Consider the following 57,671-nt stretch of genomic DNA (forward strand, 5'->3'; position numbering starts at 1 on the left):
CTATAGCTTTTTGTACTGATTTTGGAAGATTAAATTTTTCGAAAGTGCTCATTTGCTTTAAATTTTGTGCAAATGTACGTTAAATTCACGGTTTTTTGTTGAATTTATAATTTTTGATGTCTTATTACCATCTTGAATGTCAGCCTGACATACAGATTTAAAATTTTAAAACCCTTCAAAAACTCCCAATCCAAACAAAGCAAAGTCATATTTTACAGGATCTTGCGCATCCATTTCTCTTAATTTTGTATCTAATTCCAGTAAAGCTTTTGCGTCGTTTTGCTTTCGCGAAAGAATTTCAAGTTTGCGGGCAACGTTTCCAGAATGTACATCAAGCGGACAAGATAGGGCAGCAGGAGAAATACTTTTCCAGATTCCTAAATCAACGCCTTTTGTATCTTGACGTACCATCCAGCGTAGATACATATTAATTCTTTTGGCAGCCGAATTGTTTAACGGATCTGAAATGTGTTTCTGCGTTCTCGCTAAATGATCGATCTCAAAGAATATTTTTTTGAATTCGTGAATACTTTTCTGCAGACTATTTTCTTGTTGGTTTTTAGCAAAAACAGCTTCAAGTCCGTTGTGGTTTGCATAAATGTGCTTTAAACCTTTTATAAAACCAGAAAAATCATTTCCGTTAAAAGTTCGATGGACGAAAGTTTCAAGTCTGGCCAAATCTTCATCAGAATGTGACATGACGAAATCATAAGGTGTATTGCCCATTAATTCCATCATTTTATGCGAATTCTTAATAATCATTTTGCGATTTCCCCAAGCAATTGATGCGCTTAAAAAACCAGCAATTTCAATGTCTTCTTTTTGGCTGAAAAGATGCGGAATCTGTACAGGATCACTTTCAATAAAATCCTGATTATTATATTGAATGACTTTTTCGTCTAAAAATTCTTTGAGTTCTTTTTTATTCATTTTTTGAGATTTTTTTTGCGTAAAATCCATCTTTTAATTCATTAGTACGCATTTGGGGAATGTACTGAAAGTATTTTTCAAAAGTATCAACTTGTTTTTTATTGACACAAGGTAAATCTCCATTACCGCTTGCCCATAAAAAAGCATTTTTTTGAGGAGAATTATACTTCAAATTTCCTAATTGTATAGTCTCGAAGGAGGTATTGCTTTTTGTATTTTGGTAAGGAAAAACAATATTGTTAATAGAAAATGTACTTATTTCCATCAACGATTTATGATTTGCAAGTTTACTTAGATTAAAAGGAAAAAATAAAATTAGTGCTATTGGGATTTGTGAAAGTGCTAATAGTGCATTTATTAGTTTTTTGTTCTGTATTAAACATATCAAACAAAAGACAGAGAAAAATAAAACAAAATGAATGAAAAAGCGATATTGTGGAGAGGTTATTAAAAGTAAAAATATTTGCAATATCATATTAACATAAATGAGCCAAAGAGCTTTTTCATTTTTAAATTTGTATATAAAAAAAGGTAAGGCTAGAATCAAAAAAACACTAAGTTTATTAAATAATCCATTCAGTTTTGGCAGCGTGATCCATCTTATAAATAAATCCCAAACCGACATTGAATTATATTGTTCCGCTGTAATAAAATAGCCATAATACTTCAGATTGTCATAATAAAAAGTCTGTATTTTACTCGGGATAGCATAATCTGTTGCAATTAATGTGAATATTTTAGATGGAAAAAGAAGAGATCCACAGAGAATTAGGTTTTTAATGAAAAAGAGCACGATTATTAATGTGCTTAATAAAATCGCTTTTAGAAGTTTTCCTGATAACGTCTTAAAATTAAAAACTAATAAAATTAAAGGAAAAACTGCAAATGTCAGCGTTGTGTTTTTGATGTAGAGTAAAAAAAGAACTAAAATTAAAAGCAAACCAAATGTCTCAGAAGTTATTTGTTTGAAATTTTCTAAAAAATAAAAGAAAAAAATAAAAGAAAAAAATAAACGAGAAAATGTAAACAGGAATATCTGGAGAAGGTGCACTTATAAATTGAAAAAAGAAAATATTAAATAAAGGAAGCAATCCAACTAACAAATAATTTTTGTTGTCATTTTTGCTGTATTCATTTAGTTTCTGAATGGCAAATACATTTCCTAATAGTAAGCAAAAACCACTTAAATCATTGAAATTTTTATATAAAAAGGAAAAATTAAAAACACTTTGCGTAATATGCCAGCCACTCGTCTGTCCATAAAATAAATGGAGATTTGAAAGTCCTTTTACAAAGCCATATTCGTTAAGCCATTTTATAGTTTGAATGTAATACGATTCGTTATCAATTACAAAAGGAATTGATGCACATTGTAAAATAATCAGAACAGAAATAATACATAGAACGATTTTTAGTCTTTTTGGCAGTTGTTGTAATTCTAATAAAGATGTCTTGTAAAGATCAATAATCGAATTTTGAAATTTTAGAAATGAAAAAATATTCAGAAGTATTAAAAAAATATGAAATTCGATATTAATTCTTCCGAAAATTGCCCAAATACTTGCTAGTATAGTTGTTGAGAACAACCCAAGTATAGATGTAATTACAAAATTTTTATTGCTGAGATTCATTAATTTATCGAAACTAACACCTAAATTAATGGTTGTGACTAAAATATAAATCCAGCTAATTATAATTAAAACCATTAATAAAGAATTTGCCCGTCAGACATTATCAATTTTCTATCAGCCATATTAGCCAATTCTTCGTTGTGGGTTACGATCACAAAAGTCTGCCCAAATTCGTCTCGAAGCTGAAAAAATAATTGATGCAGGTTTTCTGCAGAATGCGTGTCTAGATTTCCAGAAGGTTCATCGGCAAAAATAACATCTGGTTTATTGATCAACGCTCTTGCAACGGCCACACGCTGTTGTTCTCCGCCAGAAAGTTCGCTTGGCTTATGATTAATTCTGTGTGAAAGTCCTAAATAAGTAAGCAGTTTTTTAGCTTCGGCTTCGGTTTCTGAAGTTTTTTTTCCGGCGATATAAGCTGGGATACAAACGTTTTCTAGAGCTGTAAACTCGGGTAAAAGCTGATGAAACTGGAAAATAAAACCAAGGTTTAAATTTCTAAAATCGGATAATGTTTTGTCTTGTCTGCTTTTCTTTTTGAAATATCTGTTATAATAAACAAGCATTGAAAATATTGGCAGAAAAAGGACTCCAACAACTACTAACCTAAGTGTGTCATCAAAAACTTTAGTTCTGAAAAACATCAAATAAACGGCCAGAACAACAATGTAAAGAGAGCCAGCCCAAGTAATGATTTTAAATGTCTTTTCTTGTTTTGAATTATCGTTTTTGAGATCTTGTAATTCCAGTACATTTTTACCATTAATCGTTAATGATGAATCTGGACTATGATCTGGTTTGTCTAAAGTTCCTAAAATCTGCAGTAAAGTCGTTTTTCCAGCGCCAGATGCACCGACAATCGAAACAATTTCGCCTTTTTTAATATGTAAATCGACTCCTTTTAAAACTTCAAGTTTGTCGTAGAATTTATGTATGTTTTTTGCGTGTATCATTTAGAAAACTCTTTTTACAAAGAAACGAAGATTATGTATAGAATCAAATTTCAATGTCTTAAATTCCAAATTCCAATTTAATACCATTAAAGATCGGATTTAAATCTAAAATAAAAGGTACGTTTATTGATATGGGAATTGTGGAAATTAAATACGAAAAAGAAATAACAGAGTTTAATGGTTTATTTTTAATTTCGAATAAACTTCAAATACAGATCAAAATGCAAGATTTAAATGTTGTTGAAGATAACAGAACGTCCAAATTAATAATCGGTTTAATTTTGGATGCTATTGGTATGGTTTCATTTTCGATACCGCTTGTGGGCGAATTTTCGGATGTGATTTGGGCGCCAATTGCTGCTTTTATTATGACTAGAATGTATAAAGGACGCGTAGGAAGGGTGGCAAGTATTTTGACTTTTGTAGAAGAAATTATACCTTTTACGGATGTAATTCCTTCTTTTACATTAACATGGATTTATACTTATTTCTTTCAAAAAAATAAAGACGGCTTGTAAAAACCGTCTTTAATTCCTTTTCTTTATTGAACAATTATTTTTTTGATGTATGATGTTTTGTTTGTTTGAGGATTAATAACTTTAATTAGAAAAACGCCTTTGGAATTTAAATGAATTGTTTCGGCTGTATTGGTTCTAATTTTTTGTTGTACTAACTCTTTTCCAGCAATATCATAGATTTTAAGATCGGCAGTTTCTGTTTCTTCATTGCTAATAAAGACTGAAAAAGACCCCCTGCTCGGAATTGGCCATACATTAAAAGAGTTGTCTTTTGCTTCTTTAACAACTTGGTCAGTACCTAAAGTTAAACTTTGTCCGCTTATAATATTTACCTTTCGCTTCATAGTTCCGCCTTCAGAATCGGTAACTGTAAACTCAAAAGAGCATAATCCGTTGGCTGCTGGAGAAAATGCAACTGTATCAGTATTAAGTACTGCATTTCCGTTCACAACATTTGAAATAGCATACGAAACACCACTTGTAAATCCTCTTGATAATTTTTGAATATTGATGTCAATTTTTGTTCCTTCTGGAGATTCATAATGTGGTAAAGACATCCATTGCAGGTATTTGTCAAGATTTGTGTATCCATCTAAATCGTTATCAGCATTTGCATCTGAAAAATCACCAATTGCAGAGTTTGCATTAGTTCCAATAATAGTTTCCCACCAATTTGGAAGTCCGTCTTGATCAGTATCCCAATTGGCATCTCTATTTACAATTGGGTAAATTTCAAATCCTCCAACATCAGCTTCGTTATCTGGAAATCCAGGTTTTCCAGTTACGCTTCCAACAGCAGAATAGGTTCCGTTTAAAGTTTCTGTGATAATTCTCTGGTCATGTTCGTCAAATTCAGGCTGTGTACATCCCACATCCGACAGTACAATTTTATAAGCATTTTTGGCAGATTGCGTAGTTACATAAGAAGGGAAAAAGGGTGTGTTGACAAAATTTTCATATGTAACAGTATTTCCTGAAGCTTTTCTTCCTGCAGTTTGATTGCTTTCGTCGAAGTAGCCCGGCATCACATTTCCGTTAAAATAACATTGCTGCATTCCAGTTCCAACGCCTTCATTCTGCTGATTAAATGCTACAAATATTTTTGAGCCTGCGCCTGGTTTGTAATAATTGTTTACAAAATTCACTTCTTTGGTTCCACCGTCGGTTGTTCTGCTTCCCCAGTTGTAGACTACATTATTTGTGATGTCCATTCTGCCGGTATAGGCACCGCTTCCGTCTAATCCGCCGCCAAGACTCCAGTTACGACCGTAGCAGTGTGCTAGTAAATTATGGTGAAAACTACCAATATCTCCACCAATTGTAGCTGCATAACCATGTTCTGTTCCTGTTGGATAATTTTGATGATTGGCAGCGTTTAGAGCTTCAGAAATAAGTGTTTTTTGCAGAGTTATATTTTTTCCTGATCTAGAGCTGAAAGATTCATCAATTGTCCAGCTGATGGAACAATGATCAATAATGCTATTGTCAGCACCAGTTAATCCCATTCCGTCAAAAGTTGGTCCAGCGCCAAGTCGAACTCTTAGATTTTGGACTACGGCATCATTTCCAGTAACTCCAAAAGGAGCAGAGCGAATGCAAATACCTTTGCCAGGCGCGGTTTGTCCTGCAACTGTAACGTAAGGCTGACTTAAAACAAGACGAGATTGTAATTGGATTATTCCTGATGTATTAAAAATGATGGTTCTTGGTCCAATATCATTTGTAACAGCTTCACGGAAACTTCCAGGTCCGCTGTCGTTTAGATTAGTTACGGCAACTATTTTTCCACCTCGTCCGCCTCTTGCAAAGCGCCCATATCCCTCAGCTTCTGGAAATGCAAGCTGTGCTGGACGAAAACGCCAGATATTTCCTTTTTCAACTCCATTTGCAAGAACTTCATCAATACGCCAATAATAAGTAGCTCCTGTATATAGTCCGTTTACTTGATAAGAAGTGTTTGCTAAAGCTTGATTTCCTTTGTATTCTGGCGAAGATGTCGTGGCATTGTCTACAGCTGCTTGATCTGTACCGAAATAAATATTGTGAGAAACCGCATTTGCCGCCGCAGTCCATTGCAGTAATTTACCGCCAGAAGTTAATTCAACATGTTCGTCATTTTGTTTCGGATTTGGATTTGTGGCCTGATAAAAAATATTAGGCGTATTAAGTTCAAAACCGTTAAGCATAATATTTTTAATATTTTCTGTACCTGAGGTTTCTGCAGCAATTAAAATCACAACATCTGTGCCTGTTACAGCTTGAAATTTTAAATAAGTAGATTTGGCATCGGCAGTTTTAAGAGCTCTTACAGACGGAATTAAATTATCGACAACCAAATTTCCATTAATAGAAATATCAATTGGGCTAAAGTTATTTCCAGACGGACTGTCTACAGCATTAAAAAACGCTAAAAAGGAATGTTCGCCAGTTGTTAATCCGCTTATTTTAAGTTCTATCTGTCCTCCTAGATTTGCAGTTGTTCCTTTTACAGTTAGACCATCGCTCACTAATCTGGCATAGTATGGAGCTTGTATTCCTGCTTTGTACCAGTTTGTTCCTAGAGCATCTCCTTTGTCTCCAACTCTGGTTACAGTAAATGTAACTCCATTTTCGGTATATGTGCTGGTATTTCCAGAGGCTATTACCCAAGTTGTGTAATCTGGATCGTTTACTTCGGCTTTTGGTCTTCCAGATTGATCAAAGTCAATCTTTACTATTGGATTTTGGGCAAAAATTAAAGTCATCGGCGCAATGAGGCAGGTTATGGCCGATATCACGGAGAGTTTTAAGTAATTTTTCAGCATGTCAATGGTGGTTTGGTTAGTAAGTAAAATAATCTTAGTTAGAAAATAATTTTAAACAACTGATTATCAGGTTTAAAAAACGATTTTCACTACTGTAAAGATTATTATTACTTCAAAACAAACTATCCTGCACCATCCTGTTCTGTATGCTGTTTTCGTAGTAAATTAATATAAAAAAAACGGATTATACTTTTTTTGTATAAATTTTTTACATTGTTTATATTAGATAAATAAAGGGATTGAGTAAAAATGAATTGGTTTGAGAGAAAAAGATTTATTGACTTGAAGAAATTAAAATAAATAAAATATTGTGATTAAGAATAGGTCTTAACCAGAACGGTTTGTTTTAAAAGAAATAATTAAATTAATCTTTAAAAAGAAATCCAAGCCCCATTCTTTTGAGCATTTTCTTTTCGAAATTCCAGAAGAAACGGAATTGACCAAATAGGGTTCCTATGGCAACTAATAAAACTTGGTAAATAGGAAAAATGATTAATAAACGGATTAAAGTAAACCAAACAGCCCCGAAATCTTCTTTATAAATTCCGATCCAGTCGCAGAAAGGTCTAGAAATCCATGCAGATGCTGATCCAGTGATAGCAAAAACAATAAATATGATTATGGCTTGTAGGTTGGATGTGATTCCCCAGCGTTTTTTAAGTCTGTCCATTATTTATTTATAACCATTACAAATATACTAACATTATCTTTGCGGAACATACCCCGCGAGCTTTTGTTTGTAAGTATTTTGAAAATAAATCATATAGTTATAAATTAAATAATTCACTTCGTATCCATAACGAATCTGCGGTTGGTAATCTATAGTCATTTCGTATAAATTCGGATTGTAACGATTGGGTTGTGAAGCTCGAATGTTCCATTCCACAACATATTGATAATTTTTATTTTCGAGATAATTTAATGTATAATAATGTCTAGGAAGCGCACGAGAATTTAACCAGGTATTGAAACCATTATCTATAATTATTACTTCGTATTCTAAAGAATCGTTTGCAATTCTAACAGTATCATTTCCCTTTTTGTTTACTGCATTATTATTGCTCGCAATATTATTCTGCGAAGCTGTTGAACAAGCAATTACTGTTAATACTACAATCAATATGGAAACGCATTTTTTCATGATTTAAATTTACGAATTTTTTTTAAGGTTCAGAGGAACAAAGGTTTAAAGTAACAAAGGTTTAACTTCTTACTTATAAAAATAAAAACTGATTACAATTTGCAATCAGTTTTTAGAGTTTTCTTAAGGCCTTTGTTCCTTTGTCACTTTAAACCTTTGTACCTAGACTATTTACGACTATTTACTTCCAAACAATTTCCCAATAAATCCAGCTATACCGCCTTTGCTTTTGGTTACTACAAGAACATCAGCAACATCTACTTTTCCGTCGTTGTTTTGGTCTAGACCGAATTGCATTCCGTATTTAGAAATGGTATCCATTATTCCTGAAGCTTGTCCGCTGTTTCCTGAAATAGAGTTGATGATGTCAGAAATTTGAAAACTATTATCGTTTGGATCTTTTGCTTTATTAACTAAAGAACCTAAAATCTGCGGAATTAAATTAGACGCAACTCCGTTTGAGTCTGCACTGCTTAATCCGAATTTTTGACCAAGACTGCCGCTTAATTGTTGTTGAATTTGTTGTACTACAGGATTTGAACTATCAATAGCTTCTTTACCGCTAAACAATCCTGCAATTTGTTCGGTGCCGCCTTCAGAAACAATCTTTTTTAAACTTTCAAAAATAGAACTACTGGTTTCATTGATTACGGCTTCGTTGTGTTCGTTTGGAACAGCGTTATTGTTTACAACTGCATCGCCTCCATATTGTTGTACTAATTGGGTTAATTGTTCAAACATGATTTTTAGGATTTAGATTAGAACTCAAATTTAAACAAAAAAAGAAAGGGATTTATTAAACGATGTTAATAAATCCCTTGTAAGTGATTTAATTATAGTTTATTAGCTTAGCAAAGTAATAATTTGTGAAGCTAGTTCAGTACCAATTCTATCTTGTGCCTCTCCAGTTGCAGCTCCAATGTGCGGCGTCAAAGAGATTTTAGAGTGCATTAAAATTGCCATTTCTGGTTTTGGCTCATTTTCAAAAACATCTAATCCAGCAAAAGCAACTTTTCCAGAATCTAATGCTTTTACTAAAGCAACCTCGTCAATAACACCTCCACGAGCACAGTTAACAATTCCAACGCCATCTTTCATGATTTCAAATTCTTTCTCTCCAATGATGTAACCATTTTGAGCAGGAACGTGTAATGTGATGAAATCAGCTTCTTTAAATAAAGATTCTAAAGATTGAGAAACTACTTTAGTTGTGATAGATTGTCCGTCAAAAAATTCAACTTTAATATCTACTTCTGGAATAAAACTATCTGCAGCGATAACTTTCATTCCTAAACCAAGAGCCATTTTTGCAGTAGCCTGGCCAATACGGCCAATACCAACAATACCTAAAGTTTTACCTCTTAATTCAGTTCCGTTAGCGTAAGCTTTTTTCAAACCGTCAAAATTAGTATCTCCTTCAAGAGGCATATTTCTATTAGAATCATGTAAAAAACGTACACCATTAAATAAGTGTCCGAACACCAATTCAGCAACAGATTCTGAAGATGAAGCCGGAGTATTGATTACATGGATTCCTTTGCTTTTAGCATAGTCAACATCAATGTTATCCATACCAACACCACCACGTCCGATAATTTTAATACCAGGACAAGCGTCGATAATGTCTTTACGAACTTTAGTTGCGCTACGAACTAAAATTACGTCAATATTGTTTTCGTTTATATAGTTAGCTACTTGTTCTTGAGCTACTTTTGTAGTTATAACTTCAAATCCGCCTTTTTCTAAGGCTAGAATTCCACTTTTAGAAATTCCATCATTTGCTAATACTTTCATTGTGTGTTTATTGTTTATTTGGTGAATCGTGTAAAGGTTTAACTGTTTATACGTTTAATTGTTTAATCGATGAACCAACTATTTGATTTTTCTTTTTTTTTGATATTTTTAGCTGAAAACTGAGACTGAGACTGAAACTGAAAACTAAACTTTAGATTCCAATGCTTTCATTACGTCAACCAAAACCTGAACGCTTTCGATTGGCATTGCGTTGTAGATAGAAGCTCTGTAACCACCAACAGAACGGTGTCCTGGCAATCCAGAAATGTTTGCAGCTTTCCATAAAGCGTCAAAAGTTTCAGTGTGTTCAGGATTGTTCAGTAAGAAAGTTACATTCATATTCGAACGATCTTCAACTGCTGCTGCGCCTTTGAATAATGGGTTTCTGTCGATTTCAGCGTAAAGTAAAGCTGCTTTTGCGTTGTTTAATTTTTCAACAGCAGCAATTCCGCCTTTTTCTTTGATCCATTGTAAAGTTAAAAGAGAAACGTAAACAGAGAAAACAGGAGGAGTATTGTACATACTTTCTGCTTTGATATGTTTAGCATAATCTAACATACTAGGAATTGTTCTTCCGTTTTTACCTAAGATTTCTTCTTTAACCACAACAAGAGTTGTTCCTGCAGGTCCCATATTTTTTTGAGCTCCAGCGTAGATCAAGTCAAATTTAGAAAAATCTAATTCGCGTGAAAAAATATCAGAACTCATATCGCATACAACAGGAATATTTGTTGCTGGGAAATCTTTCATTTGAGTTCCAAAAATCGTATTATTACTTGTGCAGTGGAAATAATCAGCATCAGCTGGGATTTCGTAACCTTTTGGAATATGAGTATAATTGTCGTCTTTTGAAGAACCAACGATAACAGTTTCTCCAAAAAGTTTAGCTTCTTTAATAGCAGCAGTTGCCCATGTTCCTGAGTCTAAGTAAGCTGCTTTTCCATTTTCTTTCATTAAGTTATATGGAGCCATTAAGAATGCTGTACTTGCACCACCTTGTAAAAATAAAGCTTGATAACCTTTTCCTTGAAGTCCTAATAATTCTAAAGCAAGGGATCGGGCTTCTTCCATAACGGCAACAAAATCTTTGCTTCTGTGCGAAATTTCAAGAATAGATAATCCTGAATCATTAAAATTTAAAATTGCTTTTGATGCTTTCTCAAAAACTTCCTGAGGTAAAATACTTGGTCCTGCGCTGTAGTTGTGTTTTTTCATGGTTGTTGTTAATAGTCGAAAATTTTAAAGACGCAAATTTCGGTAATAAGAGCCGAAAAAGCGTTAAAATATTCGAAATAATTAAACATTTTATTACTTTGTTGTTAACAAAAACGTTATAGTATCGACATTATCTGCGTAATCCCACAATTGAGGTTTTTGCGTTTCTCCGAATGCAATAGTGTCACTTGTTAAATTGGTACCAACAATGCATTGAATTTGCTCTGAATCGGTTTCAAGGCGTTTTTGAAGTTCTTCAAGGTTTTCATAATATTCATAAAAAACACTCGAAATAGGAGAGGCGTAGCTCGAATCTTCTTTCAAGGTTAGAAAACCATTGTCTAACAATTTAAAATTACTCATTAAAAAAACAGCTTTATTGTAATCGTAATTATTAGCATACTTTTCATAATGAATAACATCCTGATATTTGAAAATGGCCTGAAAAAAGGCATCAAAAGAATATCCTTTAGGGACAAAAAGTTTAGAAACATTTCGGCATCCTAAACCAAAATATCTAAAAATATCTTCGCCTAATTGCTCTAGTTCTTCATGTGTTTCTTTACCCGTTAAAATAGCTGCCGAATTTCGGTTTTTGCGAATAATCGATGGCTTATCTTTAAAATAGTATTCGAAATAGCGAGAAGTATTGTTGCTTCCTGTAGCAATTACAGCATCGAAATTTTCTAGTTTTCCTTCCACGAAAGTGATCTTATCTTTCAAACTTTCATCTACAGCAATTAAATACTTGGCCAAAAAAGGCAGTAAATGCTGATCGTTTGATGATGTTTTTATTAAAGCTTTATTGCCTGTAATTAAGACCGATAAAAAATCATGAAAACCAACTAATGGAATATTTCCAGCTAATATCAAAGCAACTGTTTTTTCTTTGATGTCATTTTGAGCGAAGTCAGCTTCGTATTGAGAAAGCCATTTTTCGAGATTCTCATCTGTTAAAGCTTCTGCCCAAGACTGTAATGCGAAGTAAACTTGCTCCGGTGTATACCATCCGTTATGAGATTGGGATAAATGTATAAGTTTTTTAAAATCTTCAAAAAAGATATCATTATATAAAACGTCAGATTTTTGCACGGATTGCTCTTCAGAAAACTGACTTAAAAATTTTCCTAATTCAACAAAAACACTTTTTTTTGTTTCTAATGTCATAATGTTTGCTTATGAATTGTTTTGATTGTAATTTTGCACAAAAATAAGCTATATTACGTTATAAGGCAAAGTAGATTCAAATCTTTGATATTTTAAACTTATATTCTTATAACTTTTAACATGTAACTACGAAAAAAATGGCAATTATTATAACTGACGAATGCATAAACTGCGGGGCCTGCGAACCAGAGTGCCCGAATACAGCAATATATGAAGGAGCAGATGACTGGAGATATAAAGATGGAACAAGTCTTACTGGAAAGATAGTTTTACCTGACGGAACTGAAGTTGATGCAGACGATGCTCAAACTCCAATTTCTGACGAGGTTTACTATATCGTGCCAGGAAAATGTACAGAATGTAAAGGTTTCCACGATGAGCCTCAATGTGCTGCGGTTTGTCCGGTAGACTGTTGTGTGCCAGATGATAATCACGTAGAAGACGAAGAAACTTTGTTACAAAGACAAGCGTTTTTACACGGAGAATAATTACTTTAAGTTATTTAAAATATAATCCTGAGTTTATACTCAGGATTTTTTTTGCATAAAATTGAAATATTTTCGAAATCTTATTGTATTGATAACTAATGATTTATTTTTGAGTATTGATTTATTAACAAAAATTTAATACTTTAGTTGAAAATTTAATAACGCCTATGAAGAAACTACTACTTTTATTGGTCGTATTACTTAACAATGTAAGCGTTTTTGCACAAAGCGAAGAGTATTCTATTCTTGTAAAAGATATTGAAACTTTACAGCCAATCGAAAATGCAACTGTGGTTATCTTAAAAACCAAACAAGTTTTGCTGACTAACGAAGATGGTAAAGTTACATTTGTTTTAAACGGCGGTTCAAATGTGCAGGTTTCAGAAATGAATTATGAAAATCTGACAATGCGCTGGACTTCTTTAAAAGAAAATGAATTTATAGTTTACCTCAAAAACAAGAAAGAAAACTTAGATGAAGTTGTTGTATCAAAAGAAAATCCTCAAAAAACACTTCAAAAAATAGTTTCAAATTCAAAAGATAAAATAAGTATTTCACATCGATTAAAAGTTTATGTTCGAGAATTTTTTATGCTCGACAATCAATATTCCTACTACAATGACGGATTGGTTAATTTTCAATTCAATAAAAATAACACAACCACTTTACTGGTAGAACAAAACCGCTCTTACGGATTACTGGAAACAGATGTAAGCGCAGATTTAATGGGATATAATTTGAATAATATAATGGAAAATTATTCAAATTTTAAATATTTTGAACCTTTGTTAGATTCTAAAGCAAAGAAAGAATATGATTTTACTATTAAAGGTCATGCTAAAAATAAAGAGTATTACGTAATGTCGGTTAATCCGCTGGATAAAGCTAAAGAGGCAGTCGATAATTTTGAGATTATTTATGATCCAGTAAAAAAAATAATTTTAGAATTTACTATATCTGTAACTCCGGCGAGTCTTGATAAAATAGAAGATAAAACAAAGGTTGGAGACAAAAATATTACCAAATCGTTTGTAAAAGTGAATTATCGCTGGGATGGAACCGATTATTATCTGCTAAGTTCTAATGAAGAAATTGGATATACCGTGATTTTAAAAGATAAAGCTAAAAATATTCAAGTCAGAAATAGTTTTGTGACGACAGGTTTTAATAAACAAAACTTCACGTATAGCGAAAGTGATGTCTTTAAAGAAAAATCCCTTTTTAATAAACGAAATAAAATCTTAACCAATTATTGGGATATTTCTGGTTTTACCGCTACTGATGAAGAAAAAGCAATTATTGCCTCTTTAGAATTTAAATTGTAATTATATAAACAGAAAAAAATCCTGAACTTAATTGTTCAGGATTTTTTATTTATAAACTATTGATAAATGGATTGTCAGGCTGAGCGAAGTCGAAGCCCCGCAAAGATTTTTACAGTATTGAACTTCTTACGCATCCTTCGACTTTGCTCAGGAGGACAAAAAGAGAAATCTGCAAAATCTGCTTGAAATAACTACAAAGTTTGTCAGGCAGAGCGAAGTCGAAGCCCTTACGTATTAAAAATTAAATCCAAGTCTTGCATAGTAGTACGCACCGCTGAATCCCATTTGTACAGCATCCCAATAACCTCCAGCTTCTGTATTTCCTTGTTCATCTTGTTTTGTTGGATAAACATTGAATAAGTTGTTGCTTCCAAGAGTTAATTTCAAGCTTTTAGTAAATTGATATCCAACCGTTAAATCAGTAATTAATCTCGGATTGTATACATCGTCTTCGTCTGCGTAATCTACTAAAACGACTTTACTGAAACGTGTAAAAGCCAATCCAGCATCAAATTTATTTTTAGCATATGTAAGATTTAATCCGAATTTATTATCTGGAGCAGAAGCTAATAAAAAGGCTTTTTCACGTTTTCCAAAGAAAGTTGCTTCGTCTAAAGCGCCATTTTTAACCTTGTCAATTTTCATGTCATTAATGTTTCCAACTAGTGTTGCGCCAAACTGTCCAAAGTCAAATTGTTTTTTCCAAGAAAAAACGATATCCAAACCATGTGTGCTGGTGTCTACTCCATTAGCAAAAAATTGCGCTTCAGAAACACCAAGGTTTAATGCACTTGCGTCAAAATATCCAGTAAGAACAATACGATCTTTTACTTGAATATAATATCCATCGATTGTTGCAGTAAAATCACCAAACGAACCTGTGAATCCTAATGAAGCGTTTACTGCTTTTTCTTCGTTTAATTTATCAATTCCAAAAGCTCTAGTTACAGGGCTGTCATTTGGAGCCAGTAAAACTTCGGTTGCACCGCTGGCATTGAAATTGGTAAAACGTAAATTATAATAAATCTGCGCTAAAGATGGTGCACGGAATCCAGTACTAACAGATCCTCTGGCATTAATATGATCTGTAATTTTAAGTCTTGAAGCTAATTTTCCGTTTACAGTACTTCCAAAGTCACTATAGTTTTCAAAACGAACTGCACCGCTGAACATTAAGGCTTCTGTAACATCCAATTCTGCATCTGCATAAAGAGAGAAGTTGGTACGATCTTTATTCACTTCATTTGCCGGACTGTATCCAGGAAAACCTTGTGAACTTCCTGGTCTTGGTTCGCCAGAGATTGGGTCAATTGGGGCACTTTGTGTAGTCGGATCTGTTATAGGCTGTCCGTTGGTATCATAAGTAGTGTAAGAACCTTCTTCACCAGCAAAAATCTCGAATTTTTCAACTCTAAATTCTGTTCCAAAAGCAATATTTAAGCCACTTAAAACATCCTCGTAATTTTTTGAAATGTCAAAATTGGTTGTGTTTTGGAGTAAACTATGTCCACCAGCGTCAAATTGATGTGGCGAATTTTCTTCGAGAGAAGCATTGATCGTTCCTTTTATTTCGTATTGAAATTTATTTTTTCCAAAAGTATTGCTTAAGTCAAATTTCCAACCGCCAGAAGTTTCAGTTCTAATTCCCGCAGCCACCGAATTGTCATTAATTTTAGAAGTAATTCTCGGAGTGTAACCGCCTGGGTAAACAGATTCTACAACTCTTTCGCCGTCATTTCTGGTAAAAGCGTAAGCATCAGTATCTCTAAAATTACTTCCTCCAAAAGAATAAAACTCAGTTTTGTCAGAAATCGGAATAGCAAGATTTGCAAATAAATTTACACCCTGCATTTCAGCATCACCAAAACCTTTTCTAAAATCATATGCAGGTCTTAATGTTTTGTTTTTGTTTAAAAATTCTCCAGTAATATTTACATAACCACCTTTACTGCCAATTGCTGTTCCGTAGTTTGCCGCAACCCTTACAGAACCTCCATCAAAATCTTGATCCTTTCCGTATGAATTTCCGTTTCCATTCTTATCCAATCGAAAACCTTCGGTATTTGGTGTTCCCGGCAGGAAATCACCTTTTGCGTGAGTATTAAAAACGCCATAAGTGATAGAACCAGTAAGTTCGTTTACATTATCATTAGTAACAATATTGATAACCCCGGCAATCGCATCAGAACCATATTGTGCAGATGCTCCGTCTCGCAGGATCTCAATTCTTTTAATGGACGCAGCAGGAATTGCGTTCAAATCGGTTCCCGTATTACCGCGTCCGCGTGTTCCGAACAAATTAATTAATGAAGATTGATGTCTTCTTTTTCCGTTAATCAAAACCAAAGTCTGATCAGGCCCCATACCTCTTAAAGAAGCAGGATCAACGTGATCGGCGCCGTCAGAACCAGATTGTTTATTGGCATTAAATGACGGCGCTACATATTGTAATAATTGGTTGATTTCAATTTTTCCACTTTGTGTCGTAACGTCCTTTACATTGATTACATCAATTGGAACAGCCGAATTTACAACGGTTCTTTTCGCATTTCTAGAACCAACGACAACAACGTCATTTAAAATTTGACCTTCACTTTCCGTTAAAACAATATCTAATTTATCTCCAGAAACAGTTTTTTCAACAGTTCCAAATCCGACATAACTAAAAACTAATGTTGCACCATCTTTTACTTTTATTCTAAAACTACCTTCAAAATCGGTTGATACTCCATTCGAAGTTCCTTTTTCAATAATATTAACGCCAGGCAGTGGATTACCAGTTTTGTCTTTTACAAGACCCGAGACTTCTTTTTGTGCAAAAAGAAATGCTGAATTCAGCAGAAATAAAAATAATGCAATCTTTCTCATGGTTATTGGTTTTTTGATTTGTTTTTTGTTGATTAGTTTTATAAAAGTAGTGTTTTTTAACAAAAAATTAATAAAATGTTTAAAAATTTTAAAGAATGCTCTTAAAATTATATTATTGAACATTTTTACTTCGTGCAAGAGCTATTAAATCTTATATTTGCAAAATTTTAAAGCCAAAAAATATCATTTTGGCAGAAACCAAGAAAAACGTAAATCATAAGGCATTAAATTACAACGTTTAATGTTTTAGGTCTAATTAAATAAAGACCGAATAAATAATATAGAAACAAACAGATGAAAGCAGGAATTGTAGGATTACCAAATGTTGGAAAATCAACATTATTTAATTGTTTATCTAATGCAAAAGCGCAAAGTGCCAACTTTCCGTTTTGTACAATCGAACCTAATATTGGTGTTGTAAACGTTCCAGATCCAAGAATCAACAAATTGGAAGAATTGGTTAAACCAGAACGCGTTCAAATGGCAACTGTAGATATCGTAGATATTGCAGGTTTGGTAAAAGGAGCAAGTAAAGGTGAAGGTCTTGGAAACCAGTTCTTAGGAAACATTAGAGAGTGTAATGCTATTATTCACGTTTTACGTTGTTTTGACAATGATAATATTGTTCACGTTGACGGAAATGTAAATCCAATTCGTGATAAAGAAACTATTGATATCGAGTTACAGCTAAAAGATTTAGAAACTGTTGAAAAACGTTTGGAAAAAGTAAATCGTGCCGCTAAAACTGGAAATAAAGAAGCGCAGACTGAAAAAGCACTTTTAGACAGAATCAGAGAAGCATTATTACAGGCTAAATCGGCTCGTACAATTACTCCTCAAAGTAATGACGAAGAAGTTTTAATGGAATCTTTTCAGTTAATTACTGCAAAACCAGTTTTGTATGTTTGTAATGTTGATGAAAATTCTGCCGTAAACGGAAACAAATATGTAGATCAAGTTCGTGAGTTAGTAAAAGATGAAGATGCTGAAGTTATTGTACTTTCAGTAGGGGCAGAGGCTGATATCACTGAGTTAGAAAGTTATGAAGAGCGTCAGGTTTTCCTTGAAGATATGGGATTACAAGAACCTGGAGCTTCAGTTTTAATTCGTGCAGCTTACAAATTGCTAAAACAACAAACATACTTTACAGCAGGTGTAAAAGAAGTTCGTGCTTGGACAATCAACATTGGAGCGACTGCGCCTCAAGCAGCTGGAGTTATTCATACAGATTTTGAAAAAGGTTTCATCCGTGCTGAAGTTATTTCATACGATGATTACGTTCAATACGGCTCTGAAGCAAAAGCAAAAGAAGCTGGAAAATTTAAAGTGGAAGGAAAAGAATACGTAGTAAAAGATGGTGATGTAATGCACTTCCGTTTCAACGTTTAATTTTTTTTAGATAATTGAAGAAAGAAACAAGAAAATAGATTTAAAACTGCTGGAGAAATTCAGCAGTTTTTTTATTTTTAAGAATGAGCCTTCACTATGCGTCTGTATTTTGATTTTTCTACAAAATAAAACAAAAAAACCGTGTAAAATCCGCGCTTTCGCAAAAACGAATCCGTAAAATCCGTGTACTATCTTCAGGAAGCAAAATTTTTGGCTCAAAAATTGGTTACAGAAAAAATAACCAATTACTAATCTAAAATCAATTAATCAAAAATGCTAAAAAAAACCTTCAAATTTCTGGGCTGGGCACTTTTCGGAATCTTCACTTTTCTTGTTCTTTATGTGGTTTCTGTTTATTTCATTTCTAAAATTACAGTCAATTCAGATGTTGTAAAAGTTGAGGAACAAAATGCAATTCCCATTTACATACTTTCAAACGGTGTTCATACCGATATTGTCGTTCCGATAAAAAATGAAATTAAAGATTGGAGAAACGAAATTCAATTCAGTCAAACTCAATCTAAAGATTCAGTAATGAATTTTATCGCTTTCGGCTGGGGCGATAAAGGTTTTTATCTCGATACTCCAGAATGGTCAGATTTAAAAGCCAGTACAGCTTTAAAAGCAGCTTTTGGGGTAAGTTCATCAGCTATGCACACTACATTTTTCAAACAATTAAAAGAGGGAGAAGATTGCAAACGTATTTTAGTCTCAAAAGAAAATTATCAAAAATTAGTTTCTTACATATCTGAAAGTTTCAGCGACCCTATTCACCCGCAATGGATTGAAGGTCACAGTTACGGAAAAAAAGATGCTTTTTATGAAGCAAAAGGAAGTTACAGTCTTTTTTATACTTGTAATACTTGGGCAAATTCTGCTTTGAAAGCCGCCAATCAAAAAGCAAGTTTATGGACGGTTTATGATAAAGGGATTTTTTGTCATTATCAATAAATATTCTGCTTTAATCTTAAACTAACATGGAAAAAATATAAGATTCCACTAAAAAACGAGAATTTAAGATTTTGATTAATGCGTAAATTTGAGAGTATCTCAAAAAATCAGCAAATGAAAATCAAAAATATATTCTCCAAGTCATGGTTTCTATTGAAAAACACCTTTTTAGAATTCAACGATGACAATGCTATCAAGCTAAGTGCTGCTTTATCTTATTATACCATATTTGCATTGCCTCCTTTGTTGATTATCATCATTACTATTTGTGGTTTTTTCTTTGGAGAAGATGCTGTGACTGGTCAATTATACGGACAAATAAACGGAATGGTTGGCAATAGTGCAGCAAGTCAAATTCAGGAAGCAATAAAAAATGTTCAATTGTCTGGTGATAATATGTTTGCAACCGTCTTTGGAGTTGTGATGCTGTTAATTGGAGCTTCTGGGGTTTTTGCCGAAATACAAAGTTCTATTAATTTTATTTGGGGATTACGTGCCAAGCCGGATAAAGGAGTTAAAAAGTTTATTCAAAATCGATTAATGTCTTTTTCTATGATTGCATCAGTAGGTTTTTTAATGCTGGTCAGTCTTTTGGTAAATACAACATTAGATTTAGTGAGCTCACGCTTAAAAATATATTTTCCAGAAAGCACTGTTTATTTGTTTTATGTGGTCAATGTTGTAATTGTGCTGGCTAGTATAACACTGCTTTTTACTATTATTTTCAGGACTTTACCAGACGGAAAAATAAGATGGAAAGATGCTTTTATAGGTTCAGGAGTTACAGCGGTACTTTTTATGATTGGTAAATTTGCTATTGGTTTTTACTTGGGAAGTTCTACTGTAGCCTCTGTTTATGGCGCAGCTGGATCTGTGATAATAATTCTGGTTTGGGTTTATTATTCGGCAATTATTCTGTATTTTGGAGCAGAATTTACGAAAGTATACGCAAAATCGTACGGTGGAAAAATTTATCCGAACGAATATTCAGTTGAGATTCAAAAAGAGATTTACGAGATCGAAAATAAAGCTTAGCCGCAAATATTAATCTTTATAATTGTGGCAAGAACTTTGTTATTGAAATAAAATAAATACCACGAATATGAAAATAATAGCCTTTGGAGGAAGTAACAGCCAGCATTCAATCAATAAGCGTTTAGCGACTTATGCATCAAGTTTGTTTGAAAATGCTGAGGTTGAAGTTTTAGATCTTAATGATTTTGCTATGCCTTTATTCAGTGTTGACATTGAGAAAGAAGTTGGTCAGCATGAACTTGCAAAAGCATTTCTTGCAAAAATTGCCAGTGCAGATATATTAGTAGTTTCTTTGGCAGAAAATAATAACAACTATTCAACGGCATTTAAAAATATATTCGATTGGAGTTCCAGAATTAATAAAGAAGTCTTTCAGAAAAAGCCGATGTTACTTATGGCTACGTCGCCAGGAACAAGAGGTGGAGCATCTGTTCTAGAAATAGCTCGTAATGCTCTACCAAGATATGGTGCCGAAATTAAAGCTTCATTTTCGCTTCCAGCATTTAATGCCAATTTTGATTTAGAGAAAAATCAAATTTCTAATGCTGAATTAGACAAAGAGTTAAGAGATATTATTAAAGATTGTTTTTAAATGAGAATACCCAAACCTGCTTTTATATTTCTTTTCCTGCACTATTTTTTTCTAAATTTTACTTTTGCTCAAAAGCTTAATGAAGTAGATAAAATCGTTGCAAAATATCCTAAAAGCTTTAATACTACAGAAAAGTTAGCCGATAAAATCGAGAATGATTTTAATTCGGATTATGATCGCGCACGTGCTATTTACACTTGGATTGCTCTCAATATAAAATACGATTATAATGCTTATTTGAATCCGCCAAGAGTGCGCGGTTTTACTTATTCGTCAGAAGCCGAAAAGCAGCGAAAAATAAAACAGCTCAATGATGATCTAATTCAAACAGCATTTACTTCAAAAAAAGCAGTTTGTGAAGGCTTTACGGCTTTATATCAGCATTTGGCTTCTTTAGTGGGAATTAAATGTGAAATAATCCGTGGAGATTCTAAAACTTCAGTTCGTGATATCGGACGAAAAACAACATCTTCTAATCATGCCTGGAATATGGTTTTGATTGATAAAAAGTGGCGTTTAATTGATGTAACTTGGGGGCAGGGTTACTATGACAGCAGTAAAGGCAGAATGGTAAATGATTTTGCGCCTATTTATTTCGATACAGATCCCGATTATTTCTTTGCTAAACATTTTCCAGATTCGGGTTCTTTTTTAGGAAATAGATTAAGCAAAGAAGATTTCTTAAACGGGCCTTTAATTTATAATAAAACAATCGAGGAAGATTATAAAATAAAAGCTCCAGATTCTGGAATTTTAGAGGTTAGGAGAGGAGATAAAATCGATTTTGAAATCAAAAATGTTTCAAAATCAAATCAGGTTTTTTATCTCAATAAAAAGAATCAGGCAGTTAAAGTTCAAAATCCAAAAGAGAAACGAGGCGGTTTAGAATTTCAAATTCTTATTGATAATAACGTAGGAGACTATATTACTATTTTTGTAAATACGAGTAGTGTTGTGTCTTTCAAAATACTTCCAAAATAGATTTAATTGACGTATCTTAGCAAGTAATGATTCGAATTAAAAAGCTATGGAAACAACTTTCCTGAAATCTATTTTAGACAATGATTTCTACAAATTTACAATGCAGCATGCTGTAATAAAGCTTTTTCCTAAGGCAAAAGTTCGCTACGGATTTATAAATCGAGGAAAACATATTTTTCCAGCTGGCTTTGCAGATTTGCTTCGACATTCTGTAGATGCAATGGCAGATCTTCGGTTAACGAAAGAAGAAAAAAGTTATTTATCACATTATTGCCCTTATCTTGATCCAACTTATTTAGATTTTCTGCAAGGTTATAGTTTTGATCCATCTGAAGTGCAGATTAGCCAGGAAGGTTCAGAAATAAAAGTTACTGTTGAAGGATTTTGGTACAGAACCATTTTGTGGGAAGTACCTTTGATGGCTTTGATTTCAGAACTTTTTTACAAGTCAAATCATTTAATTCGATTGAATGATGAAGCGATAAAAGATTTGACAAAAGAGAAAATTGACAATTACAATAAATTGGGAGTTTCGGTTTTAGAATTCGGCACAAGACGCCGTCATTCGTATGATGTACATGATTTGGTAAATGAAACTTTGAAGGCATACGGAGGACAAAGTTTTATTGGCACCAGTAATGTGCATTTTGCAATGGTCAATAACAGAAGGCCTTTAGGCACGCATGCCCATGAATGGTTTATGTTTCATGCCGCACAATATGGCTTTAAAATGGCCAATTCTATAAGTTTAGAACATTGGACGCAAGTTTATGGAGGCGACCTCGGAATTGCCTTAACAGATACTTACACTACAGAAATATTTTTCAATCAATTTGATAAAAAATATTCCAAGCTTTTTGACGGTGTAAGACACGACAGCGGTGACCCAATTGAGTTTGCCCAAAAAGTGATTTCACATTACGTTAAAATGGGAATTGATCCTAAATCGAAAGCTATTGTTTTTTCAGATTCATTGAATTACGATAAAGTAAAAAAGATTGTCGATTTTTGTCAGGACAAAATCAAAACGTCATTTGGAATCGGAACAAATTTCACTAATGATGTTGGTCTTCCTGCCATGAATATGGTTATCAAATTAACCGACACAAAACCCGATAATATACATTGGCAGGGCGTAGTAAAGCTTTCTGACGAAAAAAATAAAAATACTGGAACTCCCGAAATGATTACTTTGGCAAAACAAGTACTCGGAATCAAATAGTATTTTTTTGCTGAAAATGCAGTTTTTTGATAATTTTAGCGTCCGTTTTATTTTAAAATCAATTTAAATAGATTTTTAAACTGTTATTATTCATAACAAAAAAAAAATACGCTTTCATTTTTTACCGATAAATGGTACATTAGCCAAAAATCCAATTCACCTTATGCTAGAGCAAAATCAATATACCGAAGATAATATTCGATCACTCGACTGGAAAGAACATATTCGTATGCGTCCAGGGATGTACATCGGAAAGTTGGGAGACGGTTCTTCTCCAGACGATGGTATTTACATTCTTTTAAAAGAGGTTTTAGATAACTGTATCGATGAGTTCGTAATGGGCTCTGGAAAAACTATTGAAGTGACAATCAAGGATAAAACGGTTTCCGTTCGTGATTACGGACGTGGAATTCCGTTAGGAAAAGTTGTCGATGTAGTTTCGAAAATGAATACAGGTGGAAAATACGATTCTAAAGCTTTTCAAAAATCAGTTGGTTTGAATGGTGTCGGAACAAAAGCGGTAAATGCGCTTTCCAATTATTTCCGTGTAGAATCTGTTCGTGACGATAAACAAAAAGCGGCGGAGTTTTCTGCAGGAAATTTAGTTTCAGAAGAAGATGTAATTGATACAACAAAACGTAAAGGAACCAAAGTGACTTTTACGCCAGATGAAACGATCTTCAAAAACTATAAATTCCGTTTAGAATATGTGATCAAAATGGTCAAAAACTATTGTTATTTGAACAATGGTTTGACGATTATTTTTAATGGAGAAAAATATTATTCAGAAAACGGACTTCGCGATTTATTAGAAGAAACAATCAGCGAAGAAGATTTAGAATACCCAATTATCCATTTAAAAGAGCATGATATCGAAGTTGCGTTAACACACAGTAAAACGCAGTACAGCGAAGAATATCACTCTTTTGTGAACGGTCAGAATACAACGCAGGGAGGAACGCACCTAGCGGCCTATCGTGAAGCTGTTGTAAAAACAATTCGTGAATTTTACAATAAGAATTTCGAAGCATCAGATGTTAGAAAATCGATTGTGAGTGCGATTAGTATTAAAGTAATGGAACCTGTTTTTGAGTCTCAGACCAAAACAAAATTAGGTTCTACAGATATGGGTTCAGATGATGGGACACCTCCAGTCTCTGTTCGTACTTTCGTTAACGATTTCATTAAAACTAAATTAGATAATTATTTACATAAAAACCCGCCGACTGCCGAAGCCTTATTGCGTAAAATTCTACAGGCAGAACGCGAACGTAAAGAATTATCAGGAATTAGAAAACTGGCTACAGATCGTGCTAAAAAGGCCAATCTTCATAATAAAAAATTAAGAGACTGCCGCGCGCATCTTCCAGATACCAAAAACCCAAGAAACTTAGAAAGCACTCTTTTTATTACCGAGGGAGATTCGGCTTCCGGGTCGATTACAAAGTCACGCGACGTGAATACGCAAGCCGTTTTCAGTTTGCGTGGTAAGCCTTTGAATTCATACGGAATGACGAAAAAAATTGTGTATGAGAATGAAGAATTCAACTTGCTTCAAGCAGCCTTAGATATCGAAGACGGACTAGAAAAATTACGTTACAACAACATCGTAATCGCAACCGATGCCGATGTCGACGGAATGCACATTCGTTTGCTTTTGATTACTTTCTTTTTACAGTTTTTTCCAGAATTAATCAAAGAAGGGCATTTGTACATTTTGCAGACGCCTCTTTTCAGGGTTCGAAACAAAAAAGAAACCATTTACTGTTATTCTGAAGAAGAAAGAAAAGAAGCCATTGAAAAACTAAAACCAAAACCAGAAATCACCCGATTTAAAGGTTTGGGAGAGATTTCTCCAGATGAGTTCAAAAACTTTATTGGAGAAACTATTCGCCTTGATCCTGTTATGATGGACAAAAACACTTCTATTGAGCAATTATTATCTTTCTATATGGGGAAAAATACTCCAGACAGACAAGATTTTATTATCAAGAATTTGAAGGTGGAGATTGATGAATTGGTAGAGGTTTAGAAGAAAGAATAAAAGAATTATAGAAGAATTTTTTAGTAGTTATACTGAACAAAATATATGAAAGACGAAGAAGACGATAACATAATTCCAAACGACGACGAGAATAATTCAGATGAAAACCTGATGGATAATCAAGATGGAGATGACGATGAGATTATCGATGTAGATGCTAAGCATTTTGAAGGACAGCATTTTTACGAAAACCAAGAAGAAGAAGGTGAAGACGTTATTACAAAAGTAACGGGAATGTACAAAGACTGGTTTTTGGATTATGCTTCGTATGTAATTCTGGAACGTGCAGTTCCTGCTATCGAGGACGGATTTAAACCTGTTCAGCGTCGTATTATGCACTCTTTAAAAGAGCTGGATGATGGTCGATATAACAAAGTTGCCAATGTAGTAGGGCACACCATGCAGTATCACCCACACGGAGATGCGAGTATTGGTGACGCAATGGTACAGATTGGTCAAAAAGATCTACTAATTGACTGCCAAGGAAACTGGGGTAATATTTTAACAGGCGACGGAGCAGCTGCTTCGCGTTACATTGAGGCACGTTTATCTAAATTTGCTTTGGAGGTTTTATACTCTCCAAAAATTACAGATTGGGGTGTTTCGTATGATGGTCGTCGTGCAGAACCAAACAATCTTCCTGTAAAATTCCCATTGCTTTTGGCACAGGGTGCAGAAGGTATTGCGGTTGGACTTTCTACAAAAGTGCTGCCTCACAACTTCAACGAGCTTATTGATGCTTCGATCAAAATATTAAAAGGAAAGCCTTTTACGCTTTACCCTGATTTTATGACGGCAGGTATTGCCGATGTTTCCAACTATAATGACGGAATGCGCGGCGGGCGTGTGCGTGTGCGTGCTAAAATTTCGCAATTAGACAAAAATACATTGGTCATTACGCAAATTCCGTTTTCGACCAATACATCAAGTTTGATTGATAGTATTTTGAAAGCCAATGATAAAGGTAAAATCAAAATCAAGAAAATTGAAGACAACACAGCAGCCGATGTTGAGATTTTGATTCATCTTTTTCCAGGCGTTTCTCCAGATAAAACAATTGATGCTTTATTTGCTTTTACAGCATGCGAAACTTCTGTTGCGCCTTTAGGCTGTGTGATTGAAGATAATAAACCGTTGTTTATCGGGGTTTCTGAAATGTTGAAAATTTCAACGCACAGAACCGTAGATTTGCTTCGTCAGGAATTAGAAATTCAGTTAGAAGAATTAAAAAATAAATGGCATTTCTCTACTTTAGAAAAAATATTCATTCGCGAAGAAATGTATATTGATTTCAAGTTGTATGGAGACAGAGAATCGCTTTACAAATATTTATACGATCGTTTTGAGCCTTTCAAAAAATCATTCGTTAGGGAAATCACTGATGAGGATTTACAGCGTTTGACTCAAATCCCTATGATTCGTATTACCCGTTTTGACTCTGATAAAGCCGATGAATTGATTTCGAGGTTAGAAGAGGAAATGAAAGAAGTCGAGCATAATCTGGAGCATTTAACAGATTTTGCAATTGCGTATTTTACCAAATTAAAAGAAAAATACGGAAAAGGTCGTGAACGTCAGACTGAGCTTCGTGTTTTTGATAATGTCGAAGCAACCAAAGTCGTTTTACGTAATACCAAATTGTACGTAAACCGAGAAGAAGGTTTTGTTGGAACCAGCTTAAAGAAAGACGAATACGTTGCCGATTGTTCTGATATCGATGATGTAATTGTGTTTTTACGAGATGGTACAATGATGATCACAAAAGTAGACGCTAAAACGTTTATAGGTAAAGATATAATTCATGTTGCTGTTTTTGATAAGAGTGATAAACGTACGATTTATAACATGATGTACCGTGATGGAAAATCGGGTCCGTCTTATATCAAACGTTTTAATGTGACAGGGGTAACACGTGACAAAGCATACGATTTGACAAACGGAACAAATGGTTCGCAAGTGGTTTATTTTTCACATAATCCAAATGGAGAAGCTGAGGTTGTAACCATATTATTGCGTCAAATAGGAACCATTAAGAAACTGAAATTCGATATTGATTTTGCTAAGCTGGCTATTAAAGGCCGTGGATCAAAAGGAAATTTAGTAACAAAATATCCAATCAAGAAAATCGAATTAAAAGAAAAAGGAATTTCGACTTTACTGCCAAGAAAAGTTTGGTTTGATGATACTGTAAAACGTCTAAATGTTGATGGAAGAGGAGAACTGCTTGGAGAATTTAAACCAACAGATAAAATCTTAATAATTAGCCAGTCAGGAAAATTAAAAGTAATTATTCCAGAATTATCAACTCATTTTGAGGAAGATATGATTGTTTTGGAAAAATGGAAGCCTAAAAAACCAATTTCGGCAATTTATTATGATGGAGAAAAAGAGCGCTATTTCTTGAAACGTTTTCTTGTGGAGAATGAAGGTAAGGAAGAAAGCTTTATTACAGATCACCCGAATTCGCAATTAGAAATTGTGTCGACAGATTATCGTCCTGTGGCTCAATTGGTTTTTGCAAAAGTAAAAGGAGTTCAAAAAGAAGATTTACATATTGATGTTGAGGATTTTATAGCTGTAAAAGGCTTCAAGGCTCTAGGAAATCAGTTGACAACTGACAAATTAAAACAAGTTAATTTGTTAGATCCGCTTCCTTACGATGAACCAGTTGAAGAAGTTCCAGAGAAACCTGAAATATCAGAAGATGATTCTGTAGGGACAGAATTAGATGATGACGGGCAAATAGGCCTTGTTTTAGAATAAAAATGAAAACGCTAAGAGATAATCTTAGCGTTTTTTTGTTAGATTCAGTTTAATTTTGAGAGATAAATTCCTCTTTAATCCATTTTACTTCATTGTTTTCAATGACTACAGAAACAGAATCTCCATCTTTTATTTCTCCTGAGATTATTTTCTTAGCTAAAGGTCTTCTTAAATGTGTTCGAATGATACTTTTAATCGGTCTTGCTCCGTATTTAGCATTATACCCATTTTCAGCCAGATAAAGTTTGGCTTCTATTGGAATATCGACTTTAATATTGATGTTTTTGAGTAAATCCATAAACTCTTTTTTCAAATGAATCTCAAATATTTTCAACGCATTTTCTTTGCTGATAGGCGCAAAAGGTGCAATTTCAGTTAAACGTCCTAAAAATTCTGGTCTGAAATAATTCGCCATAATTTCCATTAAAGAAGTTGAGGAAGGAATTTTACCACTATTAAAAGTTTCAACAATATGGTCTGCACCAATATTCGAAGTAAAAAGAATAATAGCATTAGAGAAATCACCTTCTTTTCCTAGTCGGTCGTGTAGTTTTCCTTCGTCCATAATTTGAAGAAAAACATCAAAAACAGAAGGATGAGCTTTTTCAATTTCATCAAATAAAACAATAGAATAAGGTTTCTGTCTAATCTTGTTTACTAGCATGCTTCCCTGTTCATACCCGACGTATCCCGGCGGTGACCCAAGTAGTAATGCTGCAGAATGTTCTTCTTTAAATTCAGACATATCAAAACTCAAATCAACCAATTGCTGGCTTCTGTAGAGCAGCAGGCAAAAGAAAGCGATTTTTCTAAGAATAGTGATCCATATTTAATGATTAAACCTAAAAATGATGAAAGTGTCGGAAAAGATTTTTCTATCAATTACTGGTCAACCTGTGCAGAAGAAGGAAATGACATTAAAGCAGGAACAGCTTTAGACTGCAAAGATTTATTTTTTGTAAGCAATAAAGTTACCCTGATGACTAATACCGTAGGAGGCGTAAACAAGCAAAATAATAAGGACAGGATTTTAGCGTACAGAAATGCATTACTAACCCGTGGCAGAATTGTAACTTTTGCTGATATCAAAGCTTTCGGATTTAATCATTTTAAAAATTCGATTACCGATATTAAAATAGAAAAAGGCACACGAAAAGAAATTTCTGTAAAAGCAGGTTTTAGCCGAACGGTAGATATTTTCATAAAAACAAATCCAGAAGAAAAGGAACATTTATCAAATTCGGAATGGGAGTATCTATGTGATAGCTTCATGAGAAATCTTAAGAATAGATCGTCAAATGTATTTCCATATAGAATGTTTGTCGACTAAAAGAGGAACGCCGAAAATTTATATTTTCGGCGTTTTTGTTAATCTGGAAGTTATTATTGGTTTTATTGGTATTTTTTATCTGTAAGCGTTTTCATAAAAGCAACAAGAGCTTGTTCTTCTTTTACGGTTAAATTCAATTTGTCAAACGGCAAAGTTTGATTCTCTACTGAGTAACCTAAACCTTGACCGCCGCCTTTATTGTAAAAAGAAACTACTTCTTCGAGTGTTTTAAAAACTCCGTTGTGCATGTATGGTGCCGTAACTGTTGCATTTCGCACAGTTGGAGTTTTAAACGCACCAACCAATTGTGGCATTTTATTATATAAATAACGGCCTTTATCTGGACTCAAAGTTTTGCCTGATGCTTCATTTGGTGTTCCTATAACTTCATGTTCTGTTTTAGAGTAGCTTGGCGGAACTGTTCCGTTAAACAAAGGCGTAAAATGACAAGTGGCACATTTTGCTTTTCCCATAAAAAGATTCATTCCTTCAATTTCCTGCTTATTAAGGATGTTTTTATTTCCCCTCATGTACTCATCAAATCTGGAGTCAAAGGCATTTAAAGAACGAACATAGCTAGCAATTGCATTTTGAATCTGCCAGGCTTCTGGTTTTGAAGTTTTCGGATAGGCTTTTTTGAAGAGTTTTATATACTCTTGATCTAAGAGAATTTTGGCATGAATATTATCCATAGAACCATGCATTTCATCTTTATTCTGAATAACATCGACACTTTGCTTTTCTAAATCTAACTGACGCATGTCCCAAAACTGAGCATTTTGTAAAGAAGCATAAGTTAGGGTGGGAGTGTTTCGTGCTAGATTTGAACCTGTTAGAGAAAGATTTGTTTTTAGTCCATCTGTAAATGCTTTTTCAGGATGATGGCAGCTTGCACAGCTTCGATCATTATTTTTAGAAAGGCTTTTGTCATAAAACAGTTTTTCTCCCAGAATTGATTTGTCCTTCGTAAAATTATATTCTTCCGAAAGTACAAACGCATTTACATCAAAAGCATCTTTGTCAAATAAAGTTTCAATCGTTGGCTTTAACGGACTGCTTTTCTTTACGTTTTTAATATGCTCTTCTTTTTGAAAAGCTTTTAACTTTTTTGAAATCGGATTCAAATATTCGCTTATAAAAACAGCTCGGTTAAAGGCATTGAAATTGTTGTTTTCTTGGCAATACTTTTGTGCTTTAGATACTAGTTTTTTTAAATCTACTAATGATTTATTATTGCTGTTAATTTTTTCAAGAGGATTTGGAATCGAATTTAAACTTTCTACAGCTTCTAGAATTGATGATTGCAAAATCGGGCTGTCAAAACCCGTAATTCCTAAAGCAATAACTCGAAAAACATTTTGCTGAATAGCATCTAAAACGTAATCATCACTAATTGTAATAACATCAAAAGTACTTTTCAGCTGTTTAATGTTCGATTGAAAAATATTCAGTTCTCGAATTAAATCTTCTTTACTTTTTTTATTGTATTCAGGGTAAATCATTTCTTCTATAACCTGAAAACCGTGTGGTTCAAAAGATCTGTTTTCTTCCAATTCCATTTCATCCAAAGCCGGACCATTCATAAATCTTGCCGTTTCTGGAATAAAATATTCAACTGCCCATTCGACTTTTTTGTAAATAAGACGTGATTTTTTGAATTGCTCTAAAATCTCTTTTTGAGATGAATTGTTATTTACAAGCTTTTGAAAATGAATGATTTCGTTGTCTAATTTGGTTAAATCAATTAGTAAATCTTGTTTAATAGATGATTTAGGATCTTCATTCTTTTGGCATGAAAACAACAAACAAAGTGTTATAACCAGAAATGAAAAATGGTTTAATTTCATAATAGTACTGTAATAGAAACAACCCTTATCAAAAAATAAGGGTTGCTTTATGATTTTGAATGAAATTATTATCGCTGTACGTTTCTAATAATTACAGTTTGCCCGCCCTCTTTATTGGTTTGAGTTCCTGAACCGTCAGCATTTTTAAAAGCATCACTCTGCCAAGTATGAGGATGAACGTTTACTGTGAAAGTATCTGGAACACCAATGATATCTGAAATATCTTGCATAGCTCCAAATTCCCAGCTTCCAAATCTCATTTCTCCAGTCTGGTTGTATAAAGTATTCCAAGCTACATCAGTTCTTTTGTGGTTCATGTTTAACCACGCCTTGTTTTGTTTTGTAGCAATATTGTACTGCCAGATATACGAATCGTGTTTAGCGTCAGCATAATAGCTGTCACCATCTTCTTGGATGTATACAAAGTTTTCAGTAACACATAAGTTATCCGGATTAATAATTCCAGTTCCTGGAGTACTGTCACCTTCAACCGCTAATTCTAAAGTTCCTTTAAGCGGATCTGCAGCATCCATTTTCAATTTATAAACTCTTCCCCACATTGTGTAGCCATCAACTGGAGCGTTATTAGTTGCCTGACCTGTTGCTGTAAAATAAATTTCTCTATTGTTGCTTGCGCTTCCTTTTCTATAATCAACATCTTCAACTCTTGAAAAACGAATAGCTTTTAAATCGTTTACAGTTGTATTAATTACAGCTCCAGTTAAGTTTTTAGCATTCGGAATTTCAACAAATTGAACTGGATAAGAATTGTTTAATGTCATAGACGTCTCAACCTGATTTCCGTCTGTTCTTTTTAAAGCGTATAATTTTCCGTTAGACAAATCACCAACTGTACTCATATACATAATCAATTGTCCTGCACTTACATGTGAAGTAGCATAAGACTGATCTTCTCCGATAAGAATTACTGTTTTTCCTGGATAAGCTTCCTTTGGTAATGGAACAGCGTTTTCCATACTTGCTTTTCCTAAAGCTGGTAAAACTCTATCCGTTCTAGCTTTGTCTGAAGATAATCCCAACGGATTGATTCCGTGAACCATGCTTTCCTGACCGCTTTCTCCAGCAGTTAAAAAGATAGGACCAAATCCGTGAATTTCTGGAGTTGCTAAAGTTGCAGAACACAAACGAGTTAAACCTCCAACACCATCAACTAGATAATCACCTTTTACAGGTTTGAATGTTTTATCTAAATAAACTCTCGAAACCGATTGAAGAATTTCGTGATTCGTAATCATAATATAACCATCTCCATTAGGGTCTTTCATTAATCCAGCGCCATCTGGCTGGGCACCGTAAACAAAAGAAGGAGATTCTGGAAGCACATCTGAACTAGCAATTAAAGTACTGATTTTTATGTTTTCGAAGCCAGGCATTGCATATACAAATGCAGGAACTTTTGAGTGAGAAGTAAAATCGATACTGGCATTTACATCGTTCGAAGATTTTTTGTCATCATCTTGACAGGAAATTACAGAAAGACCTGCAATTCCAAGTAAAGTAATTGATTTTAAGAAGTTAGCTTTCATAATTTGTTTTGTTTTTTTGATTAGAGCAAAGCTATCTTTCAAAAACAAAATACATGTTATGGCTATTTTTTCTTTTTGCTAATAATTATCAGTCTTATATTACTAAATGGTAAATATTCCTGTTTAAATGTAAATTTAAGATTGATAAAAAAAACTTAAAACTATTTAAAAAGCTGATTTAAATTAACTTCTTTCTTCTCTCTCAGCTTCTTGACAATTTTAAGAAAAGCAATCGCTGTTATATACGCATCGCCCAAAGCGGTGTGACGGTCTTTTTTTGAAATATCAAATTTATCTGCCAGATCATCCAAAGTATAATGATCTTTTCTTTCGAACAAATGCGACTGAATTAAAGTCTTTTTATACAAATAGGCGGTATCTAAAGTTTTATTGGTTAAATGCGGAAGTCCATTTCGTTCTAAAGCTTTATTAATCATCGTAACATCAAAAATAGTGTGATGTGCAATGATTATCGAATCTCCTAAAAAGTCTAAAAATTGTTGCAAAGCCTCTAATTCTGTTGGACGTTTGACAAGCAAATCTTTTAAAATTCCGTGAATTTGAGCGGTGGATTTATCGTAATGATCTTGTTCAAGATATATTTCAAAGCTGTCCTGAACATTAATAATGCCATTTTGTAGAACCAATGCGCCTATGCATAGCATTCGATCGTTTTCATAATCAAAACCAGTCGTTTCTGTATCCAGAACAACAAAACGAGTTTCTTCGATTGTAATATTTTCGTCGAATAGATTATTTTCTTCTTTTTTCCAAAAATTGAATAAATTCATGATTATACCAGATTTGAAATATTAAAACGAACTGAAATTAATTCCTGGAGTTCTTTTATGGTTTTAAAAGTACGTTTCAGTTTAATTTTTTCCATTTTGGTTAAAGATTCCAATTCGATAAACTGTCCAGAATCATGATGTAAAAGACCTTGTTTGGTTCTAAATTTCAATAAAGCTTTAAACGAATACGAACACGATAAGTACAATTCTCTATTATTAGGTTCCAGTTCTGCCAGTTTTTCAAAACGCTCTGCTGTATTGCTGATTGATTTTACCGAATGTGATAAAATTAAAACACGTGCAGCATCTGTCAGGGGCATTAAAGCTCTTCGTTTAATGTCAAAATTATCTTTGTTAGCGCCATCTTGTTCCACCAAAAACTGTCTAAAGAAACCAGTAGGAGATGGACTTTGCAAAGCACCGCTCACTAAATGCATATAAAAAATCGGATTTGCTTTTACGTCTTCAAAAATAGAATCTGATAATTGATTAACGATTTCTGAATCGCCATAAGTCTTACTATAATCAAAGAAAATAAATGAAAGCAGTACTTCATTTTTACCAGGATTTGTAATCCAATGATGTACTTGGGCTTTCCATTCGTCCAAACTCATACACCATTTTGGGTTAGATGCCATCATTTCGGCAGGGCAGTAATCGTAACCAATTTCAAAAAGACCTTTATTCACAAGTCCCGCAAATTTTTGAAAATAGATTTTAGTTTCATCTCTAAAAACTTCATTTACATTTTCGTACACAATCGCATTATCCTGATCGGTATGCAGCATTTGCTCGCCTCTTCCTTGACTTCCAAGAGCGAGCCACGCAAATTTTACTGGCGGCGGACTGCTCATTTTGTCTATGCAAATTTCGATAACACGAGTAGTGCAGGCTTCATTAAGTTCGGTAATGATTTTAGTAATCAAAGTCATCGGAATATTTTGATCCAGATAGCCTTGAAGCAATTGCATAATTCGGTTTCGAATAGGCTTTATTTCCTTAATTTTTTTGGTACGCTTCAACGCTTTTATCAGTACGGCTGGATTGTTTCCAAGTGCAACCATCACGTCGTGTTTCGATAAAATCCCAACCGCTTTTGTGTTTACCGTTCCGTCTTTCGTCAAACATAAATGACTGATGTTACTTTTCATCATTGCCATTTGTGCCTCTGTAACCGTCATCTTTTTAGGGTACGTAATAACAGGCTTTGTCATTATGGTTTCGGCAGTTGTAGTAATCGGAAAATCTCCCGTAACAATTTTATTTCGAAGATCTTTATCTGTCAAAATACCAATCGGAAGCATTTCATCAACAATTAAAATAGCGCCGACTTTTTTCTTACCCATGATTTTGGCAATATCTTTTACCGTTGTAGACGGACTGCAGGTTACAATTTTTTTGGAATACTTTATTGGAGCTAAATCAAAAGAATGATTACTTGAATGAAGATTTTCATTCAACGAATCATCTCCATACAATTTGTCTTTATGAATATCTGAATACGGATTTCGCGTGTTTGAAGCGTAACTTTCAATTAAAAAATTACCAATATTTCTATTCTCCAGCGCATAAGGTTTAAAAACTGCAATAGGAATGGCATACAAAATAGTTTCTTCATGCGCGACAGCTTCCATAATATAGTTTTCCTGTGCTAAAAGCGGACGAAGACCAAAAATATCACCTTCATCACACATGTCTAAAACGGTGTTTTTAGTGCTTTTTTTCAAAGCAACAGCACCTTTATGGACTACATAAAAAGAGTCGTGCGTTTTGTCATTCTCAGCAAAAATTACAGCATCTTTTTCTTTATAGATAATAGAAATTTGTTCAGACAGTTTTTCTAAATCTCTCTGATGCAAAAAATTAAACGGCGGATATCCTTTTAAAAAGTCAGCAACTCTCTGTGAAATGGTATTTTTCATGTGGTTAGATTAGAGTTCTAAAATACTATTTAAAATAGAAATGTAAAAGAAACATTTTTGTTTTTTGAGTTGCAAAGAAACAGAGGAGCAAATGGACAAAGGTTTTCTTCACAGTTTTGTCATTCCGATGAACGAGGAATCTCCACAAGTAGCTCCACACAGTATTTTAACGGATTAAAAGTAAAAAAGCCCCAAAATTGGAGCTTTAATATTCTAGAACGAAAGTTTAATCAACTTTATAGACTTTACCTCGTTGTTTTTCTTCAGAACCAACTAAACCAAATTCAAATGTATAAGAATCTTTAGAAGTATTTAAAATCTTCATGCTGATTGCTTTTTCTTCAGCCATATTTTTCGGATGTTTCTTTTGCAGTACATACTCGCAGTCACTTACCCAGCGTATTGTCGCAGTATCAGTTTTTCCCTCAAAAGTTTCAATTTCGATATCATCTTTACGTTCAAAATAAGTTGTTTTTTTAACACCATTTACTTCAAACTCAAATTTGAATTTTCCAGTTTTAAAATCCTTGCAATTGTGTTCTGCATTATAACAAGAAACTAAAGCCAGAAAAGGGAATAAGAATATAATTTTTTTCATTTTTTATGCTTTAAGCTTTAGGCAATAGGCTTTAAGCTTTACTTAATAAGCAGTTTTGCTTATAGCCTAAAGCTTATAGCTTTTATCATTTTAATCTTTTTAATTCGTCATCGGTAAAGTTCTTAATTTCTTTTTCTTTGGCAAACTTTTCGGCATTGTAATTTCCCGATTTATTCTTCGGAATCGATAAACTATTCCATTCGCTGTTTTTCAATTGTTTCGCATAAAAAACAATCTGCCCAACATGATATGGATAATGTGCCAATTGGCGGTTTATGGCTTCTATAACTGTATGACCTTCATTTCGGATATAGATAATTGTTGAAAGATGTTCTGATTTTAGGCTATTCAGCGTTTCAAGAAAAACATTCCAGCCTTTGTTCCAAATTTCTAAAACTTGTTCTTTCGATTGTAAATCATTTTCAAATTCGGCGTCACGATTTCGCCATTCTTTTTCGCCATCTGTAGTAAGGAAGTCTGTCCAGCGCGAAAGCATATTACCAGAAATGTGTTTTACAATTGTGGCAATGCTGTTCGTGTCTTCATTAATGGCAACAAAAAGCTGTTCTGGCTGTAATTGGTCCATTGCTTTTTCTCCCAGCATTTTATAATATAAAAATTGCTTTTTTACACTTTCTAAATAGGATTTATCGGCGACACTCATAAATAATATTTTTAACTGATTGGTAGAATAAATATGTCGCTCCGATGGAGCTTTGAACTTACGAAAATATTGTATCTGTAAATATTGTGCCTCTCTGAGGCATCTTCATAGAATTAGACAATCTTAATATCGTATTTATCTAACAATCCAACAATTCCATCGTTAGAAAATTGTGCTTTTCGCATCGGATTAAATTCAGGATCTATTTTATAATTGTATGCTGTTTTAAAATTAACTCCCGCTAATTGCGTTTCATTAAAAATAGCACCGTCAAGGTTACAATTATCAAAAACAGAACTCGTTAAATTGGTTCCAATAAAAGTTACTTCGCGTACAGACGAATTGATAAACTTTGTTTTAGGCATTTTTTTATTCGAAAATAACGCATAATCTAAAGTACATTCTTCAAAATAAACTTGGAACAAAAAATCATCACATTCATTAAAAGCAATTCCTAAAAGTTTACAGTTTTTAAAAGTCACATTTTTTATACTCGTTCCTGCCAAACTTGTCATAGAAAGATTGCAGTCAATAAATTCGCAGTCTAAAAAAGTATTGTTGGAGAAATTGCTGTTCGAAAAGTCACAATTTTTAAAAACACAATCTTCAAACTCTCGATTGTTTATTTTTTTGTCGATGTAAACAACTTTCTCGAATGTTTTCTGAATGTGAATTATGCCTTCCATTTTTATTTGGATAAAGATTTATATTTTAGAGATGAGTAGACCTGACAGGTTTTAAAAACCTGTCAGGTCTATGGAGGAGATTATTTAGTCATTAAATATACCTTTCATAATAATTTTCAATCCAAGAAAAATCAAAAACATCGAACTCAAACAAGCTACAATTCCAATTCCTAAAACTAGATAGTGCCAGTTTGTATGCTGATTCATAAAAGCATTATAGATCATTGACGGCCCAAGAAACATCAAAGGCAGAGCGCCTGTTAAGTACTTAACTCCTTTTCGTAGCAATTCTTTATTTGTAGACATTTGTTTGCTTTTTGTTTCAGGTTGTTGAACTTACATTTAACCGCAAATTGCGCTAAGATTTACGCAAAGTTTGCAAAGTTTTTTAGATAAAACTTTGCGGGCTTTGTGTTTTATACAAAGCATTGCAAACAAAAAAAACTTTGCGAACTTTGCGGTTAAATTAAAGTAAACCTATTTACTTATTATAATTGTCAACAGCATTTCTTACGCTGCCGTATTTTTTTAATAATTCTGAAGCTTCTTCGTAAGAAACAGGAATTTCATCCATAATCATTTTAACGCCTCGATCAACCAGTTTAATATTACTTAACTGCATATCGACCATTTTGTTGCCTCTCACTTTTCCAAGCTGAATCATCGCTGCAGTCGAAATCATATTAAGAACTAATTTTTGTGCAGTTCCGGCTTTCATTCTAGAACTTCCGGTAATAAATTCTGGACCAACAACCACTTCAATTGGGAATTGCGCGGTCAATGCCAGCGGACTTCCCGCATTGCATGTTATGCATCCTGTTACAATATTGTTTTGATTACAAGCTTCTAAACCGCTTATTACATAAGGAGTTGTACCAGAAGCTGCAATACCAATTACGACATCATTAGAATCAATATTATGATTTTGAAGATCAATCCAAGCATTTGTAGTACTGTCTTCAGCATTTTCTACAGCACGTCTTATAGCTGTATCACCGCCTGCAATTATACCATTTACCAAATCAAAAGGAACACCAAATGTTGGGGGACATTCTGAAGCATCAACAACACCAAGGCGACCTGAAGTTCCTGCTCCGATATAAAACAATCTGCCTCCTAATTTTAATTTAGCGACTATTTGCGGAATTAAAGCTTCTATTTGTGGTAAAGCTTTTTCAACTGCATAAGGAACAGTTTTGTCTTCTTGGTTAATATTGGATAACAATTCATGAACAGACATTTTTTCTAAATGTTCATACTTTGATGCTAGTTCAGTAGTTTTCGTAAATGTCATTTGAGTGTTATTTAGACAGGTCAAAATTAATATTTTTTATTGCAATCTCGCAAAGTCTCAAAGATTTATAAATCTTTTTTTTCTTCTATTTTTTATTTATAAGGACTGTTTTTCTCAAGCGTTGTTACACCAACTAAAATATTATATTTGTTATATATTAAAAGATTCAATGGATAAGTTAGATTTACTGCAGAATATAGCCCGGATTTCAGTTTTCGTTTCTTTATTACTTGCGTTTTTTTTATTAACGGTTAAAACCGAAAATAAATTAGCCAACCGTCTATTTGCCTTCTTTTTTATTTTCTCTGCTATCGATCTCAGCGGATTTTTCATGTATTTATATACTGAAGACCATAGAAATTTAGAGATTTTTAGATCCACAGCTTGTTTGTTGGGAATGCCTCTATTTTATTTATATGTATTGGCTGTTTGTTATTCTGATTTTAGATTAAAATGGAAACATTTAGTTCACCTAATTCCTTTTATTGTTACCAATTTAATCTTTATTCCACGAATCTATCTGCCAATCGATGAAGGAAGTTTTGCCAGCACGCTCAATCAAATGTCTGAAATTTACTTTATTCAGATTTTAATTGAATTTCAATATGCTTTTTACATGATCAATGTATTTTTAATTTTAAAGAAGTACAGAGAAATTTACTTAGAGAATTACGCCAATCCGAGTACTTCAACTTATAAATGGCTTTTTCAAATGACATGTGTTTTTCTTGCTGCACACTCTATCGTGGCATTAAAAAATATAATACGTTACAGCGGTTTTAGAGAAGTTTTTCTTTGGGCAAATGTACTAGTCGGAACAATCGCTTTGTTTATAACCTGCTGGTTTATAATGAAAGCATTGAATCATCCAGAGCTTTTTAGAGGAGTTAATTCTAAATTAAAACTTACAAAAGACATTCTGCCAGAAGTGGAAGAAAAACCAGAATCGGTAAATGCTCAAAACGATTTAATTAATAATCAAATTGCAGCGTTGAAACAATATATGATCGAAAAAGAACCTTTTTTAGATCCTTCACTTACAATACAGGAATTAGGAAATCAAATTAATATGCCGGTTAGGGATTTATCAATTTTGATTAATCATCATATCAATCAGCATTTTTTTGATTTTGTGAATGAATATCGCATTCAAAAAGCCATGAATATTTTAAAAGATCAGTCTAAAAGCCAGCTTACTGTGTTAGAGATTTTATACGAAGTAGGTTTTAACTCCAAATCTTCGTTTAATACTTCTTTTAAAAAATATACAAACGTAACGCCTACGGCTTACCGAAACGCTTCATAATAAGAGGTTTGTAAAAAGTCGTACTTCAGTCTTATAAAGTCGAACCAATTTCTACAGTAGAAATTGGTTCGACTTTTTTTTGTCGGTCGAATTCTGAAAATTTCTACGGCAACTTTGCTTCAAATTAATTGAACAAGTTTAAAATTAGAAATCATGAAAAAAGCAAACCTTTTAATCTTCTTATTATTTCCTCTATTTTGTTTAGCACAATCATCTTTTAAATTAAAAGGAAAAATATTCAGCGAAACAACTTCATTAGAATGGGCAGATGTTTCCATCTCAAATTCTGAAGGAAAAATTATCGATGGAACTACAACCAAACAAGACGGTACTTTTGAAATGAATATTAAAAAAGGTTCTTATAAAATTGGAATAAGTCTTTTGGGATTTACAGATTATGAAAAAGACATTTTAATTGAAAATGATACCAATTTAGGAACAATTATTTTAAAAGAAAACACAACCAATTTAGTTGAAGTTGTCATTCAGTCTAAAAAGAAGACTGTTGAGCAGAAAACAGATCGTTTGGTTTATAATCTTGAAAATAATGTTACAACGGTTGGCGGTGATGCTTTAAGTGCTATTAATACGGCGCCTGGAGTTGTGGTAAAAAACGATCTGATTACGATATTAGGCAAAGGAACTTCACGAGTTATGATTGACGGAAGAATGATCGAATTAACGGGTGAAGAGCTAAATAATTTCTTGAAATCTATTTCGGCAAATGATATTAAAAATATTGAAATTATCAGTAATCCACCAGCAAAATACGAAGCGGAAGGAACTGGCGGATTAATTAATATTATAATGAAAAAAGGAGTGCATGATTCTTGGAAAAATACAACAACACTTTCGTACGACCAGAATAAGTACGGAATTTATACTTTGAGAGATAATTTCTTTTATAATAAAAACAAGTTTAGAATTGCAGCCAGTATTAACGCAAAAACGGGTTACAAAAATGCCGATGAAGCTTTGGATATGTATTTTCCTGATGGACTTTCTAGTATGAAAAGTGTAACGAAAGTGAAAAATGAAAATCTTTCGGGAAAATTGGCTGTCGATTATGATTTTTCTGAACGCACTTCGGTTGGTTTTCAATTTTTGAATGATAGAAATAATCCAGATTTTGGATCGAATATAAGAATTGAGAAATATAATACTCAAAATCAGCTGCAGAATGTTACGCTGAATGATAGTTACACTGATAAAAGTTCAGGAAACCAAACTTATAATGCGCATTTGATTACAAAATTGGATTCTTTAAACAGAAAATTATCTTTTGATGCGGATTACTTTAATTACAATTCAAAATTTGATAGAAATTTTACCGCCAATAATTACACTCCAGATATGACATTTGTTGATGTAAATCAATCGGGAAGAAATATATCGAATCAGGAAATTGATAACTGGAGTTTTAAGGCCGATATGGAGCATCCGCTTCAAGCTTTAAATTTATCTTATGGTGCAAAGATGAGTTTTACAAATAGTATCAGCGATGTATTTTATTATAATACAATTACAGGAAATCCAGAATTGGATCCTTCGCAGTCAAACAGATTTAAATACACCGAAAATAATCAGGCAGTTTATATTAATGGTGATAAAAAGTTAAATGAAAAATGGAATTTTCAATTGGGATTAAGACTTGAGAATACACAAACAAGCGGATTTTCTGAAACGATGAATCAGGAAACAGAAAATAATTACTTGAAGTTATTTCCAACATTTTATACTTCTTATAAAAGAAATGAAAATAATACATTCAGTTTAAATTACGGAAAACGAATCAACAGACCTCGTTTTGACTTACTGAATCCGTTTAAGGTTTATATTAACAGCAATAGTTATTCTGAAGGAAATCCGTTTTTAAAACCTTCATTTAGTGATAATTTTGAGTTTGCGCATTCGTATAAAGAAATTTTGAGAACAAGTGTCTTTGTGAATGTAATTACAAACGGTTACGGAGTTTTGTTTACATCAAATCCTGAAACTAATACGCAGATTGTAACGCGCGAAAACTATTTTAAAAACTTGAATTATGTTGTTGGAGAAAGTTACTCAGCTGGTCTTGCAGATTGGTGGTCAAGTGAAAATTCCTTGTACTTTTTAGGGGCAAAAACAGAGTTTATCAAAAATATAAATGCGACACCGTCAAATAGTTTACAAGTTGAATTTTCTACCAATAATACTTTTATATTAAGCAAAACGACAAAACTGCAAATTGATTTTAGTTATAGTTCGCCTTTTAAAAGCGGCTTGTATGAAATAGGATATGCTTCAAGTTTTGATATTGGTTTTAAACAGGATTTGTTTAATAAAACATTCCAGATTGCATTCTTGGCCAATGATATTTTTAATATGTCTTATTTAAAAGATTTTACTTCTGTTGTAAATGGCGTTAAACAAGTTTACAGCCAGAATGAGAGCAATAGATTTGTACGCTTATCTGTTGTTTATAATTTCGGAAACAAGAAAATAAATGTAAAGGAACGTGCTTTTGGAAATCAGGAGGAGAAAAAGAGAACCGGGAATTAAATTAGATAATTAGAAAATGTGTCAATTAGAAAATTATCTCATGATCTAATTGACACATTTTCTAATTAATTTATTATAAAAAGAATGCCAGTAAAATTCCCAGAACAATCATCGAAACTTTGGCAATATTAAATTTATGGCCTTCGCTGCTTTCAAAGATAATTGTTGAAGAAATATGGAATAAAATACCAATTACAATGGCTGTAATTTCAGTATAATAATTGTTTAAAAAGGGTAAATATTCAGAGGCAACAGTTCCAAGCGGCGTCATAATGGCGAAAGTCAGCATAAAGGCGAAAATGGCTTTTTTGTTTAAATCGGCATTGATGAAAAATGTCGTTAAAATAACCGCAATTGGTAAATGATGAATGGCAATTCCGAGTGCTAAATCGTGGTGATGACTTACTGGAAAACCTTCTAAAAAGGCATGGATGCACAAACTGATAAACAATAGCCACGGAATCTGAGACATTTTTGCATGTCCGTGAACGTGACCGTGTTCTGCACCTTTGGAGAAAAATTCTAGAATTATCTGAAACAAAATCCCAACCATTATAAAAACACCAATTTTATGGTTGTGAGTGCTGTAAACTTCTGGCAGCAGATGCATTACTGTTAACGACAATAAAAATGAACCGCTAAAGGCAAGCAGTAATTTTAAATTGGTTTTGTTATTGGGTTTAATAAACAAAGCCACACTATATCCTAAAAGTACAGAAAATAAGGGTAGTAGATAGTTCATTTGTATTTGTTTAATCGTTGATTCGTATAATCGTTTTTTGCTTACCGATTAAACGGTTAAACAATTAAACGATTAACCAATTTACTTAAAAATCATGATTAATCTTTCGCTTTCGGTTTTGTGGAATTTTTTGAGTTTGTAATCTCCAAAAATATCCAAAAGATAAATACCAGCTTCGTCCATTAAATCTTGAAAATCTTTTAATGTCAGCGCTTTTACTTTTTCGGTAAAATGATATTTTCTGCCTTGATCTTCAAAATCAATTTCTTTAAAAATATGTCCGTCTTCAACATATCTTTTGATGTGGAAATCAATTTCGTCAACTGTTTTAACTTCTTGAGGAACCAGAGTTTCAATTACCTGAGTGACATTCATAAAGTCAATAACGGCAAAACCATATTCTGATAAACTTTCTTTTATGGCTTTTAAAGTAGTCAGATTGTCTTCATCGTTTTCAAAATAACCAAAGCTTGTAAACAAGTTAAAGATAGCATCGAACTTTTCTTCAAAAGGCTCGCGCATGTCATGCACTTTAAAATGCAGGGTTTCGTTGCTGTTTTTGCTGGCTTCTGCAATGCTGTTTTCAGATAAATCGGCACCTAAGACATCATAACCTAACTGATTTAAATAAATAGAATGGCGTCCTTTTCCGCATGCCAAGTCAAGCACTTTTGCTTTTTCGGGCAAATTAAGATAATGCGTTAAGTTGTCCATGAAAACCTGAGCTTCACGATAGTTGCGATCCTTATAAAGAATGTGATAGTAAGGAGTGTCAAACCACGAAGAATACCAATTTTGGTTGTCATCTTCTTGATTTGGGATTGATGCGTTATGCTTTTCAGACATTTATTCTATTTCAATTAATTCAAAGTCCCGCAAATTTAGTGTATTTTTGCCGAAAAATAACTATTAAGCAGCGATACATCGATAATCCTTGCTATTATGTAGAGATGCAATGTAGTGCATCTTTATAAACTTTAGTTTTTTTTAATTTAAAAGAAAAGATGGAAGAAAATTTTAAAATGATTGCCAAATGTTTTTTTGGCTTTGAAGAAATATTAGAAAAAGAATTACGTACACTTGGAGCTCAGGATGTTGAAAAAGGAGTGAGAATGGTAAGTTTTAAAGGTGATAAGGGTTTTATGTACAAAGCCAATTTATCTTTACGTACTGCTCTTAAAATCTTAAAACCAATTTACTCTTTTAGAGCAAATAACGAGCAGGCATTATACAAAGGGATTTCTGGTTTAAACTGGTCTAAATATTTAAATGCAAACCAGACTTTTGTAATAGATACAACGGTACATTCTACATATTTCAATCATTCTGAATTTGTTTCTCAAAAATGTAAAGATGCAATCGTCGACCAGTTTAGAGAAAGAACAGGACAACGTCCAAGTATCGATAAGCAATATCCAGATTTACGTATAAATGTTCACATAGATAAAGATCAGGTTTCGGTATCTTTAGATACTTCTGGAAATTCACTGCATCAGCGTGGCTATAGAACGGCTACGAATATTGCTCCTATTAATGAGGTTTTGGCTGCCGGGATTTTATTATTATCCGGCTGGGAAGGCCAAGGTCACTTTTTGGATCCAATGTGCGGATCTGGAACTTTTTTGGCGGAAGCCGCAATGATTGCCTGCAATATTCCTGCAAATATCAATAGAAAGGAATTTGCTTTTGAAAAATGGAAAGATTGGGATAATGATTTATTCGATCAAATTATAAATAGCTTGATGAAAAAAACAAAAGAGTTTCATTACACTATTAAAGGTTTTGACAAAGCACCAAGTGCGGTAAGCAAAGCGAAAGACAATATTCGAAATGCCAATTTAGAGGATTATGTAACTATTCGTGAAGATAACTTTTTTGATACCGAAAAAGAAACCGAAGGAAAACTCCATATGGTTTTCAATCCGCCGTATGACGAACGTTTAGATATTCAAATGGAAAGATTCTATAGTAGTATTGGTGACACGCTAAAGAAAAATTATCCAGGAACCGATGCTTGGTTTATTACAGCAAATCTAGATGCGTTGAAATTTGTAGGTTTAAAACCTTCAAGAAAAATAAAACTTTTTAATGCGAGTCTAGAAGCACGTTTGGTTAAATACGAAATGTACGAAGGAAGTAAGAGAACGAAATTTCAGATCTAAGATTCTAAGGAGCTAAGAATTGGAAATGAATATTATAAAAAAACATTAAGTTTCTGGCTGTTTAATTTATTAAGTAAAAAAACTTAGCATCTTAGAATCTCAGAACCTTAGCAACTCAAAAAAAAAATGACAAAACTACAATTAAGAGCTTTTTTATATCAATTAGGAAGTTTCGCAATTTTATTTCTATTGTTGAGATTTGTAATTGCATCATATACAGGGTTGACAGGAATTTGGATTCCGTTGACTGCTTTTGTGGTGGCTACCATTATTGGCCCAAAATTTCAGGCAGTAAAAACGAAAGATGGAGAAAAACTTTTCATGAAATGGATTTTCGTGAAAGGAATTAAAGAAATAGAGTAGAAGTTACTAAGATTCTAAGCAGCTAAGTTTCTTAGTATTTATAAAGCATAAAAAAGCCGTCAATTCAAAAATTGACGGCTTTTTTTATTTTGTATAATAAAACTTAGTATCTCAGAACCTTAGCGCCTTAGAACCTCATCTTATTTTTTAGGAGCTTCCTTAATTTCTGGCACCACTACCTTTTTCTTATAAATTGGAATAAAATAAGAAACAGTATAATTAAAGCCAACTCCAAAACTTCCATCGTAAGTCCTGTTGAAACCTGGGATATAAAGATTATCAAATCCGCTGGGTTTTTTATTGGTAGCCAAAAGTTTCAGTTGCACGCCAAAACCAACGAATATATTATCAAAAACTTCTGCTTTTAATCCCATTGCTACTTCCAGCCATGTCGCTGTAAGTCCGCTGTATTTTTGGTCTGTTGTTATAGCAGGCAGTTCACCCCAATACGGATTAGGATTGTAAATTTTATAGCTGTTTAAATCCTGGCTAAAAGTACTAAAACCGCCTCGAAGTCCAATTGTGATTAAGTTTTCCATGTCAAGCCAGTTTTCATAGAAATTATAATCAAATCCAGCTTTTACATAAGTTCCAGCGGCCGATGAATTTAATCTGTCATCATCTGTTGTTTTATTTTCATAACCCAATTCTGCAGCCAGATAGTATTTTTTGGTTAATCTCCAATCACCAACAAATTCTACTCCTTTATAATCTTTGTCATAAAGACCGCGGGTAAGTTTGTACAAATCTACACCAACACGAAGACCGTATCGATCTGTTTTGACGACACTGTCTTTTTTTACCTCAGCTTTCTGAACTGGTGGTTTACTAGTTACAGTTTTAGGTTTTACAATAGTGTCTTTTTTATTTGGTGATATTTCTGGCGTGTCTTGAGCTTGCCCTAAAAACACTGAAAAGAATAAAAAAATACTAGAAATAAACTTCAATGTGTGTTTCATTTTCAGATTCAATGTTAGGGTTTTTTAATTGTACATCAGTCATCCAAACGGTATCTCCATCTGGATCTGTGCGAAGAAAAGGGTCAACAGGCTTTAAAGCAAAAATAGTTTTAAAACCACATGCTCTAGACACGTATACATTTTGACTGGTGTAATTTATAGTTAATACATCAGTATTAATTGATGTTGGGTTTGTACTGGCAGCATTATAAATAAATTTATAGGTAACCGTACCGTCATTAACTTTTAAAGGAATTGCAACCGTACTTCCGCTAGTTAGATATTTAGTCTCATCTGTGCCATTTTCGTTAAAAACGATTCCTTCGGTCATTCCTTCGCCAATTACTTTTAAATTATTGACATTCCTAGTTTTGGTAGGATTGGCAATATCATAGAATGTAATGATCAATCTAGGTGTAGTTGGTGTGTTTGCATCGCAGATATCATCTTTCTCGCAGCTTGATAAGCCAAAAGTAAAGAGCAGCAAAATAGAGAGTAATTTTTTCATGTATATTTTCTATCGAAGTTCTAAAAGTACAACATTTTCAACATGATGTGTCTGCGGAAACATATCTACAGGTCTTACACGTGTAACTTTGTATTTTTCATCCATTAAAGCCAAATCACGAGCTTGAGTTGCAGAATTACAGCTTACATAAACGACTCTTTTTGGAGCAATTTTTAAGATTTGTTCTACTACGTCTTTATGCATTCCGTCGCGCGGTGGATCTGTAATAATTACATCAGGTTTACCGTGTTGAGCAATAAAAGCTTCATTAAATACAACTTTCATGTCTCCAACAAAAAACTCGCAATTAGTAATATTATTGCGTTCTGCATTGGCTTTTGCATCAATAATAGCTTCAGGAACGCTTTCTACTCCGATTACCTTTTTTGCTTTTTTAGAAACGAACTGAGCAATTGTTCCAGTTCCTGTATATAAATCATAAACGATTTCATTTCCAGTAAGATCAGCAAAATCACGAGTTATTTTATATAATTCGTACGCTTGATCTGAGTTGGTTTGGTAGAAAGATTTAGCGTTGATACTAAATTTCAAACCTTCCATTTCTTCTAGAATGTAATTTCTTCCTTTATAAAGAACAACATCCTGATCATAGATTGTATCATTTGGTTTTCCGTTTACAACATATTGTAATGAAGTAATTTGAGGGAATTTCTCGTATAAATGATCTAGAATTAACTCTCTGTTTTCTTTGTCTTCTTCAAAAAACTGAATTAAAACCATGATTTCTCCTGTCGAAACGGTACGAATCATTACGGTTCTCAATAATCCAGAATGCTCTCTCGGATTAAAAAACGCTAAATTATGTTCGTTTGCAAATGCACGAATTTCGTTGCGGATTGCATTTGAAGGATCTTCTTGTAAATGACATTTATTAATGTCTAGAATTTTGTCCCACATTTTCGGAATATGAAATCCTAATGCATTTCTATTTCCTAAATCTTCTGTACTTCCAATTTCTTTTTCTGTAAGCCAGCGGCTGTTAGAAAAAGAAAATTCCATTTTATTTCTATAGAAAAACTGTTTCTCAGAACCTAAAATAGTTTCAAATTCCGGAAGTTCAATTTTTCCTATTCTTTGTAAATGATTTTTAACTTCATTTTGTTTAAATGCAAGCTGCTGGCTGTACTTCATATTTTGCCATTTACAGCCTCCGCATACTCCAAAATGCTCACAAATTGGTTCTACTCTATAATCAGATAATTCGTGAAATTTTACGGCTTTACCTTCGTAATACGCCTTTCTTTTTTTAAATGTCTGCACGTCAACTACATCTCCAGGTACCACATTCGGAATAAAGATTACTTTTCCGTCAGGTGCTTTGGCAACCGAAACTCCTTTTGCACCGGCATCAAGAACTTGAATTTGATGAAAGACAACTTTGTCTGTATTTTTTCTTCCCATAGCGCAAAAATAAGCCTTTGAAAACTTTTACAAATTTAATTTTAAAAATATTTTATAAATTCTTCAAAAAATTAGTTTAGTAAACTTTAAAAGCTAATTTTGTTTGCATAATAATCCTAATAAAATTAGAATTTCAACCTACCATATTGTCCTCTTTTTATGAAGTTGTATCACGCGCTCTCACAAATCAGCTTTCTGAAAAAAAGTTATGCATTCAAATTTTTATTTGTTGCTTTTATAGGGATTCATATTCCTTTAATCGGAATATTATTTTTTGTATTGTATTTTAAATACAGTATTTCTCCAACTTCAATTCTCGTTTTTTCTTTAATAATGACTTTGCTGGCAACGGCGATAACACTTTTAGTTTTAAATAAGTTAATTAAACCTATTGCAACTGCATCAAAAGCATTAGATGATTACCGAAACTTGAGAAAATTGTCTGTTTTGCCGACAGAATATACAGATGAAGCTGGACTCCTTTTATGCAATATTCAAGAATCGATTTACGAGGCAGAGAGTTTTATTAATGAAAAACAAGATTTAGTTTATATGCTTTCGCATGATTTAAAGAATTTTGCTGGAAATCCGCAGGGTTTGGCTCAATTAATTATAAGCGAAAATCCATCAGAATCAGTTAAAAACCTTGCAGAATTAATCTGTGAGTCAACCAATCTTCAATTTAGATATATTGATAATTTTATTAAGCTATTAAACCAGCAGGATCAGGTTGTAAAAGTAACTTCAGATACAAAAACGATTTTGTTTCCTAATATCCTTCCTTTTATTAATGAACAGGTAGAACAGCGTTTATTTGATAAAAAGATAAAATTGAATTTAATCTTAGAATGTGTTGAAGCTAAACTTAAAATTGACGAAGGTCTTTTGATTCAGGTTTTAGTGAATTTAATAAGCAATGCCGTGAAATTCTCTTATTTTGACAGTGAAATCAAAGTGAGAATTTTTTCAGAAGATTCCAAATTGATTTTAACGGTAAAAGATTCTGGAATTGGTTTCGATAAAAATCAGATTGAGGAATTGTTTAAAAAGTTTACCAAAATGAGCCGACTAGGAACTGCTAATGAAGGTTCAACGGGAATTGGTTTATACTTATGCAAAAAAATCGTAGAACGCAACAAAGGCCGATTGACAGCTTCTAGCGACGGCAAGAACAGAGGAGCCGAATTTAGAATTGAATTTGATATATAAAAAAGGTAATTAAGACATAAATCTTAATTACCTTTTGTTTTTTTGAATGATTATCAATACTAAGTGTTTTAATATTAGTTATATACTAATGTCGCTTTTCCGTTTACGCAAACAACCGATTTTGGTTTTGTAACGAAATCACAATTTGAAAAAATATTCCATTTCTCATTAAATTCCATTTCCGCAATGTTGTAAAAATTAACTTTATTTAAAAATTCGACAGTGTTAATTTGCAAAGAGTAAGGAATATACTTTTCTGGTCCTCCACAAGGTTTCGATCCTATTGCTGTAAAATTCCAATCTCCATCACATGATGTTGAAGAGCTGGAAAGTGCAATAATTTCATCATACATTTTTTGTAGATTTTGTTTTTCTGTATCTCTATCAGATTCGTATAATAATGTTGCTTTGCCATTAATACATTTAGCAGATTCAGGTTTTGGAGCAATTTCACATGATGAAGTAATTTTCCACTTATCATTGAATGCCATTTTAGTGCTATTGTATATATTTACTTTAGCAAGGAAATCATTAGTGTTAATTTGTAATGAATAAGGGATATAACCTTCAGGACCTCCACAAGGTTTCGATCCTATTGCAGTAAAATGCCAGTTTCCTGTGCATGAGTCACTATTTTTTGAAAGTGTAATAATCTCATTATACATTTTTTTAAGATTTTGTTCTTCTTCAAATTTGTCAGATTCGTATAGCAACGTTGGCTTGCCATTCATACAGTTTACAGAAATAGGTTTAGGGGTTACAACACAAGTTGAAGTGATGTTCCATTTCTCGTTAAAATCTTTCTGTTGTAAGTTGTAGGTATTGACCTTTGCAAGAAAATTGGTCAAATTAATCTTCAAGGAATATGGGATATATTTTTCGGGTCCTCCGCAAGGTTTTGATCCTATGGCAACAAATTCCCATTCTCCTGTACATTCTGTGTTACTCATTGAAAGTTCAATAATTTCATTGTACAGTTTTTCTAAGTTTTTAGAGTCTTCATTTTTTGTAACCAAATCATTTTCTACTTTGTTGTTTTTTACAATGATGTTTTCATCAGCGTTACATGCAGTAAAAATTAAACAAATGGTAAGGGCTAATAAACTAATTTTTTTCATGGCTTTGATTTTTTTGCAAAGAAGAAAATTTTGAAAGTAGAAAAAAGTCAGTTGAAGCCAAAATAATAATAAAATAAGACTAATTTTGTAAGTTATAGTGTGTTAAATATATAGTATAAAGATGTGTTGCTTTTTAATTAGATTACCAAAGCTGATGAACAGAAGGTTTTATAAATTCATCATAAATTTTATTCATTTCCGAAATCTGCTCTGCAGTTAATTTTGGAGTATCATAAACTGATAAATTTGATAGAACATGATTTACTTTTGATGCGCCGGGAATAATACAGCTTATTTCTTTAAAACTCAAAATCCATTGTAAAGCAATAGGAGCGAGGTTTGGTGTTTCTGGGAATAGTGCTTTTAGGGCTTCAACTGCTTTTAAACCTAATTCATAATCAATTCCAGAAAAAGTTTCTCCTTTATCAAAAGCTTCTCCGTTACGGTTAAAGTTACGATGATCCTGAGGTTCAAAAACTGTTTTTTCGCTGAATGTACCCGTTAAAAGTCCGCTTGCTAGAGGAACTCTGGCAATAATACCAATATCTTTTTTTCTGGCTTCTGAGAAAAATAATTCTGAAGGACGCTGGCGGAACAAATTGAAAATAATCTGAACAGTCGTTACATTCGAATATTCTATTGCCTTTAAGGCTTCTTCAACTTTTTCGACACTTACACCAAGGTTAAGTATTTTTCCTTGCTCTTTTAAACGGTCAAAAAGTTCGAAGATTTCAGGACGGTAATATACTTCAGTCGGCGGGCAATGAAGCTGAATCAAATCTAGGGTTTCTAAACCAGTTCTTTTTAAACTGTCTTCTATGAATTTTTGAAGGACTTTTGGAGTATATCCTTCATTGACATGAGGATTGATCTGGCGTCCGCATTTTGTAGCAACATAAATTCGTTCCGATCGCGATCGAACCACTCTGCCGACAGCGGTTTCACTTAATCCGTTTTCATAAACATCGGCAGTATCAATAAAATTAACACCGTTGTCTATTGCTGTATTCAAAAGTTCATCAGCAATTTTATCATCAAAACCCGAACCCCATTTTCCTCCCACCTGCCAAGTGCCAAGAGAGATTTCAGATATATTAAAGTTTGTTTTTCCTAGTTTTCTGTAGTTCATTTTTTTAGGTTCTAAGTTTCTGAGTTGCTAAGGTTCTAAGTTTTTTTGAGATTCTAAGTTTTAGTGTTTAAAATCTTAGAACCTTAGTAGCTTAGTTTCTTAGCATCTTTTTTTAATCAAATAAATCCGAAGACAAATAGCGGTCGCCTCTATCGCAGATAACTGCTACTATAACACCAGATTCTAATTGTTCTGCAATTTTTAAGGCAACGGCAACAGAACCTCCGCTGCTCATTCCTGCGAAAACACCTTCTTCTAATGCTAATCTTTTGGTCATTTGGCGTGCTTCTTCTTCGCTTACATCCACGACAGTATCAACTTTAGAAGCATCAAAAATTTTCGGAAGATATTCTTCCGGCCATTTACGAATTCCAGGAATCTGTGATCCATCGCTTGGCTGAGCGCCGATAATCTGCACATTTGGATTCTTTTCTTTTAAATAAGTCGAAGTTCCAATAATAGTTCCAGTAGTTCCCATTGCCGAAACAAAATGCGTAACAGTTCCTGCAGTATCGTTCCATATTTCAGGGCCGGTTGTTTTGTAATGCGCTTTCCAGTTATCATCATTGGCAAACTGATTTAACATTAAATAACCGCCTTGTGCTACTTTTTTGTCTGCATAATCTCGTGAACCAATAATTCCTTCGCTTGCAGGCGTTAAAATAACGGTGGCACCGTAAGCACGCATCGTTTGTGTACGCTCTTTTGTGGAATCTTCAGGTAAAACCAATTCGATTTCTATGCCAAATAATTGAGCGATCATTGCCAGTGCAATTCCAGTATTTCCGCTGGTTGCTTCAATTAATTTATCGCCTTTTTTAATATCTCCTCTTTCTAATGCGGCAGCGATCATATTGTAAGCTGCCCTGTCTTTTACGCTTCCTCCAGGATTATTTCCTTCGAGTTTTAGCAAAAGTTTTACATTTTTATTTTTAACCAAATTGACAGTTTCCATTAAAGGAGTATTTCCAATTAGGTTTAATAATTTCTGTGGACCCATTATTTTTTTTCTTTTATTTTGACTTCTGTTGTGGTGGTATTTAATACGATGGAATCTTCAGGGATAGATTTAGTTACCCATGAATTTCCGCCAATAACACTGTTCTTTCCAATTACCGTTTCTCCGCCTAAAATTGTTGCGTTGGCATAAATACACACATTAGCTTCAACGGTAGGATGTCTTTTAGCATTTTTCATATCCTTGCTCACACTTAATGCACCAAGCGTAACACCTTGATAAATTTTTACATGTTTTTTGATAACAGTAGTTTCTCCAATTACAATTCCGGTAGCGTGGTCAATGAAAAATGGCGATGCAATATTTGCTCCGGCATGAATATCTGTTCCTGTGATCCTATGTGCATATTCGCTCATTAATCGAGAAAACAGAAGTAAATCTAAATGGTACAATTCATGGCTTAATCTATAAATAGCTATAGCGTAAAAACCAGGATATCCCAGATAAACTTCATCGATACTATTTGAGGCAGGATCGTTTTCTAAAATGTACTCGGCATCTTGGTTTAATTTTTCTAAAACACTTGGAAGTTTTTCTAAAAATCTATCCCACATAGAACCGCATAAATTTTGTGGTTTTTTGCATGCTAAAACAGCGATTTCTTTAAAGCATTTTTCCAATTCATCAATGCTTTCTTCTAAAACTGCATTTGAATCAAAAAGAGTATAAAAAAGCTTTTCTGTAAAGTCTTCTGTTTTGGTTTTAATACCGTAGTTTATGTGCGAATGGCTCTTTAAGGCCTTTATATTTTGTATGATAGTGTCTTTTGTCACAATGGTAAAAATGAATGAATAATTTTGGAACGTTAAAAGTAAGGTGTTTTTTGGAAATAAAGTCACGATTTAACTAAAGAAATTTTGTTTAGATAGTTGTATTTGTGATAAAAAACGAATTCTAAACACTACTTTTTTATGTGTTTCTTACCAAGTTAATTGCGTAAATTAGCTTTCAAAACATATCAAAATGAAAAATAATAAAACATTTAAGAGTGCAATTTCGGGACTTCCATTTAGTGAAAACGAAAAAATCTGTGGTAAATCAATTCATGATCCTATTTTGGGTTTAATCAAAAAAGAATTTCCTGATTTTAATGATGACGATTGTATCGCTGTAAACGAATTAAATGTTTATCGCCAGCAATATATTTCCAATTATCTTTCGACAGAAATTGGAGCGCTTTCGGCAATGGAGAAAAGTGTTATTTCTTCATTAAAACAAGATAAATCAATAGTAAGTATTGTTGAAGACGAAGAAGAAGTTCGAAACTTAGGACAAAGAGTAGCTGATAGAGTAGCCGATTTTGGCGGAAGCTGGACTTTTATTATTTCGTTTGTCGTTTTTATTGCTATCTGGATTGGCTCAAATGTTTATATTCTTTTAAACAAAGGTTTTGATCCGTATCCGTTTATTCTTTTAAATTTAATTCTTTCTTGTGTGGCAGCTTTACAGGCGCCAGTAATTATGATGAGTCAAAACCGTCAAGAAGAAAAAGACAGGAATCGAGCTAAAAAAGATTATATGATTAATCTAAAGTCTGAATTAGAAATTAGAATGATTCATGATAAAATCGATCATTTGATTATGCATCAGCAGCAAGAATTAATCGAAATTCAGAAAGTGCAAATCGAGATGATGAATGATATTTTAGATCAGATTAAGAAATAAAGGTTCTTAAAATTCCAATATTTTAAAATCCCAAATTCCAAAAAAGAGCGAAGCGATTTTTTAGAAAATCTAAAATCTAAAATCTAAAATCTAAAATCTAAAATCTAAAATCTAAAATCTAAAATCTAAAATCTAAAATCTAAAATCTAAAATCTAAAATCTATCCCGAGGCTTCGTGACTAAAATCTAAAAATAAAAGTGTTTGAAGTAATAACCTCCAAGCATAAAAATGAAATTTACGGCAGCCATTCTCCAAACTAATTTTTTGTAATTTTTAGATTTGTCTAAAAAATGAAGCGCTATAAAACCGAACAATAAAAGGCAGGTAAATATCGCTGGATACATTTTAAAAGCTCCTAAAAATTCACCTTGAAAAAGTAAGAATAATGACCGCTGAAAACCACAGCCTAAACATTCAAAACCGAAGATGGTTTTGAACAAGCATGGGATCATATATTTCTCTAAAGTCATGGCAGATCTTTTTGCAATTTTACTAAAAAAATATGACAAACGTTTTGCACAGGATAGAAGTACTACTTGAAAGTTTTATACTTTTGAAATCTTAAACTTTGAATTGATGAAAGCTTTTAAAATTATAATAATGATTCTTGCGATTTCGGTTGCGTTTTACGAACAGGTTTCAGAAGAAAAAAACATCTATATCATGATCATTGCAATTGTAGTTTTCATGTTCGGAATGATGCAGCTAAGTGCAAAAACACCAAGTAAAAATAACGATAAAGAAGAGAAGGATGCTGGTAAAAGGAGATAAGGTTTCTGTACTTGATGAAGCCATAAACGGAACGGTAGTTTCGGTTAAAAATAACGAGGTTTTGATAGAAACTGAAGATGGATTTATGATGACATTTTTTGTCAACGAATTGCTTAAGATTCAAGATTCCAGTGATTTAATGAATTCTATTAAAAGAATAGATTTAGATCAAGTTTCAAAAGAAAAAACAGAGCCAAAACCTAGAAGTTTTGTTAAAGAAAAGAAAGAAAAGCGTGATGTTGGCGTTCCAGAATTTGATTTGCATATCGAAAAATTGGTTCCCAATAAACGCGGAATGTCCAATTATGATATTTTGACATTACAGACAGAAACGGCAAAAAGACATATCGAATTTGCGATTCGAAACCGCATTCCGAAAATCGTTTTTATTCACGGTGTCGGCGAAGGAATTTTAAAAGCCGAACTTGATTTTTTATTAGGCCGTTATGACGGAATTGATTTTCAAGATGCCAATTATCAAAAATACGGTCTTGGTGCAACCGAAGTTTATTTTAGACAAAACAATAAATAAAACCAATTTAGAAGCTTAAAATCGATCATTTTCGAGCATAAAAAAACGTCTGTTTTTCCTTCTGATTTAGTATTAAACCAGTTTTGAAAAACAGACGTTTTTTGTAAGAATTATTTTTTTTGATTTTCGTCGAAAATCTATATTTTTTTAGTTAACAGTTCTTTCGATGTTTCCTAAAAGAAAACGGCTTCCCAGTTTAAAATGGCTATTTCCTTTTTCTAAAATTACATTTCTAAGAACTATCGTGTGTGTATAAACTTGTGCAACGTGTGTTGTTGTTACTTCTATAATTCCGCTTGTTCCAGCTACCCCAAGTTGACCACTCCACGTTTCGTCAATTGCAGGTGTAGATGTCGGATTACAGATATATGCTTCTGAAAAAGAACCTGTCTCTGCCTTTGCTGTTCTATAATAAACCTTATTCATTGATGCAGTAATTAAACTCGTTCTAGGCTGGTTTGCTGGTGTATCTGTATTTACAATTAAAGCAGGATCTATGTCATCAATTGTTAAATAAAAGGAATTGTTGTAATTATATACTTTTTTAAGATCTCCACATTCGTAAGCCGTACCATTAGTATTAGTTTTGAAAACTAAACTAGCAGGAGTTACAGTTGTACTGTAGGTTCCAAAAACATATTGAGCCTGAGTTTGGTTTCCAGACGGTTTAGCAAATGTTACATTTTTGATTATAATACTGTGGTCATAACCTGTTATGCGTGAACCATCATCAGTTGTATTTGGTTTTTCGATTTGTGAAGTTTCAATTGTAATTATACCATCTGTTGCAAGCCATTCTTCTGTAACTTTAGGAGTACTTGGCGGAATTGCTCCACAAATATTAGCAGTTGCAACAGCGCCATCATAAGCTCTATAAACTACACGATATTGTCCGTTACCTTTTGAGTCAATTGGATACTCATAAGTTCCAGGATCATTAACAATTCCCGCAGTTTCTGGCAATTGCAGTAAAAGCGCTTCTTGATTTTTTAATTTATAAATTAAAGTATTGGTTAATGGATCGCAGGCTTGAGAAGTTGTAACGCTTTCAAAATCTATTGTTTCTACAGTTAAATCTCCATCATCGCAGCCGTTTAATAAAAAAGCAAATAAAAGGAGAGAAGCATATTTTTTCATCGTAAAATTTATTTGGGTCAAAAATAGTGAAAAAAATGGCAAATGATATTTAAGAATTGACAATTGATATTTCTTAACTTTGTCCCGATGAAAAAAGTATATCTAGATAATGCCTCAACAACTGCAATACGTCCCGAAGTAATTCAGGAAATAACAAAAATTATGGTTGAGGATTTTGGTAATCCATCGTCTACACATAGTTTTGGACGAAATGGCAAAACAATAGTAGAGCTTTCCAGAAAAAGTATTGCGAAACATTTCAATTGTACTGCCCAAGAAATAATTTTTACTTCTGGCGGAACTGAAGCGGATAATTGGATTCTGCGTTCTGCGGTTGAAGATTTGAAAGTTGAGCGAATTATTACTTCTAAAATTGAACATCACGCTGTTCTATATACTGTTTTGGCGCTGCAGGAAGAATACAATATTCAGGTTGATTATGTAAAGGTAAATGCTGACGGAAGTTTAGATCTAACGCATTTGTCTAATCTATTATCTGATGAGAAAAAGACATTAGTTAGTTTAATGCATGTAAATAACGAAACAGGAACAATTTTAGATTTAGAAAGAGTAAGCCTTATTTGCAAGCAGTATAATG

The 57,671-nt window shown here is 33.2% G+C and carries 53 protein-coding genes and 3 pseudogenes (2 of these 56 running past the window's edge); 21 read left to right on the forward strand and 35 right to left on the reverse strand.

Translation table 11 applies throughout. The features are described from left to right. The 6 genes and pseudogenes from EDB96_RS11535 to EDB96_RS21295 form a co-directional block, all read right to left on the reverse strand. Positions 1-52, reverse strand: partial view of a DEAD/DEAH box helicase gene (locus EDB96_RS11535; RefSeq protein WP_134140876.1) — the 5' end (the start) only. Its footprint begins 1,301 nt before the window's first position; the window shows 52 of its 1,353 coding nt (coding positions 1-52); it begins with the start codon at positions 50-52; its stop codon lies off the left edge, out of view. A 113-nt stretch (positions 53-165) separates the two neighbouring features. Continuing rightward, complete coding sequence (locus EDB96_RS11540) at positions 166-930, reverse strand: TIGR02757 family protein (protein WP_057118741.1); 765 nt, start codon at positions 928-930, stop codon at positions 166-168. Beyond that, positions 923-1,870: an LIC_10190 family membrane protein gene (locus EDB96_RS11545; RefSeq protein ID WP_134140878.1), complete on the reverse strand. Its 948-nt coding sequence runs from the start codon at positions 1,868-1,870 to the stop codon at positions 923-925. Before EDB96_RS11545 ends, EDB96_RS11540 begins: the two co-directional genes overlap by 8 nt. Before the next feature lie 10 nt (positions 1,871-1,880). Next, complete coding sequence (locus tag EDB96_RS11550) at positions 1,881-2,636, reverse strand: LIC_10190 family membrane protein (RefSeq protein ID WP_134140880.1); 756 nt, start codon at positions 2,634-2,636, stop codon at positions 1,881-1,883. Beyond that, a pseudogene (locus tag EDB96_RS21290) lies at positions 2,636-3,085 on the reverse strand (ABC transporter ATP-binding protein); the annotation flags it as partial. The pseudogene EDB96_RS21290 and the gene EDB96_RS11550, both read right to left, overlap by 1 nt. Positions 3,086-3,301: 216 nt before the next feature. Then, positions 3,302-3,514: pseudogene (locus EDB96_RS21295) on the reverse strand (ATP-binding cassette domain-containing protein); the annotation flags it as partial. Between the two features lie 221 nt (positions 3,515-3,735). On the opposite strand from EDB96_RS21295, the gene EDB96_RS11560 reads away from it, so the two are divergent. Beyond that, on the forward strand, positions 3,736-4,032 hold the full coding sequence (locus EDB96_RS11560) for a hypothetical protein (RefSeq protein WP_057118739.1): 297 nt from the start codon (positions 3,736-3,738) through the stop codon (positions 4,030-4,032). Positions 4,033-4,055: 23 nt separating this feature from the next. Here the strand turns inward: EDB96_RS11560 and EDB96_RS11565 are convergent, their stop codons facing one another. The 7 genes from EDB96_RS11565 to EDB96_RS11595 all read right to left on the reverse strand — a co-directional run bounded on the left by EDB96_RS11565 (position 4,056) and on the right by EDB96_RS11595 (position 12,153). After that, positions 4,056-6,836, reverse strand: coding sequence for a T9SS type A sorting domain-containing protein (locus tag EDB96_RS11565; protein ID WP_134140884.1), 2,781 nt, complete (start codon positions 6,834-6,836; stop codon positions 4,056-4,058). Positions 6,837-7,200: 364 nt separating this feature from the next. Further along, entirely contained in the window at positions 7,201-7,506 is a 306-nt protein-coding gene (locus EDB96_RS11570) for a DUF6787 family protein (protein ID WP_057118734.1), read from the reverse strand. A gap of 33 nt (positions 7,507-7,539) precedes the next feature. After that, positions 7,540-7,977 carry a DUF6146 family protein gene (locus EDB96_RS11575; protein WP_134140887.1) on the reverse strand — a complete coding sequence of 146 codons (438 nt, stop codon included), beginning with the start codon at positions 7,975-7,977 and terminating at the stop codon, positions 7,540-7,542. Positions 7,978-8,154: 177 nt separating this feature from the next. After that, positions 8,155-8,718: a DUF937 domain-containing protein gene (locus tag EDB96_RS11580; protein WP_057118728.1), complete on the reverse strand. Its 564-nt coding sequence runs from the start codon at positions 8,716-8,718 to the stop codon at positions 8,155-8,157. Positions 8,719-8,820: 102 nt separating this feature from the next. Continuing rightward, entirely contained in the window at positions 8,821-9,771 is a 951-nt protein-coding gene (locus EDB96_RS11585) for a D-2-hydroxyacid dehydrogenase (protein WP_057118726.1), read from the reverse strand. Between the two features lie 144 nt (positions 9,772-9,915). Beyond that, positions 9,916-10,986 carry a 3-phosphoserine/phosphohydroxythreonine transaminase gene (gene serC, locus EDB96_RS11590; RefSeq protein ID WP_134140889.1) on the reverse strand — a complete coding sequence of 357 codons (1,071 nt, stop codon included), beginning with the start codon at positions 10,984-10,986 and terminating at the stop codon, positions 9,916-9,918. Between the two features lie 93 nt (positions 10,987-11,079). Beyond that, entirely contained in the window at positions 11,080-12,153 is a 1,074-nt protein-coding gene (locus tag EDB96_RS11595; RefSeq protein WP_134140891.1) for an acyl-CoA reductase, read from the reverse strand. A gap of 137 nt (positions 12,154-12,290) precedes the next feature. On the opposite strand from EDB96_RS11595, the gene EDB96_RS11600 reads away from it, so the two are divergent. Together EDB96_RS11600 and EDB96_RS11605 are read left to right on the forward strand one after the other, a co-directional pair. Next, the gene (locus EDB96_RS11600) at positions 12,291-12,641 is read left to right on the forward strand and encodes a 4Fe-4S dicluster domain-containing protein (RefSeq protein WP_057118719.1); all 351 of its coding nucleotides are present in this window, start codon (positions 12,291-12,293) and stop codon (positions 12,639-12,641) included. 167 nt (positions 12,642-12,808) lie between these two features. After that, the gene (locus EDB96_RS11605) at positions 12,809-13,966 is read left to right on the forward strand and encodes a hypothetical protein (protein WP_134140893.1); all 1,158 of its coding nucleotides are present in this window, start codon (positions 12,809-12,811) and stop codon (positions 13,964-13,966) included. Between the two features lie 234 nt (positions 13,967-14,200). Here EDB96_RS11605 and EDB96_RS11610 read toward each other — a convergent pair whose 3' ends face one another. Further along, positions 14,201-16,834: a TonB-dependent receptor gene (locus tag EDB96_RS11610; RefSeq protein ID WP_134140896.1), complete on the reverse strand. Its 2,634-nt coding sequence runs from the start codon at positions 16,832-16,834 to the stop codon at positions 14,201-14,203. Between the two features lie 294 nt (positions 16,835-17,128). On the opposite strand from EDB96_RS11610, the gene ychF reads away from it, so the two are divergent. The 8 genes from ychF (at position 17,129) to EDB96_RS11650 (ending at position 27,811) form a co-directional block, all read left to right on the forward strand. Next, entirely contained in the window at positions 17,129-18,223 is a 1,095-nt protein-coding gene (ychF, locus tag EDB96_RS11615; protein ID WP_057118715.1) for a redox-regulated ATPase YchF, read from the forward strand. 273 nt (positions 18,224-18,496) lie between these two features. After that, the gene (locus EDB96_RS11620) at positions 18,497-19,174 is read left to right on the forward strand and encodes a TIGR02117 family protein (protein ID WP_134140898.1); all 678 of its coding nucleotides are present in this window, start codon (positions 18,497-18,499) and stop codon (positions 19,172-19,174) included. A 114-nt stretch (positions 19,175-19,288) separates the two neighbouring features. Next, complete coding sequence (locus EDB96_RS11625; protein ID WP_134140900.1) at positions 19,289-20,209, forward strand: YihY/virulence factor BrkB family protein; 921 nt, start codon at positions 19,289-19,291, stop codon at positions 20,207-20,209. 67 nt (positions 20,210-20,276) lie between these two features. Next, positions 20,277-20,801, forward strand: a complete 525-nt coding sequence (locus EDB96_RS11630) for an NADPH-dependent FMN reductase (protein WP_134140902.1) — start codon at positions 20,277-20,279, stop codon at positions 20,799-20,801. Beyond that, entirely contained in the window at positions 20,802-21,782 is a 981-nt protein-coding gene (locus tag EDB96_RS11635; protein ID WP_134140904.1) for a transglutaminase domain-containing protein, read from the forward strand. It abuts the gene before it with no gap. A gap of 46 nt (positions 21,783-21,828) precedes the next feature. Further along, complete coding sequence (pncB, locus tag EDB96_RS11640; RefSeq protein WP_134140906.1) at positions 21,829-23,004, forward strand: nicotinate phosphoribosyltransferase; 1,176 nt, start codon at positions 21,829-21,831, stop codon at positions 23,002-23,004. A gap of 163 nt (positions 23,005-23,167) precedes the next feature. Further along, positions 23,168-25,036, forward strand: a complete 1,869-nt coding sequence (locus EDB96_RS11645; RefSeq protein ID WP_057118705.1) for a DNA topoisomerase IV subunit B — start codon at positions 23,168-23,170, stop codon at positions 25,034-25,036. A 57-nt stretch (positions 25,037-25,093) separates the two neighbouring features. Further along, positions 25,094-27,811: a DNA gyrase/topoisomerase IV subunit A gene (locus EDB96_RS11650; protein ID WP_134140908.1), complete on the forward strand. Its 2,718-nt coding sequence runs from the start codon at positions 25,094-25,096 to the stop codon at positions 27,809-27,811. 49 nt (positions 27,812-27,860) lie between these two features. Here EDB96_RS11650 and EDB96_RS11655 read toward each other — a convergent pair. Then, positions 27,861-28,568 (reverse strand): annotated as a pseudogene (locus EDB96_RS11655) (AAA family ATPase); the annotation flags it as partial. Between EDB96_RS11655 and EDB96_RS11660 the strand changes: the two are divergent. Continuing rightward, positions 28,533-29,141 (forward strand): hypothetical protein, encoded by a 609-nt coding sequence (locus EDB96_RS11660; protein ID WP_410503720.1) that lies wholly within the window; start codon positions 28,533-28,535, stop codon positions 29,139-29,141. The pseudogene EDB96_RS11655 and the gene EDB96_RS11660 overlap by 36 nt on opposite strands. 62 nt (positions 29,142-29,203) lie before the next feature. Here EDB96_RS11660 and EDB96_RS11665 read toward each other — a convergent pair whose 3' ends face one another. The 9 genes from EDB96_RS11665 to murQ form a co-directional block, all read right to left on the reverse strand. Beyond that, the gene (locus EDB96_RS11665) at positions 29,204-30,988 is read right to left on the reverse strand and encodes a cytochrome-c peroxidase (protein ID WP_134140912.1); all 1,785 of its coding nucleotides are present in this window, start codon (positions 30,986-30,988) and stop codon (positions 29,204-29,206) included. A 68-nt stretch (positions 30,989-31,056) separates the two neighbouring features. Continuing rightward, positions 31,057-32,535: a hypothetical protein gene (locus tag EDB96_RS11670; RefSeq protein ID WP_134140914.1), complete on the reverse strand. Its 1,479-nt coding sequence runs from the start codon at positions 32,533-32,535 to the stop codon at positions 31,057-31,059. A gap of 161 nt (positions 32,536-32,696) precedes the next feature. After that, positions 32,697-33,326 carry a PolC-type DNA polymerase III gene (locus tag EDB96_RS11675; RefSeq protein WP_134140917.1) on the reverse strand — a complete coding sequence of 210 codons (630 nt, stop codon included), beginning with the start codon at positions 33,324-33,326 and terminating at the stop codon, positions 32,697-32,699. 2 nt (positions 33,327-33,328) lie between these two features. Then, positions 33,329-35,248: a DUF294 nucleotidyltransferase-like domain-containing protein gene (locus tag EDB96_RS11680; protein WP_057118690.1), complete on the reverse strand. Its 1,920-nt coding sequence runs from the start codon at positions 35,246-35,248 to the stop codon at positions 33,329-33,331. A gap of 226 nt (positions 35,249-35,474) precedes the next feature. Continuing rightward, the gene (locus EDB96_RS11685) at positions 35,475-35,846 is read right to left on the reverse strand and encodes a hypothetical protein (RefSeq protein WP_057118688.1); all 372 of its coding nucleotides are present in this window, start codon (positions 35,844-35,846) and stop codon (positions 35,475-35,477) included. 85 nt (positions 35,847-35,931) lie between these two features. After that, positions 35,932-36,510 (reverse strand): DUF1572 family protein, encoded by a 579-nt coding sequence (locus EDB96_RS11690; RefSeq protein WP_134140919.1) that lies wholly within the window; start codon positions 36,508-36,510, stop codon positions 35,932-35,934. A 113-nt stretch (positions 36,511-36,623) separates the two neighbouring features. Beyond that, positions 36,624-37,196: a pentapeptide repeat-containing protein gene (locus EDB96_RS11695; RefSeq protein ID WP_134140921.1), complete on the reverse strand. Its 573-nt coding sequence runs from the start codon at positions 37,194-37,196 to the stop codon at positions 36,624-36,626. 84 nt (positions 37,197-37,280) lie between these two features. After that, positions 37,281-37,502, reverse strand: coding sequence for a DUF6095 family protein (locus EDB96_RS11700; protein ID WP_134140923.1), 222 nt, complete (start codon positions 37,500-37,502; stop codon positions 37,281-37,283). Positions 37,503-37,677: 175 nt separating this feature from the next. Next, positions 37,678-38,490, reverse strand: coding sequence for an N-acetylmuramic acid 6-phosphate etherase (murQ, locus tag EDB96_RS11705; protein ID WP_057118680.1), 813 nt, complete (start codon positions 38,488-38,490; stop codon positions 37,678-37,680). A 331-nt stretch (positions 38,491-38,821) separates the two neighbouring features. Between murQ and EDB96_RS11710 the strand changes: the two genes are divergently transcribed. Continuing rightward, entirely contained in the window at positions 38,822-39,796 is a 975-nt protein-coding gene (locus EDB96_RS11710; RefSeq protein WP_317126468.1) for a helix-turn-helix transcriptional regulator, read from the forward strand. Positions 39,797-39,949: 153 nt separating this feature from the next. Continuing rightward, on the forward strand, positions 39,950-42,337 hold the full coding sequence (locus EDB96_RS11715) for an outer membrane beta-barrel family protein (protein WP_134140928.1): 2,388 nt from the start codon (positions 39,950-39,952) through the stop codon (positions 42,335-42,337). Positions 42,338-42,410: 73 nt separating this feature from the next. Here the strand turns inward: EDB96_RS11715 and EDB96_RS11720 are convergent, their stop codons facing one another. Both EDB96_RS11720 and EDB96_RS11725 read right to left on the reverse strand, forming a co-directional pair. Then, positions 42,411-43,079, reverse strand: coding sequence for a ZIP family metal transporter (locus tag EDB96_RS11720; protein ID WP_134140930.1), 669 nt, complete (start codon positions 43,077-43,079; stop codon positions 42,411-42,413). 81 nt (positions 43,080-43,160) lie between these two features. Beyond that, positions 43,161-43,925, reverse strand: a complete 765-nt coding sequence (locus EDB96_RS11725) for a class I SAM-dependent methyltransferase (RefSeq protein ID WP_057118671.1) — start codon at positions 43,923-43,925, stop codon at positions 43,161-43,163. 158 nt (positions 43,926-44,083) lie between these two features. Here EDB96_RS11725 and EDB96_RS11730 point away from each other — a divergent pair, with 158 nt between their 5' ends. Together EDB96_RS11730 and EDB96_RS11735 are read left to right on the forward strand one after the other, a co-directional pair. Then, the gene (locus tag EDB96_RS11730; protein ID WP_057118669.1) at positions 44,084-45,241 is read left to right on the forward strand and encodes a class I SAM-dependent RNA methyltransferase; all 1,158 of its coding nucleotides are present in this window, start codon (positions 44,084-44,086) and stop codon (positions 45,239-45,241) included. Positions 45,242-45,367: 126 nt separating this feature from the next. Next, on the forward strand, positions 45,368-45,604 hold the full coding sequence (locus EDB96_RS11735) for a hypothetical protein (protein ID WP_057118667.1): 237 nt from the start codon (positions 45,368-45,370) through the stop codon (positions 45,602-45,604). A gap of 140 nt (positions 45,605-45,744) precedes the next feature. Here EDB96_RS11735 and EDB96_RS11740 read toward each other — a convergent pair whose 3' ends face one another. From EDB96_RS11740 to rlmD, 3 genes are read right to left on the reverse strand one after another with little or no spacing between them, the layout of a single operon-like run. Beyond that, entirely contained in the window at positions 45,745-46,563 is an 819-nt protein-coding gene (locus EDB96_RS11740) for a DUF6048 family protein (RefSeq protein ID WP_134140933.1), read from the reverse strand. Further along, positions 46,535-47,071 (reverse strand): DUF6452 family protein, encoded by a 537-nt coding sequence (locus EDB96_RS11745; RefSeq protein WP_057118664.1) that lies wholly within the window; start codon positions 47,069-47,071, stop codon positions 46,535-46,537. Before EDB96_RS11745 ends, EDB96_RS11740 begins: the two co-directional genes overlap by 29 nt. Before the next feature lie 9 nt (positions 47,072-47,080). Beyond that, complete coding sequence (rlmD, locus tag EDB96_RS11750) at positions 47,081-48,493, reverse strand: 23S rRNA (uracil(1939)-C(5))-methyltransferase RlmD (protein ID WP_134140935.1); 1,413 nt, start codon at positions 48,491-48,493, stop codon at positions 47,081-47,083. Positions 48,494-48,652: 159 nt separating this feature from the next. Here rlmD and EDB96_RS11755 point away from each other — a divergent pair, with 159 nt between their 5' ends. Continuing rightward, complete coding sequence (locus EDB96_RS11755; protein ID WP_134140937.1) at positions 48,653-49,702, forward strand: sensor histidine kinase; 1,050 nt, start codon at positions 48,653-48,655, stop codon at positions 49,700-49,702. Between the two features lie 74 nt (positions 49,703-49,776). On the opposite strand, the gene EDB96_RS11760 is transcribed toward EDB96_RS11755, so the two are convergent. The 4 genes from EDB96_RS11760 to epsC all read right to left on the reverse strand — a co-directional run bounded on the left by EDB96_RS11760 (position 49,777) and on the right by epsC (position 53,740). Beyond that, a complete protein-coding gene (locus EDB96_RS11760) occupies positions 49,777-50,820 on the reverse strand; it encodes a hypothetical protein (protein ID WP_134140939.1) in 1,044 nt (347 codons plus the stop codon). Positions 50,821-50,962: 142 nt separating this feature from the next. Continuing rightward, on the reverse strand, positions 50,963-51,949 hold the full coding sequence (locus EDB96_RS11765) for an aldo/keto reductase (RefSeq protein WP_134140941.1): 987 nt from the start codon (positions 51,947-51,949) through the stop codon (positions 50,963-50,965). Between the two features lie 112 nt (positions 51,950-52,061). Further along, positions 52,062-52,949, reverse strand: coding sequence for a cysteine synthase CysM (gene cysM, locus EDB96_RS11770; protein WP_134140943.1), 888 nt, complete (start codon positions 52,947-52,949; stop codon positions 52,062-52,064). Next, complete coding sequence (gene epsC, locus EDB96_RS11775; protein ID WP_134140945.1) at positions 52,949-53,740, reverse strand: serine O-acetyltransferase EpsC; 792 nt, start codon at positions 53,738-53,740, stop codon at positions 52,949-52,951. The genes cysM and epsC overlap by 1 nt, the downstream gene beginning before the upstream one ends. 190 nt (positions 53,741-53,930) lie before the next feature. Between epsC and EDB96_RS11780 the strand changes: the two genes are divergently transcribed. Beyond that, a complete protein-coding gene (locus EDB96_RS11780; RefSeq protein WP_057118657.1) occupies positions 53,931-54,632 on the forward strand; it encodes a DUF1003 domain-containing protein in 702 nt (233 codons plus the stop codon). A 186-nt stretch (positions 54,633-54,818) separates the two neighbouring features. Here EDB96_RS11780 and EDB96_RS11785 read toward each other — a convergent pair whose 3' ends face one another. Next, on the reverse strand, positions 54,819-55,103 hold the full coding sequence (locus EDB96_RS11785; protein ID WP_134140947.1) for a DUF2752 domain-containing protein: 285 nt from the start codon (positions 55,101-55,103) through the stop codon (positions 54,819-54,821). A gap of 106 nt (positions 55,104-55,209) precedes the next feature. Between EDB96_RS11785 and EDB96_RS11790 the strand changes: the two genes are divergently transcribed. Together EDB96_RS11790 and EDB96_RS11795 are read left to right on the forward strand one after the other, a co-directional pair. Beyond that, on the forward strand, positions 55,210-55,404 hold the full coding sequence (locus EDB96_RS11790) for a hypothetical protein (RefSeq protein ID WP_134140949.1): 195 nt from the start codon (positions 55,210-55,212) through the stop codon (positions 55,402-55,404). Then, complete coding sequence (locus EDB96_RS11795) at positions 55,385-55,936, forward strand: Smr/MutS family protein (RefSeq protein WP_057118655.1); 552 nt, start codon at positions 55,385-55,387, stop codon at positions 55,934-55,936. The genes EDB96_RS11790 and EDB96_RS11795 overlap by 20 nt, the downstream gene beginning before the upstream one ends. A 147-nt stretch (positions 55,937-56,083) precedes the next feature. On the opposite strand, the gene EDB96_RS11800 is transcribed toward EDB96_RS11795, so the two are convergent. Continuing rightward, the gene (locus EDB96_RS11800) at positions 56,084-57,073 is read right to left on the reverse strand and encodes a hypothetical protein (RefSeq protein WP_057118654.1); all 990 of its coding nucleotides are present in this window, start codon (positions 57,071-57,073) and stop codon (positions 56,084-56,086) included. A gap of 87 nt (positions 57,074-57,160) precedes the next feature. Here EDB96_RS11800 and EDB96_RS11805 point away from each other — a divergent pair, with 87 nt between their 5' ends. After that, a protein-coding gene (locus EDB96_RS11805) for a cysteine desulfurase family protein (protein WP_134140952.1) crosses the window boundary here: on the forward strand, positions 57,161-57,671 show its beginning. 614 nt of this gene lie beyond the right edge of the window; 511 of the gene's 1,125 nt are visible here — the first part of the coding sequence; the start codon lies at positions 57,161-57,163; the stop codon falls past the right edge of the window.

The organism is Flavobacterium sp. S87F.05.LMB.W.Kidney.N, from assembly GCF_004366435.1.
In the GTDB taxonomy this organism is placed as follows: Bacteria; Bacteroidota; Bacteroidia; order Flavobacteriales; family Flavobacteriaceae; genus Flavobacterium.

Bases quoted from the DNA above. Each gene is read 5' to 3' on its own strand.
- EDB96_RS11540 (WP_057118741.1), bottom strand. From the start codon at position 930: ATGAATAAAAAAGAACTCAAAGAATTTTTAGACGAAAAAGTCATTCAA.
- EDB96_RS11550 (WP_134140880.1), bottom strand. From the start codon at position 2,636: ATGGTTTTAATTATAATTAGCTGGATTTATATTTTAGTCACAACCATT.
- EDB96_RS11560 (WP_057118739.1), top strand. From the start codon at position 3,736: ATGCAAGATTTAAATGTTGTTGAAGATAACAGAACGTCCAAATTAATA.
- EDB96_RS11565 (WP_134140884.1), bottom strand. From the start codon at position 6,836: ATGCTGAAAAATTACTTAAAACTCTCCGTGATATCGGCCATAACCTGC.
- EDB96_RS11570 (WP_057118734.1), bottom strand. From the start codon at position 7,506: ATGGACAGACTTAAAAAACGCTGGGGAATCACATCCAACCTACAAGCC.
- EDB96_RS11575 (WP_134140887.1), bottom strand. From the start codon at position 7,977: ATGAAAAAATGCGTTTCCATATTGATTGTAGTATTAACAGTAATTGCT.
- EDB96_RS11580 (WP_057118728.1), bottom strand. From the start codon at position 8,718: ATGTTTGAACAATTAACCCAATTAGTACAACAATATGGAGGCGATGCA.
- EDB96_RS11585 (WP_057118726.1), bottom strand. From the start codon at position 9,771: ATGAAAGTATTAGCAAATGATGGAATTTCTAAAAGTGGAATTCTAGCC.
- serC (WP_134140889.1), bottom strand. From the start codon at position 10,986: ATGAAAAAACACAACTACAGCGCAGGACCAAGTATTTTACCTCAGGAA.
- EDB96_RS11595 (WP_134140891.1), bottom strand. From the start codon at position 12,153: ATGACATTAGAAACAAAAAAAAGTGTTTTTGTTGAATTAGGAAAATTT.
- EDB96_RS11600 (WP_057118719.1), top strand. From the start codon at position 12,291: ATGGCAATTATTATAACTGACGAATGCATAAACTGCGGGGCCTGCGAA.
- EDB96_RS11605 (WP_134140893.1), top strand. From the start codon at position 12,809: ATGAAGAAACTACTACTTTTATTGGTCGTATTACTTAACAATGTAAGC.
- EDB96_RS11610 (WP_134140896.1), bottom strand. From the start codon at position 16,834: ATGAGAAAGATTGCATTATTTTTATTTCTGCTGAATTCAGCATTTCTT.
- ychF (WP_057118715.1), top strand. From the start codon at position 17,129: ATGAAAGCAGGAATTGTAGGATTACCAAATGTTGGAAAATCAACATTA.
- EDB96_RS11620 (WP_134140898.1), top strand. From the start codon at position 18,497: ATGCTAAAAAAAACCTTCAAATTTCTGGGCTGGGCACTTTTCGGAATC.
- EDB96_RS11625 (WP_134140900.1), top strand. From the start codon at position 19,289: ATGAAAATCAAAAATATATTCTCCAAGTCATGGTTTCTATTGAAAAAC.
- EDB96_RS11630 (WP_134140902.1), top strand. From the start codon at position 20,277: ATGAAAATAATAGCCTTTGGAGGAAGTAACAGCCAGCATTCAATCAAT.
- EDB96_RS11635 (WP_134140904.1), top strand. From the start codon at position 20,802: ATGAGAATACCCAAACCTGCTTTTATATTTCTTTTCCTGCACTATTTT.
- pncB (WP_134140906.1), top strand. From the start codon at position 21,829: ATGGAAACAACTTTCCTGAAATCTATTTTAGACAATGATTTCTACAAA.
- EDB96_RS11645 (WP_057118705.1), top strand. From the start codon at position 23,168: ATGCTAGAGCAAAATCAATATACCGAAGATAATATTCGATCACTCGAC.
- EDB96_RS11650 (WP_134140908.1), top strand. From the start codon at position 25,094: ATGAAAGACGAAGAAGACGATAACATAATTCCAAACGACGACGAGAAT.
- EDB96_RS11660 (WP_410503720.1), top strand. From the start codon at position 28,533: ATGTTCTTCTTTAAATTCAGACATATCAAAACTCAAATCAACCAATTG.
- EDB96_RS11665 (WP_134140912.1), bottom strand. From the start codon at position 30,988: ATGAAATTAAACCATTTTTCATTTCTGGTTATAACACTTTGTTTGTTG.
- EDB96_RS11670 (WP_134140914.1), bottom strand. From the start codon at position 32,535: ATGAAAGCTAACTTCTTAAAATCAATTACTTTACTTGGAATTGCAGGT.
- EDB96_RS11675 (WP_134140917.1), bottom strand. From the start codon at position 33,326: ATGAATTTATTCAATTTTTGGAAAAAAGAAGAAAATAATCTATTCGAC.
- EDB96_RS11680 (WP_057118690.1), bottom strand. From the start codon at position 35,248: ATGAAAAATACCATTTCACAGAGAGTTGCTGACTTTTTAAAAGGATAT.
- EDB96_RS11685 (WP_057118688.1), bottom strand. From the start codon at position 35,846: ATGAAAAAAATTATATTCTTATTCCCTTTTCTGGCTTTAGTTTCTTGT.
- EDB96_RS11690 (WP_134140919.1), bottom strand. From the start codon at position 36,510: ATGAGTGTCGCCGATAAATCCTATTTAGAAAGTGTAAAAAAGCAATTT.
- EDB96_RS11695 (WP_134140921.1), bottom strand. From the start codon at position 37,196: ATGGAAGGCATAATTCACATTCAGAAAACATTCGAGAAAGTTGTTTAC.
- EDB96_RS11700 (WP_134140923.1), bottom strand. From the start codon at position 37,502: ATGTCTACAAATAAAGAATTGCTACGAAAAGGAGTTAAGTACTTAACA.
- murQ (WP_057118680.1), bottom strand. From the start codon at position 38,490: ATGACATTTACGAAAACTACTGAACTAGCATCAAAGTATGAACATTTA.
- EDB96_RS11710 (WP_317126468.1), top strand. From the start codon at position 38,822: ATGTATTTATATACTGAAGACCATAGAAATTTAGAGATTTTTAGATCC.
- EDB96_RS11715 (WP_134140928.1), top strand. From the start codon at position 39,950: ATGAAAAAAGCAAACCTTTTAATCTTCTTATTATTTCCTCTATTTTGT.
- EDB96_RS11720 (WP_134140930.1), bottom strand. From the start codon at position 43,079: ATGAACTATCTACTACCCTTATTTTCTGTACTTTTAGGATATAGTGTG.
- EDB96_RS11725 (WP_057118671.1), bottom strand. From the start codon at position 43,925: ATGTCTGAAAAGCATAACGCATCAATCCCAAATCAAGAAGATGACAAC.
- EDB96_RS11730 (WP_057118669.1), top strand. From the start codon at position 44,084: ATGGAAGAAAATTTTAAAATGATTGCCAAATGTTTTTTTGGCTTTGAA.
- EDB96_RS11735 (WP_057118667.1), top strand. From the start codon at position 45,368: ATGACAAAACTACAATTAAGAGCTTTTTTATATCAATTAGGAAGTTTC.
- EDB96_RS11740 (WP_134140933.1), bottom strand. From the start codon at position 46,563: ATGAAACACACATTGAAGTTTATTTCTAGTATTTTTTTATTCTTTTCA.
- EDB96_RS11745 (WP_057118664.1), bottom strand. From the start codon at position 47,071: ATGAAAAAATTACTCTCTATTTTGCTGCTCTTTACTTTTGGCTTATCA.
- rlmD (WP_134140935.1), bottom strand. From the start codon at position 48,493: ATGGGAAGAAAAAATACAGACAAAGTTGTCTTTCATCAAATTCAAGTT.
- EDB96_RS11755 (WP_134140937.1), top strand. From the start codon at position 48,653: ATGAAGTTGTATCACGCGCTCTCACAAATCAGCTTTCTGAAAAAAAGT.
- EDB96_RS11760 (WP_134140939.1), bottom strand. From the start codon at position 50,820: ATGAAAAAAATTAGTTTATTAGCCCTTACCATTTGTTTAATTTTTACT.
- EDB96_RS11765 (WP_134140941.1), bottom strand. From the start codon at position 51,949: ATGAACTACAGAAAACTAGGAAAAACAAACTTTAATATATCTGAAATC.
- cysM (WP_134140943.1), bottom strand. From the start codon at position 52,949: ATGGGTCCACAGAAATTATTAAACCTAATTGGAAATACTCCTTTAATG.
- EDB96_RS11780 (WP_057118657.1), top strand. From the start codon at position 53,931: ATGAAAAATAATAAAACATTTAAGAGTGCAATTTCGGGACTTCCATTT.
- EDB96_RS11785 (WP_134140947.1), bottom strand. From the start codon at position 55,103: ATGACTTTAGAGAAATATATGATCCCATGCTTGTTCAAAACCATCTTC.
- EDB96_RS11790 (WP_134140949.1), top strand. From the start codon at position 55,210: ATGAAAGCTTTTAAAATTATAATAATGATTCTTGCGATTTCGGTTGCG.
- EDB96_RS11795 (WP_057118655.1), top strand. From the start codon at position 55,385: ATGCTGGTAAAAGGAGATAAGGTTTCTGTACTTGATGAAGCCATAAAC.
- EDB96_RS11800 (WP_057118654.1), bottom strand. From the start codon at position 57,073: ATGAAAAAATATGCTTCTCTCCTTTTATTTGCTTTTTTATTAAACGGC.